This window comes from Streptomyces sp. NPDC006140, assembly GCF_040628815.1.
Lineage (GTDB): Bacteria > Actinomycetota > Actinomycetes > Streptomycetales > Streptomycetaceae > Streptomyces.
This window is the reverse complement of the sequence record NZ_JBEXTS010000008.1, coordinates 240,633-294,715: the sequence shown is the minus strand read 5'-3', so window position 1 is coordinate 294,715 and position 54,083 is coordinate 240,633. Positions and strand designations below refer to the sequence as shown.

The following is a 54,083-nucleotide window of genomic DNA, read 5'->3' as shown; positions in this document are numbered from 1 at the left end:
AGGCGGAGGTCGAGGTCGACCAAGGGGCGCAGACCCAGCTTGTTGAGGGCCGCCACGTGGCCCGGCTCGGCGCTGCGGTGGCCCGCGATGCACGCGGCCAGGACCTCCGGGGCGATCGCGCGGGCGACCAGGGCGGCGGCGCCGGCGCTGACGCCGTCGAGGATCACCGGCGTACGCAGGGACGCGCCGCCGAGCAGGAGCCCGACGATGGCAGCGTGTTCGAAGCCGCCGATCGCGGCGAGCACGCCGATCGGGTCGGCCGGGTCCGGCTGGTGGAGTTCCAGGGCGCGGCGGACGACCTCGGTCTTGCGGGCGAGGGTCTCGTCGTTGATGCCGGTGCCCCGGCCCGTCACCTCCGCCGGATCCGCTCCCGTGAAGACGGCGATCAGGGCGGCGGACGCGGTCGTGTTCCCGATGCCCATCTCGCCGGTGAGCAGGGCCTTGTTGCCGGCGGCGACCAGATCGCGGGCGGTGTCGATGCCGACCTCGATGGCCTGCTTGGCCTCCTCGCGGGTCATCGCGGGGCCGGTCGTCATGTCCGACGTGCCGCCCCGGATCTTGCGGGGCAGCAGACCCGGGGTGGCCGGGAGGTCGGCGGCGACGCCCACGTCGACGATGCAGACCTCGGCGCCGACCTGGGTGGCGAAGGCGTTGCAGACGGCGCCGCCGCCGAGGAAGTTGGCCACCATCTGGGCCGTGACCTCCTGCGGCCAGGGGGTGACCCCCTGCGCGTGCACACCGTGGTCGCCGGCGAAGATCGCGACGGCGGCGGGCTCCGGGATGGGCGGCGGGCACTGGCGGGACAGGCCCGACAGCTGGGCGGAGATGATCTCCAGCATGCCGAGCGCTCCGGCCGGCTTGGTCATGCGCTTCTGGCGTTCCCACGCCTCGCCGAGCGCCTTGGCGTCCAGCGGGCGGATCTGCGCCACGGTCTCGGCGAGCAGGTCGTGCGGTTCCTCTCCGGGAAGGGCGCGGCGGCCGTACGTCTCCTCGTGCACGACCCAGGACAGCGGGCGGCGCTTGGACCAGCCCGCCTGCAGCAGCTCGGGCTCGTCCGGGAACTCGTCGACGTAACCGACGCACAGGTAGGCGATGACTTCGAGGTGCTCGGGCAGGCCGAGCGCGCGGACCATCTCGCGCTCGTCGAAGAAGCTGACCCAGCCGACGCCGAGGCCTTCGGCGCGGGCGGCGAGCCAGAGGTTCTCCACGGCCAGGGCGGCCGAGTACGGGGCCATCTGGGGCTGGGTGTGGCGGCCGAGGGTGTGTCGGCCGCCGCGGGTCGGGTCGGCGGTGACGACGATGTTCACCGGCGTGTCGAGGATGGCCTCGATCTTCAGTTCCTTGAACTGCTTGGCCCGGCCCTTGGGGAGGGACTTCGCGTACGCGTCGCGCTGGCGCATGGCCAGTTCGTGCATCGCGCGCCGTGTGTCGGCGGAGCGGATGACGACGAAGTCCCAGGGCTGCGAGTGGCCCACGGAGGGCGCGTGGTGGGCGGCCTCCAGGACGCGGAGCAGCACCTCGTGCGGGATGGGGTCGCTGCGGAAACCGTTGCGGATGTCGCGGCGTTCACGCATGACCTTCAGTACGGCCTCGCGCTCGGCGGGGTCGTAGCCGGGGGCGGCGGGGCCGGAGGACTGTCGTGCTTCTGCCACTGCGGCCGCGCTCTCTCCTCGGTGGTGGTCCTGGTCCGCCAGGTCGTCCTGATCGGCGGCCCGGGTGTCCAGGTCGTCGGCGTTCTGCACGAGTCCGGCGTCGCCGTCCCGGGGTGCCGGGACGGTGGCGACGGGCGCCGGGGGTTCGGGTGCCCCGGGCTGTGCCGACGGCTCCGGTGCCCCGGGCTGTGCCGACCTGGACTGCTGCGGCCCCTGGACCGGCCCGGCGCCGTGCTCCTCCGCGGTCGGGGCGGGGAGTACGACGGTGACGTCCTCGGAGGATGCCGGGGCGGCGTCCGCCGGTGTTTCCTGCCCTGCCTCGGCGGGGGCATCGGCGGGTGCCTCGGCGACCGGGGTGGGCGCGGGCGGCGCGGGGGCCTGAGCAGGTGCGGGGGCTTCGGCCGGGGAGTCGGGGGTTGCCGGGGCGGTGGTCTCCGGTGTGTCGGTGGGGGCGACCACCTCCGTGGGCGCCGGTGCATCAGCGGGCGCCGGTGCCTCGGTCGACGTCGGTGCCTCGGCTGGTGTAGCGGCGGCTTCCTGGGTGACCGGCTCGGCTGCCGGGGGAACCGCTTCCGGGCCGACGGGCTCGGCTGCCGGGGCGGGGGCTTCGGGGGCGGACGCCTCAGAGGTGGGCATGGCGGGCTGCGGAGCCGTCACCTCGGGGCACTGCGGGGCTGCCTCGGCATCAGTTGGCGTAGGTGCTTCGGGGGTTTGGGGGGCTGCCTCGCCGCCGGCGGCATCCGGCTGCTGCGCGGCGGCCTCGGGGGCAGGCATGGGTCCGGCCGGTGCGGCAGTCTCCGGGGAGACAGCCGGTACGGCGGCCTCCGGCTCGACGGCTGGTACGGCAGTCTCCGGCTCGGCGGCCGGTGCGGCAGCGTCCGGGCTGGCGGCCGGCGTCGCAGCATCCGGGGCGACGGCCGGTGCCGGTGCCGGGGCGGCGGCTTCGGGGGCTGCTGCATCGGGTACCTGGGCGGCAGCCTCGGGGCCCGCCTCGGCAGGTGACTCGGTGACGGCGTCAGCAGCCGCCGCGTCAGCTGCCGGAGCGGCAACGTCAGGTGTCTGGGTGTCAGCGTCAGGGCTCACCGCGTCAGGAGCCTGGGCGACTGCGTCCTGAGCCGCAGCCTCCGGGGCCTGGGCGACGGTCTCAGCGGCCACAGCCTCAGGCGCCTGGGCAACAGCCTCAGCAGGCACCGCCTCCGGCATCTGGGCGACAGCCTGCTCGGGCTCGGTGGCAGCCTCGGGGAACGGGACCGCTTCCGGGGCCGGTGCGGGCTCGGGTGCTGGAGCGGGCGTCACGCCCTGCTCCGCGTCGGCGGCCGGGACCTGCTCGGCGCCTTCGGCGGAATCGCCGGTGGCACCGGGCCCGGGAACCTCGGGAGCAGCGGCGGGCTGTCCCGGCTCACCGTCCTGGCCGGCACCCTCCACGACCGGAACCGACGCGGCGGCCGACGGCGGCACCGCATCCGGCGCGGCAACGACCCCGGCCTCAGCCTCAGCGGCAGCGACCTGGCCCGCATCCGGGGCAACGCCCACACCGGCGGAGCCACCCGCGACCGCATCACCCTGCCCGGCCCCGGCGACAGCCACCTGGCCCGCATCCGCAGCAGCGCCCACACCGGCAGGGCCACCCGCGACCGCATCACCCTGCCCGGCCCCGGCCACAGCCACCTGGCCCGCATCCGCAGCAGCGCCCACACCGGCAGGGCCACCCGCGACCGCCTCGCTCTGTCCAGCCCCGGCCACAGCCACCTCGCCCGCATCCGCAGCAGCGCCCACACCGGCGGAGGCACCCGCGACCGCCTCGCTCTGTCCGGCCCCGGCCGCAGGCACCTGGCCCGCGTCCGGAGTGGCGGTCGCACCGGCGGCCTCGTCCTCGGTCGCCGCCCCCTGCGGGGGAACGGCCTGCCCCGGCCCGGCCGCAGCCGGCTGGTCGCCGGCGGGCTCGGCCGCCGTCGCCGCGGTCTGCGCGGGCTGCTCGGCGTGAGCCCCCTGCACGGCCTCCTGCGCCACCCGGGCCACCACGGCCTGGGCCGCGCCGACCGGCTGGGCTGCCGGAACAACCGTTTCCGCAGGCGCCACCCCGGCGCTCACCTGGGCCGGGGGCGCGACCTGTGCGCCCCAGGGCGTCGCCGGCGCCGAGGGCGGTTCCGGGGCGCGCGGGACGTCGAGGTACTCGGGGCCGGCCGACGGCGCCGCGGGCTGCCGTACGGGCGCGTCCGCGGGGCCTCGGTCGGCGAGGGAGCGGACCGGGCTGGCGGAGCTGTCGGGCAGCGGCGGGCCGAGGTGCAGCGGCCGGCGCGGGGTGATGGGCGGGATCGGCGGAGGGTCGGGCAGGCGGACCCCGCTGAGGTCGACCGAGCCGCTGTCGCGGCCGGAGATCTCGTGCGGGCCCGGCTCGTGGACGGCCTCGACGACCGGTTCCGGCGCGGGCGGGGGGACCTCGTTGCCCCAGGCGCCCTGGGCGCCCGGCAACAGCAGCAGGTCTTCGTCCTCGGCGGTGTTGTCGGAGAGGTAGGCGTACGCACCCTGCGCGGGGGCGCCCGGCTGATCCACCATGCCTGCGTTCTCCGGCAGTCCCTCGCCCGGGACCTGGCCGGTGTCGGTCATGCGTACCCCTCGCCCATCGGTTAGTGCTCCTACGACCAGCTCACCCGGAACGGCGCACCGACCGCCCCACAGTGAAGAACGAGCGTGCGTCCCCAGCGGCACGAGCGGCCCGCCCGGAAAAGGCGACAAAGCCATTCACTGGCATTGTTGCGGCCGTGACACCCTCACGGCAGCTTGATCCGCGAGGGTTCCGCTGTGGACTGCGCCACGTTGCGCGTCCTCCGGTTCTGCCGTACCACACCCACCCCAAAAGGGGCGGGTTTTCCGGACATTGACCGACGAAGTGCCGGGCGTCCGCGTGCGGTGCAGCGATCGGCCAGCCTACCGCGCGCAGTACGACAAACCGATCACGGGGACGGTCGCGGGGTCAGGCGCCGCGCTTCGGCAGGACGCCGCTGAGCAGGAACGCGACGCTCCGTTCCTTCTCCGTCCAGGCCCGGGTGTCGAGTTCGACGGACTGGAGCAGGGCGCACTCGACGCCGTAGCCGTGCTCCGTCAGGTCGCGGCCGATGAGTTCGGCGGCGTCGCGGGTGGCGGCGTGCGTGACGATGCGCTGCGGGCGCCGGTCGGCGACGGCCGAGACGACGGCCGCTCCCCCGCCGGCGACGCGGACGACGTCCGGTTCGGGGAGGTTCTCCAGGACGTGCGGGGCGGTGCCGTGCACGATCTGGAGCTGGACGCCGAGACGGCGGGCGGTGGCGTCGGTGCGGGCGCAGGCGGCCCGGTCGCTGTCGACGGCGAGGACGGCGGCGCCGGCGCGGGCGGCCTCGACGGCGAAGGCGCCGCTGCCGCAGCCGATGTCCCACACGAGGTCGCCGACGCGCGGGCCCAGGCGGGCGAGTTGGGAGGCGCGCAGCAACTGGGTCTCGCCCTCGCCGAGGTCGCCGCCGTAGACCTCGGCGGGCAGGGACCAGCCGCGCGGTCCGGCGGCCGGGTCGGGTCCGGCGATCCAGCCGGTCTCCCCCGCCGTGTCCGGCCGGGCCGGGCCGCCGAGGACGATGACGACGTTGGGGTCGCGCCAGGTGTGGTCGGCGGCCTTGTCGGAGGTGACGACGCTGACCCGCTCGCGTTCGGTGCCGAGTTCCTCGCAGATGACGAAGGAGCGGTGGACTCCCTCGAGGAGCAGGCCGAGTTCGGCGGGGCCGGCGCCGGGTGAGGTGAGCACGGCCACCTTGGTGTGGGCGCGGCATACGTTCACCGCGCGTCGCAGGGTGCGGCGGTGTGCGACGACCACCTGTGCGTCGTCCCAGGGCATTCCGGCGCGGGCGAAGGCCGCGGCGACGGAGGAGACGGCGGGGACGACCTCGACCTCGAGGCCGAACTCGGGGGCGCGCAGGGTCCGTACGACGCCGAAGAAGCCGGGGTCGCCGTCGGCGAGCACGACGGCCGTGCCGCGGTGGGCGGCGATGCGGCGGGCGGCGAGGGCGACGCTGCCGAGGCGGATGCGCTCGGCGCCGGCGGGCACCTCGGGGAGCGCCAGGTGGTGGGCTGCGCCGGCCACGAGCGTGGCGGCGCCGAGGGCGGCGCTCGCGGCGGCGGTCAGCGGCGAACCGTCCCAGCCGATCACCGTGACCCGGTCGGCCATCGTCGTCAGTCTCCAGGGGTTTTCGCAGGTCGTCTGCGTGTCGTTGGGGGCAGCCGCCCGAAGGCGGGCTCCGTGAGGGTACCCGGTGGAGGTGTCGGAGGGGGCGCCGGTGTCGTCGTCGCCGTCTTCCTCCGGGTGGCTTCCGGTCAGTTCCAGTCGCCGAAGGACGTGAAGCCGCCGGGCAGCTGGTCGCCGACGCCTTCCAGGTCCTCGGGGAGCAGGCTCCAGACGATCAGGTCGGTGCGGATCTCGGTCCACTCGTCGTTGTCCGTCCGGGTCCGCGCTATCCAGGCGCCGCGCAGGACGCCCTCGCTGATACAGCCGATCTTCTGGGCGACCTGCTGTGAGGCGGTGTTGTCGGCCGCGGTGCGCAGTTCGAGGCGCTCGAACTTCTGGTCGTCGAAGAGCCACCGCGCGGTGACGAGCGCCGCCTCGGAGGCGTAGCCCTCGCCGCGGGCCCAGGGGGCGATGACGTAGGACATCTCGCTGGAGCGGATCCGCCAGTCGGTGTTCTTGAGGTGGACGATGCCGACGAGGCGCTGGGTGAGGAACTCGGTGACGGCGAAGACGATGCCGCGGCCCTCGGTCCGTTCGGCGGGGGCCTGTTCGGTGATCCAGGCGCGGGCGTGGGCCTCGGTGTAGGGCTGCGGGACGGAGGTCCAGGCGGTGACGAGCTCGTCGTTCATCATGTCGGCGAACGCCTGGATGTCCGGCTCCTCGAAGGGGCGCAGGACCAACCGCTCCGTGCTGATGGAGATGTTGGGGAAGGTGCTCGTCATGCGCCGCTCCGTAACCTTCGGTGAACCTTCAGGGCCTGCTGAACTGCCCAGCATGCAGCATGAAAGCACTGATCCGCACCACGGGGCCCTCCCCACCGGGAGAGGGAGGACCCCGGCCGTGGCGGGTGCCGGAGGCGGCTCAGAAGGAGGGGAGCACGGAGCCGGCGTACTTGTCCTGGATGAACTTCTTCACCTCGGGCGAGGTGAGGAGCTTGGCGAGCTTCTTCACGCGCGGGTCGTCCTCGTTGCCCTTCTTCACGGCGAGGAAGTTGCCGTACGGGTTGTTCTTCGGGGACTCCAGGACGAGGGCGTCCTTCGACGGCTTGAGGTCGGACTCGATGGCGTAGTTGCCGTTGACGACGGCGGCGTCCACGTCGTCCAGGGAGCGCGGGGTCTGGGCCGCCTCCAGCTCCTTGAACTTGAGGTTCTTGGGGTTCTTGGTGATGTCGGAGGGGGTCGCCTCGTTGCCGACGCCCGCCTTGAGGGTGATGAGCCCGTTGGCGGCGAGGAGCTTGAGGGCGCGGGCCTCGTTCACCGTGTCGTTGGGGATGGCGACGGTCGCACCGCTCTTCAGGTCGTCGGCCTTCTTGACCTTGTGGGAGTAGAGGCCGAGCGGCTCCAGGTGGACCGTGACGACGGGCACGATGTCGGTGCCGTTCTTCTTGTTGTAGTCGTCGAGGTACGGCTTGTTCTGGAAGTAGTTGGCGTCGACGGAGCCGTCCTGCGTCGCGGGGTTCTGCGACGTGTAGTCGGTGAACTCCTTGACCTCCAGGTCGAGGCCCTCCTTCTTCGCCAGGTTGTCCTTGACGTAGTTGAGGATCTCGCCGTGCGGGACGGGGCTCGCGGCGACGATCAGCGGGCCGGAGGTGTCGGAGGCGTCCTTGCCGGCGCCGCAGGCGCCGAGCCCGAGGGTGAGGGCTCCGGCGGCGAGGGCGGCGGTGGTGATCTTGGCGGTGTTACGCACGAAAAGTGCCTTTCCTTATGGCCTTGCGAGTGGTGCGACCCCGTTGTGGGTGAACGGGGGGTTCAGGAGGCGGCTTTGAGCAGCCGCAGCTTGGGGGCGGGTCCGGAGTGGGCGCCGCGACGGTGCAGGGAGCGGGCCGCGTAGTCGCCGGCGAACTGGATGAGGGAGATGACGACGGCGAGGATCGCGACGGTGATCCACATCAGCCCGGTCTCGAAGCGCTGGTAGCCGTAGCGGATGGCGATGTCGCCGAGGCCGCCGGCGCCGACCGTGCCCGCCATGGCCGAGTAGCCGATGAGGGCGACGATCGTGGTGGTGGTGCTGGAGATCAGTGAAGGCAGCGACTCGGGGACGAGCACCTTGCGGACGACGGTCCAGGTGTTGCCGCCCATGGCCTGCACGGCCTCGACGAGCCCGTGGTCCACTTCGCGGACGGCCGTCTCGACCAGGCGCGCGAAGAACGGTATGGCGCCGACGGCGAGCGGCACGATGGCGGCCTCGCGGCCGATGGTCGTGCCCGTGATCCAGCGGGTGAAGGTCATCAGCGCGACCATCAGGATGATGAACGGCAGGGAGCGGGCGATGTTCACGACCTGCCCGATGACCTTGTTGGCGGCGAGGTTCTGCAGCAGGCCGCCGCGGTCGGTGAGGACCAGCAGGATGCCGAGCGGGAGCCCGCCGGCGACGGCGATGAGCGTGGACCAGCCGACCATGTAGAGCGTGTCCCAACACGCCTGTTCCAGCAGCGGCCGCATCTCGGACCAGGTCACTTGGCGCCCTCCTTCACCAGCGCGGACTCATGGCCCGGGACGTCGATCTGCAGGCCCTTCTCGCGCAGGAAGCCGATCGGCACGACGTTGTCCTCGTAGCGGCCGGGCAGTTCGATGCGCATCCGGCCGACCTGGAGGCCGCCGACGGTGTCGATGGCGGCGCCGAGGATCGAGATGTCGATGTTGTAGGTGCGGGCGAGCTGCGAGATGACGGGCTGGGTGGCGCTCTCGCCCTGGAAGGTGACGTCCACGACGGTGCGGTCCTCGCCCGAGGCCTCGCCGTCGAGCGGGAACAGCGCGGCGGCCAGTTCCGAGCCGGGGGTGGCCAGGAGTTCGCTGACGGTGCCGGACTCGACGATGCGGCCGTTCTCCATGAGCGCGGCGGAGTCGCAGACCGACTTCACGACGTCCATCTCGTGGGTGATGAGCAGGACGGTCAGACCGAGCTGCCGGTTGAGGTCGCGCAGGAGCGCCAGGATCGAGCGGGTGGTCTCCGGGTCGAGGGCGCTGGTGGCCTCGTCGGACAGCAGCACCTTGGGGTCGCCGGCGAGGGCGCGGGCGATGCCGACGCGCTGCTTCTGGCCGCCGGAGAGCTGCGCCGGGTAGGCCCCCGCCTTGTCGGCGAGGCCGACCAGGTCGAGCAGTTCCAGGGCCTTGCGGGAACGTTCCTGCCCGGACTTGCCGAGGATCTCCAGCGGGAGTTCGACGTTGTCCTGGACGGTGCGGGAGGACAGCAGGTTGAAGTGCTGGAAGACCATGCCGATGCGGCTGCGCGCCCGGCGCAGTTCCTTTCCGGCGCGCGGGCCGCGCCCGGCCAGGGCGGTGAGGTCCTGACCGGCGACGCTCACGGTGCCGGAGGTGGGGCGTTCGAGCAGGTTGACGCAGCGGATGAGGGAGGACTTGCCGGCGCCGGACTGGCCGATGACGCCGTACACCTCGCCTTCGCGGACGTGCAGGTCGACGCCGTCCAGGGCGGTGACCTCGCGGCCGCGTGAACGGTAGACCTTGGTCAGGCCCGTTGTGGTGATCACGTGGGTTTCCGTCACTGTCGAGTGCGCGGGCGTGGGTGTGCCCGGACACAGGGGCATTCGTTCAGGGACGCGACACGGTTCTCGCTGGGCGTGGAACCGGGGAGAACATGTGCGCGGGCGGCGTGCGTCACGCACGGCTCGGGGCGTGCGGACAGGCCGCGGTCTCGCTTCGGGGCGCGAGTCGGGGGGTGGTGCGGGGGCCCTCTAGAAGGCGCACATTCGACACATACAACGAGCACCGGGCGTCAGGGTCGCCTCGGTCGCGGGGATGCGGTCGCTCGTCGTGGTCATGCCGTCAGTAAAACATGCGTACGGTCCTGACAAGCCGCCGCTGTCCGGATGCTGGACAGCGGTGGACACGGGCCGGGATCCGCGGGCTCCCGTCAGTCGCGCAGGGAGATCTCCAGACCCTGCTCGGTGACCAGTGCGGACAGGGCCGAGAGGTCCTCGACGACCAGATCGGCGTGGAGTTCGTGGGCCTGGTGGGTTGTGGTCAACGCCACGGTGGTCATGCCGGCGGCGCGGCCGGCCGCGAGGCCCGCGGGGGCGTCCTCGAAGACCACGCAGCGGGCGGGGTCGACGCCGAGGGTGCGGGCGGCGAGCAGGTAGGGCTCGGGGTCGGGCTTGCCGCGGGTGATGTCGTCGGCGGCGACGAGCGTCTTGGGCAGGATGCCGACGGCGTCGAGGCGGGCCTCGGCGAGCCGCCGGGTGGCGGAGGTGACGACGGCCCAGCGCTCGGCGGGCAGGGCGTCGAGGAAGGAGCGGGTCCCCGGCAGCAGGTGCACCCCGCCGCCCGGCACGTCCTCGACCTCCAGGTCCTCGATCCGCGCGACGGCCTCCGGCACGACGTGGGCGGGCAGCAGGTCGGCGGCTATCTCGGCGGCCGGCCGGCCGTGCAGCTCGACCCGGGCGAACTCCTCGGCGGTGATCCCGTACTCCGCGGCCCACCGCGTCCAGCAGCGGTCCACCGAGGTGAGGGAGGAGACGAGGGTTCCGTCGTTGTCGAACAGCAGGGCCTGCGCGTGGATCTTCATGTCCTCGACCCTACGGTGCCGGCCAGGGGCGGAAGCATCGGGCCTTTTCGGCCGTAATAAGGTCGCAGCATGCTTGATGCCCTGACGCTGGTGACCGGCGTCGCCGCGCTGCTGCTCGCCGCCTGGTGCGGCTGGGCGGCCTACCGTGACCAGCCGACGAAGGACTGGCACTTCATCGGGATGGCCGTGGTCACGCTGCTGACGCTGATCCAGCTGGTGGTGGGGATCGTGCTGCTGGCGCGGGGCGAGAAGCCGGAGCAGGGCACGACGATCTTCGTGGCGTATCTGCTGGGGGCGTTCGCCTGTGTCCCGGCGGCCGGCTTCATGTCGCTGGCCGAGCGGACCCGGTGGGGCTCGGTGACGGTCGCCGCGGGCGGTGTGGTGCTGGCCGTGCTGGAGGTGCGTCTCTATGACATCTGGGGAGGCTGAGGTGGGCCGGCGGCGGCTGACCAGCGGGCCGGGCACGCTGCTGGTGTGGCTGTACGGCGTGATGGTCGTCGGGGCGGTGTCGCGTTCCGCCTATCAGATCGCCACGGAGTTCGAGCGGGCGCCGCTCGCGTACTCGCTGTCGGCCGTGGCCGGTGTCGTGTACGGGTTCATCACGTACTCGCTGGTGCGGGGCGGGGAGACGGCGCGGAAGGCTGCGCTGGCGTGCTGTGTCGCCGAGTTGGCGGGGGTGCTGACGGTGGGGACGTGGACGTTGATCGAGCCGTCTGCGTTTCCGGACGCGACCGTGTGGTCGGACTTCGGGATGGGCTACGTCTTCATTCCGGTGCTGCTGCCGCTGACTGCCATCTACTGGCTGCGGAAGGGTGCGCCTCGGGAGGGTGCCGCCTGAGGTTCGTCAGGCGGCCGCGGGCCCGATGTGGCTTGTCGCGCAGCTCCCCGCGCCCCTAAGTCGTCACGCTGTCGCCGCGTAGGTGCCGGCCGGCTTCTCCAGGACGATCATGGGGATGCCGTCCGCGCCCTGGGACGTGCCCACCGTTTCGTAGCCCACCTTGCGGTAGAGGCGGAGGTTGCCCTCGCTGCGGTGGCCCGTGTGGAGGCGGAAGCGGGTCGCGCCGTGCTGGTCGGCCAGGGCCGATTCGGCCGCTCGGAGGAGGCGGGCTCCGATGCCGTGGCCCTGCAGGCGGGGGTGGACGCAGAGCTTGCCGATCGCGGCCGCGCCGTCCTCGGTGACCGAGCCGCGGACGGAGCCGACGACCTCCTCGCCGAGCCGGGCCACGAAGACGCAGTCCCGGGCGACCTCCTCGCGGACCGAGTCGAGGGTTTGGACGAGCGGGTCGATGCGGTAGTTCCCGTACAGCGCAGCCTCCGTCTGGAAGCACAGGTACTGCAGCCTGAAAATCTGCTCGGCGTCCTGCTCGGTCGCCGCAGAGATGGTCACGCTCATGCCCATGTGCGCACGCCTCCCGCTCATCTGATCACCTGTCGTCCCTCACTCCTATCCCCGTCCTCAGCGGGCCGCAACCTCCGGGGTGAGCAATCTGCGCAGACATCCCAGGCATCTGGAACGTTCCGGACCAAGGCTCCCCTGTGAGATACCCAACTCCCCTGCGATTTCCCGGTATGTCAGGTCCTCGGGCGAGAGCAGGGCCTCCATGAGCCGGGGGCAGCGGCCGGGGAGGCGGCGTACGGCCTCGCGCAGGGCGCGGCCGCGGGCGGCGGCGAGGGCGAGCTGCTCGGGGTCGCGGCCGGGGTCGTCGGCCGGTTCGACGGCGTACGGCCGTTCGAGTCGGCGCGTGCGGCGGCTGCGGCGGGCCTCGGAGCGGACGGCCCGGCGGAGCCATTCCTGGGGGTCCCGCGGCGGCCCCTCGGCGTCGAGACGCTCCAGCAGGCGGAGCCAGACCGCCTGCTCCAGGTCCCCCGGCTCGGCTCCGGCGGCATATGCCTCCGCGGAGGCCTCGGCGGTGAGCAGCGGGCGCAGGGAGGTGACCAGGTCATGCGTCATATGCGGAGCGACGCGGCCGCCCGGGTGGCGGGTTGCCCGGGCGGCCGGAACTCACTCGACCGGAGGGTGTGCGCTCATGTGTTGACGCTCGGTCGGCACGGGGCTCAGGGCTCAGTCGGCGAGGAAGTCCTCCCGGGCCAGCAGGCCGGTGTCGGGCTGGTCGGTGAAGACGCCGTCGATGCCGGTCGCGAAGTACGCCCGGTACGCGCCGAAGACGTCGCCGTAGGCGTCCGGGTCCGTGCCCTTGCGGAAGTTCGCGGGCAGGAAGGGATTCTCGTTGCGCAGGGTCCAGGGATGCAGGATCAGCCCCACCCGGTGGGCGTCCTGGACGAGCGTGGTCGGCCGGGTGAGGTTGCCCTTGGCGTCGCGCGGGATGATCAGGTCGAGCGTGGGGCCGATGCCCTGCGCGTAGGAGGCGATCTCCCGCAGGCCGGCCGGCTTGACCAGGTCCGCGACCGTGCGCGGGTCGCCCGTCTCGACGAAGTCCCAGGGACGGGAGTCCGCCGAGGACAGCAGGACGACCAGGGGGTTGTCGACGAGCTTGTTGAGGCGCTCGACGCTCGTCGGCTCGAAGGACTGCAGGATGACCGGGGAGGTACGCCGGTCCTTGCGGTACTTGCGCAGCAGCTTGGCGACGCGCTCCTCCAGGGGGAGGCCCTGCTTGCGGAAGTAGGTGGGGTGCTTGAGTTCGGGGTAGATCCACACCTGCTTGCCGCGCTCACGGCTCTGCTCGTCCTGCCACTTCAGGACCTCTTCGAAGGTGGGGATCTCCCAGCGGCCGTCGTAGAGCGTGTTGTGGGGGCGGTTGGCCGGGATGCGCTCGATCGCCCGCAGCGTCTTCAGCTCGGCGAGCGTGAAGTCCTCGGTGAACCAGCCGGTGGTGGAGACGCCGTCGAGCAGCTTGGTCTTCTTGCGGTCGGCGAACTCGGGGTGGTCGGCCACGTCGGTGGTGCCGCCGATCTCCGGCTCGTGGCGGCAGACCAGGTGCCCGTCCTTGGTCGGGACGAGGTCGCCCGCCTCGACGATGTCGGCGCCCATGTCGAGGGCCAGCTGGTAGGAGCCGAGGGTGTGCTCCGGGCGGTAGCCGCTGGCCCCGCGGTGGCCCACGATCGTCGGCTTGGGCAGGCTCTTCACACCACCGCCGTGCCGGGGGTCTCCGCCGCCGTGGCGTGGCGCGTCGGCTCTGGCCGTGCCGGTCATGCCGAGGACCGCTCCGCCGGCGCCGAGCACCGCCGCGCCGAGCAGGGCCCGCCGTCCGGTCCGGCCCGTTTCCTCGTTCGACTCCTGCGTTCCCATGAGCGGCCTCCCTGCCGTCGGCTCGTCAGTGCGGGCCGATCGTAGGGGCGCGTACATGACGGGTGGGAGACTCCGGGCGGAACACGCGGGTGACGTGGGATGTCGTAGTGGCTGGAGGGGGTGGGAACTGACGGATCGTCCGATCCTGTTCGATTCGGTGGGGCTGTTCGGGGAACGCGTCCGGTGCGGGGAGGCGATGTCCGTCACATCGTGGCGGACGTGTTACACGCCGTCGGCGACGCGCCACCGCAGGTAAACACGCGTCAACAGTGCGTAAGGCCTCGGTGAAGTCGCCGTGCCCGATGTGCGCGACCCCAGGGGCCGCGAGTATCGTCCTCACCTGCACAGACTCATACAGCATCCCTTGACACCGGAGGGCCCGTTGTCCCGCTTCGCGCTCATCAAGGCAGTGCTCGGCCCGATCATGCGCCTGATGTTCCGCCCACAGGTGGAGGGTGCGGAGCACATTCCCGGGCATGGCCCGGTCATCCTGGCCGGCAACCACCTGACGTTCATCGACTCGATGATCCTGCCGCTGGTCTGCGACCGGCAGGTCTTCTTCATCGGCAAGGACGAGTACGTGACCGGGAAGGGGCTCAAGGGCCGGCTAATGGCCTGGTTCTTCACCGGTGTCGGCATGATCCCGGTGGACCGCGACGGCGGCCGGGGCGGTGTCGCCGCGCTGATGACCGGGCGGCGGGTGCTGGAGGAAGGCCGCGTGTTCGGGATCTACCCGGAGGGCACGCGGTCGCCCGACGGGCGGCTGTACCGAGGCCGGACGGGTATCGCCCGGCTGACGCTGATGACGGGTGCGCCGGTGGTGCCGTTCGCGATGATCGGAACGGACAAGCTCCAGCCGGGCGGGGCGGGTCTGCCCCGGCCGGGCAAGGTCACCGTGCGGTTCGGTGAGGCGATGGAGTTCTCCCGGTACGAGGGGATGGACCGCGACCGCTATGTGCTGCGGGCCGTGACGGACTCGGTGATGGCCGAGGTCATGCGGTTGTCCGGGCAGGAGTACGTGGACATGTACGCGAGCAAGGCGAAAGAGGCCGCGTAGCCCCTGGGGGATGTCCGTAAAGTCGCGTCGTTCGCCCGGAGGGCGGGCCCTGCGGCGTCATGGGGGTACCCCCTGCTCGAAGAGCTTGGGGCAGCGTGCCAGGCGTCGCGGGGCAGGCGGGACTTTGCGGACACCCCCTAGAACGGGGCCGTGTCCGGTGGGCCCCCGTTTGTCCGGTCGGCGCCCGGCCCCGGGAACCACAGGACGAACGTCGAGCCCTCCCCCACCCGTGAGAACAGGCGGACCTGGCCGCCGTGCGACTCGACGATCTGTCTGACGATCGCGAGGCCCAGGCCTGCGTGACGGTCGCGGCCGCCGCCGTTTCCCTTGGCCCGCCAGAAGCGGTCGAAGACCCGCGCCCGGTCGTCGTCGCCGATGCCCGGGCCCTCGTCCCGTACGGCCGTCCAGAGCCAAGAGCCGTCCCGCCCCGCCGCGACGGTGATGCGGGAGCCCGGCGGGGCCAGCCGTACCGCGTTCGAGAGCAGGTTGCCGACCGCCCTGCGCAGGGCGTCGTGGTCGCCGATGACCGTGAGCCCGCGGGCGAGGCCGCGGTGCAGTGCCAGGCCCCGTTCGGCGGCCAGCGGGGCGAACTCCTCGCAGGCCTCGGCGGCCGCCGCTGCCAGGTCGACGTCCGCGTCGGCCAGGGCGGGGGCGCTGCGGCGGGCCGTGGCCAGGAGGTCCTCGACCAGGCGGGTCATGCGGGTGGTGGCCCGGTCGACGCTGCGGGCGGCGATGCGGCGGTCCTCCTCGTCCGAGTCCTCTGCCGTGAGGACGGCGTCGACGTTGGCGCGGATGATCGCCAGCGGGCTGCGCAGCTCGTGGGAGGCGTCGTCCATGAGCTGGCGTTGGGCGCGGAAGGCCTCGTCCAGCCGGTCGAGCATGGAGTCGACCGTGTCGGCGAGGTCGCGCAGTTCGTCCTTGGGGCCGGTGAGGCGGATGCGCTGGGAGAGGTCGGTGGCCTGGATGTCGGCGGCCGTGCGGGAGATCGCGCGGACGGGGCGCAGGGCGCGGCCGGCGAGGATCCAGCCGATGACGGGGCTGGCGACGGCGAGGGCGCCTAGGACGAGGAAGGAGAAGTTGCGGAGGTTGCCGAGGGTCTCGTAGGTGACGGCCGCCTCGACCTCCTGGAGCTTCACGGCGTCGAACTCGCCCATGTAGACGCCGTTGACGTACTTCTCGGCCCGGAACTGCTTGCTGACCGGGTGGGCCTCGCCGCTGCGCTCGACGGCGAAGTAGGTGGCGCCGAGGACGAGGGCGGTGAGCAGGAAGAGCAGGCCGGAGTACAGGACGGTGAGGCGGAAGCGGATGGTGTGGGTGAAGGCGGGCAGCCGCAGCCGGGCCCCGGTCGGCCGGAACAGTTTCATCACGGCGTCTCCTTCAGGCGGTAGCCCTGCCGTATCACCGTCTCGATGAGCGGCTCGCCCTCGCCGGTGACCTTGCGGCGCAGGGAGCCGACGGTGACGCGGACGGTGTTGGTGAACGGGTCGGCGTGCTCGTCCCAGACGTGTTCGAGCAGTTCCTCGGCCGGGACGACGCGCCCGGGGCGGGTCATCAGGTAGTGCAGAACGCCGAACTCCTTGGGCGTGAGGGGAAGCCGCCGCTGTCCTCGGTACGCCTCGAAGCGGGCGGTGTCCAGGCGGAGCTCGCCGACCTCGACCACGGAGGTGCCGCCGTCCTCCCGGCGCAGCAGGGCGCGGATGCGGGCGAGGAGCTCGGGCAGCGCGAAGGGTTTGACGAGGTAGTCGTCGGCGCCTTCGTCGAGGCCGCGCACCCGGTCGGCGAGGCGGTCGCGGGCGGTGAGCATCAGGATGCGGGGGCCGCCGGGGGTGGCGCGGATGGCGCGGCAGACCGCGAAGCCGTCGCCGTCGGGCAGGTTGAGGTCCAGCAGGACCAGGTCGTAGTCGTTCACGGCGAGCTTCTCGGTGGCGGTGTCGACGTCCGGGGCGGCGTCGACCGCGTAGCCGGCCCTGATCAGGCCCACCTTCAGGGCGACGACGAGGTCCTCCTCGTCCTCGACGACCAGCAGTCGCATGGGCTCGGCCCCCTTCAGCCACCGTCGATGATGGTCCGGGCGGACTCCACCGCGTCGCCCACGGGGATCGCGAAGCCGATGCCGATGGAACCGCCTCTGTCCTGGTCCAACGTCGCGATGGCCGTGTTGATGCCGATGACCCGGCCTTCGTCGTCGACCAGGGGCCCGCCGGAGTTGCCCGGGTTGATCGACGCGTCGGTCTGCAGGGCCCGCTGCCGTCCTCCCCCGCTGTCCTCGCCGAGCCGGACGGAGCGGTCCAGGGCGCTGACGATGCCGGAGGTGACGGTGCCGCTCAGGCCGAGCGGGGAGCCGATGGCCAGGACGGGGTCGCCGACGGCCGGGCGGGTGCCGGTGGCGAGCCGGGCGGCGCGCAGGCCGCGGGACGTCTCCGGCTCCAGTACGGCGACGTCGTGGTCGGGGTCGTCGCCGATGATCTCGGCGGCGAGCCGGCGGCCGTCCTGCAGTTCGACGGACACGCGTGAACTGCCCTGGACGACATGGGCGTTGGTGAGGATGCGGCCCCGGTCGTCGAAGACGAACCCGGAGCCCTGGCCGCGGTCCGTGCGGACGGAGACCACGCTGGGCAGCACCCGGGCGGCGACGGCCTGGAGATCGCCCTGGCCCCGGGCGGCCGGTGCGGAGGCGGGCGCGGGGTCCTCGTCGCCGAGCGCCCCGGCGGCGTACCCGGCGAGACCGCCCGCGAGGACGGCGGCCAGGACGGCGGTGGCGAGAGGACGGCGGGTCGGGTGCGGGGGCGGAGGCGAGGCCGGGGGCGGTGATGGGGTCTCGGAGGGCGGTGGGGCCGATGGTGTGGGCTGGTCGTCCGCGTGGGGGCGCGGCCGGCCCGGGAAGAACGACGGGCCCCGGGGCTCGCCCAGTCCGGTGCGGGGATGCGGGTCTCGCACGGTCGTACCTCCTTCGTCACGGGAGCCGCGAGAACCACAGCAGGGACAGCGCGGCCGTCACCAGCGCCGTGACCAGCCCGGCGGCCACGAACCACTGCCAGATCTCGCGCTCCTCGGTGCGGTGGCCGACGGAGCTGCCGATGTCCTCGTAGACCGCCTGGAGTTCCTCTCCGCTGGCGGCCTCGTGGTAGTCGCCGCCGGTGCGCGCGGCGAGGTTCTCCAGGGCGGGGCCGTCGACGGGGACCTGGAGGACGCGGCCGCCGCCGAGGTCGACGACGCCGTCCTCGGTGCCGTAGGCGATCGTCGAGACGGGGATGCGGTCGCGGGCCGCCTCCTCGGCGGCCGACTCGACCGTGCGGCCGGCGGTGTTGGCGCCGTCGGACAGCAGCACGATGTGGGCGGGCGGCGGTTCGGTCGCGGCCTGCCGGTCGAGCGCGCGGATGGCGTCGCGGGCGGCGACGACGGCGTCGCCGATCGCCGTGGCCTGGCCGAGGGTGAGCTGTTCGATGGCCGAGCGCAGCAGCGCCCGGTCGGTGGTCGGGGGCACGGCGACCGTGGCGGAGCCGTTGAAGGAGACGAGTCCGGTGTTGAACCGTTCGGGCAGCCGGTCGACGAAGGCGAGGGCGGCGCGCTGGGCGGCCACGAAGCGGGTGGGTTCGACGTCCGTGGCCTCCATGGACCCGGACGTGTCGAAGGCGACCATGATGGTGGCCCGCTCGCGGGGCACCTGCACGTCGGCCGTCGGCCGGGCGAAGCCCAGCACGAGCAGGGCGAGCGTGGCGCAGAAGACGGCGGCGGGGACGTGCCGGCGCCAGCCCGGGCGGCTGGGGGCGACCTTGTCGAGCAGGTCGAGGTTGGTGAAGCGGACGGCGTAGCGGCTGCGCCGGCGCTGGACCAGGACGTACGCGGCGATCAGACCGGCGAGCGGCACGAGCAGCAGGAGCCAGCCGGGTGAGCGCAGACTCATCGTGCCTCCTCCTTCACGCGGCCCCGCCGCCGGCCCGGCGGCGCTGTGCCTCGACGTACCGGACGATGTCACGCACCCAGTCCTGGTCGGTGCGCAGCCGCAGCTGGGCGGCGCCCGCGCGGCGGATGGACTCCCGGATCAGCGCCCGCTGTTCCAGTGCGGCGCGCTGGTAGCGCTCCCTGAGTCCCCGGGTGTGCGTGGAGATCTCCCGCCGCCGGCCGGTCTCCGGGTCTACGACGGTGAGGAGCCCGACGGGCGGCAGGTCCAGCTCGCGCGGGTCGACGATCTCCACGGCGAGGACCTGGTGGCGGCGTGCCACGGTCTTCAGGGGCTGCTCCCAGCCGGTCTCCAGGAAGTCGGAGATCACGGCGACCAGACCGCGGGCGGGCAGGGCGCGCAGGGAGTGCAGGGCGTCGGCGAGGTGGTGCGCCGGGGGGCCGGGGGTGACGCGCGGGCGTTCGAGCGCGGTCCGCAGGAGCGCGAGCAGGTGGCGGCGGCCGGTGCGGGGCGGGATGCGCCGGCTGCCGTCCGGCCCGGCGAGGTGGGCGCCGAGGCGGTTGCCGGCCCGTTCGGTGAGGAAGGCGACCGCGGCCGCCGCGCCCACCGCGAGGTCCCGCTTCTCCATCCGGGCGGTGCCGAAGTCCATGCTGGCGGAGGCGTCGAGGACGATCCAGGTGGTGAGTTCGCGGTCGGCGAGGGTGAGGCGGACGTGCGGGACGGTGGTGCGGGCGGTGGCGTTCCAGTCCATGCGGCGGACGTCGTCGCCGATGACGTACGGCCGGGTCTCCGCCATCTCCTCGCCCGGGCCGGGCACGAGGGAGGGGTGGTCGCCCTGGAGCAGGCCGTCGGGGTGCCGGGTGAAGAGCAGTTCCAGGTGCCGCAGTGCCTGCTCGGGGGTGAGTTCACCGAGAGTCGGAGTCATGCCACGGCCTCCTCGGCGGCTTGCCGGGGGCTGATCCTCGGCGGTTCCACGGAGGCGAGGACCTCGTCGACGAGCTGCGGTCCGGTCACTCCGTCGGCGAGCGCGTCGAAGGAGAGGACCAGGCGGTGCCCGATGACCTCGTGGGCCAGGTCGCCCACGTCGTCGGGCAGGACGTAGCCGCGGCCCCGCAGCAGGGCCAGCGCGCGGGCGGCGGCGACCAGGCCGAGGGTGGCGCGCGGACCGGCGCCGTGCGCCAGGCGCCGCTCCGGACCGGCCAGGTCACGGGTCGCGCAGACGAGCCGTACGGCGTACTCGGCGACGGCGTGGTGCACGAACACCTCGTCGGCGCCGCGCTGGAGCGCGACCAGCCGCTCCGGGGTGAGGATCCGGCGCGGACGGGGCGGGTCGACGCTCATCCGGTAGAGGATGGCGAGTTCCTCGGACTCGCTGGGCGCGGCGACCTCCACCTTCAGCAGGAAGCGGTCGCGCTGGGCCTCGGGGAGGTGGTAGACGCCCTCGGACTCGATCGGGTTCTGGGTGGCGAGGACGAGGAAGGGTTCGGGGACGGGGAGCGTGGTGCCGCCGATGGAGACCTGGTGCTCGCCCATGACCTCCAGCAGGGCGGACTGCACCTTGGCGGGGGCGCGGTTGATCTCGTCGGCCAGGACGACGTTGGCGATGACCGGGCCGGGTTCGATGTCGAAGCTCTCCCGGGAGGGCCGGTAGACGCGGGTGCCGGTGATGTCGGAGGGGACGAGGTCGGGCGTGAACTGGAGCCGGGCGAACCGGCCGCCCACCACGTGCGCCAGCGTCTTCGCGGCGAGCGTCTTGGCGACGCCCGGCACGCCCTCCAGCAGGCAGTGGCCGCGGGCCAGGACCGCGGTGAACATCCGCTCCACCATGCGGTCCTGGCCGACGATCACGCGCTTGACCTCGAAGAGGGCCTCTTCCAGGAGCTTGCCGTCGGGGTTCACGGCGTCGGCCGGCACGGTCACAGCTCCGAGGCGGGGTCGCCACCGCCCGGGGTGGTGCCGCCGCCCTTCCGGGGGCAGTCCTCGCCGTCCGCCGCGCCGCCGGCGGGGGTGCCCTCCTCGACGACGAACCTGACCTGCTCGCGCGGCGTCCCGTCACCCTCCGCGGCGAGGGCGGCACCACCGCCTGCGAGGCCCGCGGCGGCCAGGACGGAGACGGTGGCGATCGCCTTCTTCGTACGACGTGTCATGGTCGGTGGCTCCTTCGGCCGTGGGGAACGACGTCGGGTACGGAGCCAAGACCATCAGGCGAGGGCGAAAACGGGCTTAAAGCCGGTGCGGGGCCGGGCACCGCCGCGGGGCTACGGGTGTCCCGCCGTGGGACTACGGGTGTGCTGCCGTGGGACTACGGGTGTTCCGCCCCGCCGCTCTCCAGCCGCTGCCCCCGCAGCAGGAACCACGCCGCCACCGCCGCGGCGAGCAGCACCGCCGCTCCGACGCCCGCGGCGAGGGCCAGGCCGTCGACGAAGGCCGTGCGGGCGGCGTCCAGCATGGTCGCGGCGGTGTGCGCGGGCATGCCAGCGGCGGCCTCGACGGCGCCGCCCAGCGACTCGTGGGCCGCGGCCGGGGTGCCCGCGGGGCCCGTGAAGTCGCGGTAGACGCCGGTCACGATCGAGCCGAGTACGGCGATGCCGAGGGCGGCGCCGAGTTCGTACGCCGTCTCGGACACGGCGGACGCGGAGCCCGCCTGCTCCTTGGGCACGCTGGACAGGATCACGTCGGCGGTCACGGTGAACGAGAAGCCGGCGCCGACGCCGACCACGAGCAGTGCCGCGCCGAGCAGCGGGTAGCCGGTGGACTGGCCGATCACCGTGAGCGCGGCCAGCGCGAGGCCGATCGCCGCGAGGCCTCCGGAGACGACGGCCCGCACGGAGAAGCGCCGGGCCGCGCGCCCCGCGACCAGCCCGGCCACCACCGCGCCGATCGCGGCGGGCAGTTCGGCCAGACCCGCCTCGAACGGGCGCCTGCCCTGGACGAGTTGCAGGTACTGCGAGAGGAAGAACACCAGCCCGGACAGGCCGAGGATGGTGAGCAGGTCGGCGAGCACCGCCCCGCTGAAGCCGCGGTTGCGGAACAGGCGCATGTCGAGCAGCGGGGCGGGGAGCGTCAGCTGACGGCGGACGAAGCCGTGGAGAGCCGCCGCGCCCAGCAGACCGGCGGCCAGGGTGCTCCAGGCGAAGCCGTGGGTCGCCGCCTCCTTGACGGCGTACACGATGCCGATCATGCCGACCAGCGACAGCACCACGCTGACCAGGTCCCAGGGGCCGGGGTTCGCGGTGCGCGACTCGGGCAGCAGCCTGATCCCGACCAGGACCAGCACGGCCATCACGGGCAGGTTGATCAGGAAGACCGAGCCCCACCAGAAGTGCTCCAGCAGGAACCCGCCGACGATCGGGCCGACGGCCGTCCCGGCGGAGGCGGTGGCGCCCCAGATGCCGACGGCGAGACTGCGCTCGCGCGGGTCGTGGAAGAGGTTGCGGATCAGGGCGAGCGTGGCCGGCATCAGGGTCGCGCCGGCGACACCGAGCAGCGCCCGGGCGACGATCATCGTCTCGGGGGTGGTGGCGTAGGCGTTGAGCACGGATATCGCGCCGAACGCCGTGGCGCCGACGAGCAGGATCCGCTTGCGGCCGATGCGGTCGCCGAGGCTGCCCATGGAGACGAGCAGACCGGCGATGACGAACGAGTAGACGTCGCCGATCCACAGCAGCTGCGTGCCGGTGGGCTTCAGGTCCTCGCTGATGTAGGGGGTGGCGAGGCCGAGGACGGTCGCGTCGACGGCCACCAGCAGCACGGCGAGCACGAGCACGCCGAGCGCGAGCCAGCGGCCCGGGCGCCGCACCGCCTCGGTCGTCGACGCCGGCCGCAGGGTGCTGGTCATGATTCCTCTCTCCTGAGTGCGCCGCCGAGCAGCAGCTCGACGATCATGTGCTGGAAGTCCTTGGGGGCGCCCTTGCCGCTCTGCACCATCCAGGCGCCGGAGGCCAGCAGGCCGTACAGCGCCTCGGTGAGCCAGGCGGGCGTGAGGTCGATGCGGAACTCGCCGCTGAGCTGGCCGCGCCGGAACAGGGCGGAGATCCGGTCGTCGAGCCGGGTCCAGCCGGCGTTCTGCTCCTCGCCCTCGAACAGCTGGTTCTCGGTGTAGAGGAACGCGAGCAGTCCGGCGACGGGCTCGACAGCCGCGACGAGCCGGCGTACGGCCTCGCTCGCCGTGCCCTCGTCGAGCCGGGCGGCGTCCAGCGCGGCCTGGCACTCCTCGATGCCCAGCGACTCCAGGGCGCGGACGAGGGCGTCCCGCCCGGCGAAGTGCCGGTGCAGTGTGGCGCGGCTGATCCCGGCGGCCTTGGCGACCTCGTCCATGGTCGCGGTGGATTTGCGGGTCAGCAGGGCCGCGGCGGTGCGCAGCACGTGGTCAGGATCGACAGCCATGAGACAACCATAACCCACATGAGACGTCAATGTCTCACGCTGGGCATGCGTGACTCATGGCGGTTCAAGTTCGGCACATGACTAGTGCCAGGGCAGCTGTCCGCGGCGCTCCCAGTACGCGTGTGGCTCCTCGACGAGCGTGGCGAGGCGGGCCAGCTGGTCGTCGGCGAGGTCGACGACGGCGGCGTGCAGGTTCGAGGCGAGCTGGTTGGTGGTGGCGGCGCCGGAGAGGACGACACCGGCCCAGGGCTGGCGCAGGATGACGGCCAGGGCGACGGCGTCGCAGCCCAGTCCGGTCTGCTCGGCGATCTCCTTGAGGACGTCCGGGGCGTGCGGCCCGGCGAGGCGGCCGTTGGCCATGCCCTCCTTGACGATCACGGTGAGCCCGGCGTCGTGCGCCTCGGCGAGGGCGGGGGCGGCGGAGGTCTCCAGCGCGTTGTACGTGGACTGCACGGTACGGAAGAGGGGTTCGCCGTCGACCGTCACCGCGAGGGCGGCCCGGATCGCGTCCGCCTGGGCGGGGCCGCTGGTGGAGAAGCCGATGGTGAGGCCCTGGGCGGCGACTTCGGCGAGCTTCGCGTGCAGTTCCTTGTCGGTGAGGGCCGGGCTGTCCGGGGTCACCGAGTGGATCTGGTAGAGGTCGAGGCGGTCGCCGAGCAGGGCGTCGGTCTCGGCGCGCTGCCGTTCGTAGGTGGCGAGGGTGTGGTCCTTGACCTCGTGCGTCTCGGCGTCGGTGGACCAGTCGGCGGTGTAGGTGTAGCCCCACTTGCTGCCGATGACGATGTCGTCGAGGCCGGGCCTGTCCTTGAGCCAGTCGGCGAGGAACTCCTCGGAGCGGCCGTAGGAGCGGGCGGCGTCGAAGTAGCGGACGCCCTGGGCGTAGGCGGCGTCGAGGAGTTCGTGGGTGCGGGTGCGGAGCGTTTCGACGCTGCGGTCTTCTCCGAGGTCTTCGTTCCGGCCGAGGTTGATGTAGCCGGGGCGTCCGACGGCGGCGAGGCCGAGGCCGATGTGGCAGGTGGGGGTTGTCGCTGTGGCCAGGCGGGCGAAGGGCATCGTCGGCTCCGTTCGGTCGGCTCCGGTGGCTTCCGGACAACGTAACCTGCGATGACCTTCGCCCCGGAGCTCGGCCGTCACGGTGCGTCGGCGAGTGCGGGTCGCCCTCGCCCGTTCGCGCAGTTCCCCGCGCCTCTAGGAGCCTTGCCTTGCTGTGGCCCAGGAGTGCTGGGCCTGCACATCCGCCTTCACCTCTGCCAGCTGGACCGCGACCGCGCTCGGAGCCGTGCCGCCCCTGCCGTTGCGGGACGCGAGCGCTCCGGGGACGTTGAGGACCGAGCGGACCTCCGGGGTGAGGTGGGTGGAGATCTTGGCGAACTGCTCGTCCGTCAGCTCGTCCAGTTCCTTGCCCTCCGCCTCGGCGGCCTTCACGCACTCGCCGGCCACCTCGTGGGCCACGCGGAACGGGACGCCCTGCTTGACCAGCCACTCGGCGATGTCCGTGGCGAGGGAGAAGCCGGCGGGGGCCAGTTCCTCCATGCGCTCGCGGTGGACGGTGAGCGTGGCCATCATGCCGGTGAAGGCGGGGAGCAGGACCTCCAACTGGTCGATGGAGTCGAAGACCGGCTCCTTGTCCTCCTGGAGGTCGCGGTTGTAGGCGAGCGGGAGGGCCTTGAGCGTGGCCATCAGGCCCGTCAGGTTGCCGATCAGCCGGCCCGACTTGCCGCGCGCCAGCTCCGCGATGTCCGGGTTCTTCTTCTGCGGCATGATCGACGAGCCCGTGGAGAACGCGTCGTGCAGGGTCACGAAGGAGAACTCCTTCGTGTTCCAGATGATGACCTCCTCGGCGATCCGGGAGAGGTTGACCCCGATCATCGCCGTGATGAACGCGAACTCGGCGACGAAGTCGCGGGAGGCCGTGCCGTCGATCGAGTTGCCCGCGGAGCCGTGCTCGAATCCGAGGTCCTTCGCCACCGCCTCCGGGTCAAGACCCAGGGAGGAGCCCGCCAGGGCGCCCGAGCCGTACGGCGACACCGCCGTGCGCGCGTCCCACTGGCGCAGGCGCTCGGCATCCCGGGAGAGGGACTGGACGTGCGCCAGGACGTGGTGGGCGAAGAGGACCGGCTGGGCGTGCTGCAGGTGCGTGCGGCCGGGCATCGCCACGTCCGGGTGGGCCTCGGCGAGGCCGATCAGCGCGTCCTGGAGCTCGGCGATGAGGCCGCCGATGACCCGGGCGTGGTCGCGCAGGTACATCCGGAAGAGGGTGGCGACCTGGTCGTTGCGGGAGCGGCCGGCGCGCAGCTTGCCGCCGAGGTCGGGGCCGAGGCGCTCCAGCAGGCCGCGCTCCAGGGCCGTGTGCACGTCCTCGTCGGCGATCGTGCCCACGAAGGTGCCGTCGGCGACGTCCGCCTCCAGTTGGTCGAGCCCGGCGATCATGCGGGTCAGCTCGTCCTCCGTGAGGAGGCCCGCCTTGTGCAGCACGCGCGCGTGGGCACGCGAACCGGCGATGTCGTACGGCGCGAGCCGCCAGTCGAAGTGGACGGACGCGGACAGCTTCGCCAGGGCCTCGGCGGGACCGTCGGCGAATCGGCCGCCCCAGAGCCGGACGTCACCGCTGTTGCTGCTCACCTGCGTGCTCCTCAAGGGGTGTGGATGTGCCTCACCATCATGCATGAGTATGCAGACCTCTGCATGATTCGTCAATTCAGCGGGGCCGAGGAGCGGATTCCGGCCAGCTGAGAGGAATTTGAAGATCCCTTGAACGCGCGAAACCGCTTACCCGTACCTCTCGCCGAACGCAGGCGCCGCGTTTGTACACCGACGACCACCGACCCCCTAGTGAGGCACCCCCATGTCCAGGGCTCTTCCGAAGTACAACAAGCGTCGCGTCACGTTCATCGGCGGCGCGGCCGCGGTGGCGCTGTCCGGCACCGCGATCGCCGGCTTCGCCCTCGCCGGGGAGTCGTCCGACGGCGGCGGCACGAACGCCCGGACGCTGGCGGGCCCTGGCACCATCTCGTGCCCGGACGTCCGCTCCAAGCTCCCGGCGGTCCCCGCCTCCGCCAAGGCCGAGGTCGACCGCAACCTCGCCCTGCTCAACACGCAGATCCAGGAAGCCAACAAGCGCCTGGTCGACACCGTGGGCCAGGGTGGCCCCAACTTCGTCCAGAACGCCATCCTCGGCCCCCTCAAGGACAAGCGCGTCGCGACCGTCAACCGCATCGCCACCGCCATCGGACGGACCGCCGCCAAGCCCCAGGGCCTGGACTCCCTGGCCACCTGCAAGCTGAACGCCGCAGGCACCAACGCGGGCGGCGGCGCGGCCGGCAAGCCGCAGGCGGGCGGCAACGCCGGGAATGCCGGTAACGCGGGCAACGCAGGGAATGCCGGTAACTCCGGTAACGCGGGCAACGCGGGGAATGCCGGCAACGCCGCCGCCGGCACGATCACCTGCCCGGACGTCCGCTCCAAGCTCCCTGCCGTCCCCGCCTCCGCCAAGGCCGAGGTCGACCGCAACCTCGCCCTCCTCGACACCCAGCTCAGGGAAGCCAACACCCGCCTGGTGAACACGGTCGGCCAGGGCGGCCCCAACTTCGTCCAGAACGCCATCCTCGGCCCCCTCAAGGACAAGCGCGTCGCGACCGTCAACCGCATCGCCACCGCCATCGGACGGACCGCCGCCAAGCCGCAGGGCCTGGACTCCCTGGCCGCCTGCACGCTCACCAAGTGAGGTGACAGGCGCTGTGGCCGCCCCGTGTGAGCGCCGGCCGGGGCGGCCACGGGCAGGGGCCCGCGGGATCCGGCAGAGGTGACCGGATCCCGCAATTCCTTAGACGGGCGAAGGACTTGCACCCATAATCGTTAGACATGGGAAAGACTTATGAGTGCATAGAAGGCCGGCTCCGCTCGTTCATCGAGGCGCAGCCGGTCTTCTTCACCGCCACCGCTCCCCTGTCCGCCGACGGCACGGTCAACCTGTCCCCCAAGGGCCTCCGGGGCTCCTTCGTGGTCCTCGACGAGCACCGCGTGGCCTACCTCGACTTCGCCGGCTCCAACGCCGAGACCATCGCCCATCTGCGGGAGAACGGGCGGATCACCCTGATGTGGTGCGCCTTCCAGGGCCCGCCGAACATCGTCCGGGTGCACGGCAGGGGTGAACCGGTCTTCCGCGACGACCCCCGTTTCGGGGAACTGCTCGCGCACTTCCCGGACATCGACCCGGCGCAGCACGGCCTGCGCGCCGTCATCGTCGTCACGGCCGAACTCGTCCGCGACAGCTGCGGCTACGCGGTGCCCTTCATGGCGTACGAGCAGGACCGCGATCTGCACGGCAAGCGGTTCGCCCGCGAGGACGACGCCTCGCTCAGCGCCTACTTCAGCAAGAAGGAGCACATCGCCACCAGCCTGGACGGACTTCCCGGGCTGCCGTTGCCCCTGCCGCCCTCTACCGTCTGAGGCATGCGCCCCGGTGCCCTCGCCCTCGCCGTCTCCTCCCTTGTCGTGCTCGGCGCCGGGCCGCCCGCCCCCGCACCGCCGTTGCCGGCCCGGATGGCGGACACCGGCGGCGGCACCCAGCTGATCACCGCGGTGGCTCCGAAGAGGAACTCGACGACGGGCACCGTCACCTGGTGGGACCGCACCGGCGGGCGCTGGGTGCGCACCGGTTCCGCGCCCGCCCGTTTCGGAGCGAAGGGACTCGTCGCGGGCGGCTCCCGCAAGCAGGGCACCGACACCACGCCCACGGGCCTGTACGGCCTGCCGTACGCCTTCGGCATCGAGGCGGCGCCGCGCGGGACGGCGTACCCGTACCGCCGGGTGCACCGGGACTCCTGGTGGTGCCAGGACAACGACTCGCGCTCCTACAACCGCTGGAGCGAGCCCCGTGCGGCCGACTGCCGGGCCGCCGAGTCCGAGCAGCTGATCACCTACCGGACGCAGTACGCGCACGCGCTGGTCATCGGCTTCAACTACGAGCGTCCCGTGCGGGGACGCGGCGCGGGCATCTTCCTGCACGTCCACGGGCGCGGGGCGACGGCCGGGTGCGTCTCCGTGCCGAAGGACGCCATGCGGCGGATCCTCACCTGGGCCGACCCGGCGCGGCGGCCGCACATCGCCGTGGGCACGGAGAGCGGGAGCACGGCCGTCACCCGCCTGTGACGGCCGATGGCCGTGCGGGTGTTACCAACGGTCACTGCTGAGCGCACACGACTCCGGGAGCCACTGAACACTCACGTGTCCCGGCACGTATCTGTGGGCCAAGGGTCAAGTCCCCACGGAGGAACCGTGACCACCACGCTCGCAGGCGGCCGTGCCGCCCGCCGCCAGACGATGCGCCGCATCCGCCCGCGCCGCTCCCCGGCCGTCCCGCTGCTGATCGCCCTGTGGGCGGGGGCGGCGGCCGTGCTGTGGCTGTGGTGGGACAACACACCGTCCCTCGCGGACACCACGAGCAAGATCCTGGCCGCGGGCCGGATCACCGGTCTGCTCGCCGGCTACCTGATGGCGCTGGTGGTGCTCCAGATGGCGCGGGTCCCCGCGCTGGAGCGCCGGGTGGGCACCGACCGGGTCGCACGCTGGCACGCCATGACCGGCCGCTACACGCTCTGCCTGGTCCTCGCCCACGTCTTCCTCACCATGTGGGGCTACGCACTGCAGGCGGGCAAGTCGCTCGGCGACGTGGTCCAGCAGACCGTCGACTCCGTCAACCAGCTGCCCGACATGGGCAAGGCGGCCATCGGCACCGGCCTGCTGTTCCTCATCGGGATCCTGTCGATCGGCGGTGTCCGGCGCCTCATCGGGTACGACACCTGGTACCACGTGCACCTGCTCACGTACGCCTCGGTGTACATGACGTTCTGGCACCAGATCACGACCGGCAACGAGTTCGCCGTCGAGCCCACCGCGAAGACCTTCTGGTACGGGCTGTACGGCGTGGTGACCGCGCTGGTGGTCTGGTACCGGATCCTCACCCCGATCCGGCTGAACCTGCGGCACCGCATGCGGGTCGAGGCGGTCATCGAGGAGACCCCGGGCATCGTGTCCGTGCTGATCGGCGGGCGCAAGCTGCACCGGATGGGCGCCGAGGCCGGGCACTTCTTCCGCTGGCGGTTCCTGGCGCCCGGCATGCGGTTCAGCTCGCACCCGTACTCCCTGTCGGCGGCGCCCCGCCCGGACATGCTGCGGATCACCGTCAAGGCGATCGGCGACCACACCGAGCGGCTGCGCGACCTGACACCCGGCACCCGGGTGTGGGCGGAGGGCCCGTACGGCGCGATGACCGCGCAGCGCCGCAGCCGCGGCAAGGTGCTGCTGGTCGCGGGCGGTGTCGGCATCACCCCGATGCGGGCGCTGTTCGAGACGCTGCCGGGCGCGTCGGGGGACATCACGCTGCTCTACCGGGCCAACAGCACCCAGGACCTGGCCCTGTGGGGCGAACTCGCCAAGATCGCCGACGAGCGCGGGGCGCGGCTGATGTACGCGGTCAACAGCCCGGACGGCGAACGCCCCGACATCTCCGCCGAGTCCCTCCAGCGGAAGATCCCGGACATCGGCGACCACGACGTCTTCATGTGCGGGCCGCCCGGCTTCGCGCAGTCGGTCTACGAGGCACTGCGCGGTGCGGGAGTCCCCGCCCGCCGTATCCATCACGAGTCGTTCGAGATGTGAGCGACGGGACACCAACGGCCCTTCAGGAGCTTGAGAAACGATGAGGAAGTCTCACCCCGTCCGGCGTGCCGTGCTCGCCGGCGCAGCCACCGTCTCCGGGATCGTGCTGCTGCTGTCGCTGAAGCCGGCGTCCGACCCGGGTTCCGCCCAGGCGGCGGGGCAGGCACCGCCCGCGGCGGCCGGGCAGGCCCCGCAGGGCGGCGTGAACGGCGCGGTCACCGGTGACGCGGCGCAGACGCAGTACGGCGCGGTGCAGGTCCGCCTGACCATGGCCAACGGCAAGATCACCCAGGCCGAGGCGGTCCAGGCGCCCAAGGGCGGCCGCAGCGACCAGATCACGGCCAGCTCGGTGCCCCGGCTCAACCAGGCGGCGGTCGCCGCGCAGAGCGCGGACATCGACGCGGTGTCCGGCGCGACCTACACCAGCGCCGGCTACAAGAAGTCCCTCCAGTCCGCCCTGGACAAGGCCAAGGCCGCGGGCGGCGCCGCGCAGGGCTCGGGCAACGCCCAGACCGTGACCGGCGATGTCGCGCAGACCGAGTACGGCCCGGTCCAGGTCCGTGTCACCGTCGCCGGCGGGAAGATCACCAAGGCCGAGGCGGTCCAGACCCCCAAGGGCGGCCGCAGCGACCAGATCACGGCCAGCTCCGTGCCCCGCCTCAACCAGGCGGCCGTCGCCGCCGGGAACGCGGACATCGACGCCGTGTCCGGCGCGACCTACACCAGCGCCGGCTACAAGAAGTCCCTGCAGTCCGCCCTGGACAAGGTCCCGGCCGGGGGCGGCTCCTCCCAGGCCGCCGGCTCGGGCGGAGGCCAGGCACAGCCCCAGACGCAGACTCTCACCGGCAGCGTGTCGCAGACGCAGTACGGCCCGGTCCAGGTGCGGGTCACCGTCACGGGCGGGAAGATCACCAAGGCCGAGGCGGTCCAGGCCCCCAAGGGCGGCCGCAGCGACCAGATCACCTCCGCCTCCGTCCCCCGCCTCAACCAGGCGGCCGTCGCGGCCGGGAACGCGCAGATCGACTCCGTCTCCGGGGCCACCTACACCAGCGCGGGCTACAAGCAGTCCCTCCAGTCGGCGCTGGACCAGGCCGGTGGCTGACACCGTGGCCGACTCCGCTCAGGCTCCCGCCGCGGTACGTCATGCGGAGGAGACGATGGGGACCGTCTTCTCCCTCGACGTCCGCGGCGGGGAACCGGCCGCCGTCCGCGCGGCCCTGGACGAGGTCGTGGCCGGGCTGCACCGGGCCGACGAGGTGTTCAGCACCTACCGCGAGGACAGCCAGATCGCCCGGCTCCAGCGCGGTGAGCTGACCGTCGGGGAGTGCGATCCCGAGGTCGCCGAGGTCCTGGAGCTGGCGGCCGAGGCGGAACGGCGGAGCGACGGCTGGTTCAGCACGACGTACCAGGGCCGCCTCGACCCGACCGGCATCGTCAAGGGCTGGGCCGTCGAACGGGCGGCACGGCGGCTGGCGGAGGTGCCCGGGGTGTGCGGGGTGAACGTCAACGGCGGCGGCGACGTGCAGTTGCTCGGGACGCCGGGTGGGCAGCGGCCGTGGCGGGTGGGGGTCGCCGACCCGCTGCGTCCCGGGGGTCTCGCGGCGGTCGTCTCCGCGGCGGGGGTGTCGGAATTGTCCGTCGCCACGTCCGGTACGGCCGAACGGGGAGACCACATCGTCGATCCCCGGACGGGTCGTTCAGCCGTGACGGACCTGGTCTCCGTGACGGTGGTGGGGCCCCGGCTGACGTTCGTCGACTGCTGGGCCACGGCGGCGTTCGCGATGGGCTCGCGTGAGGGCCTGGCATGGCTGGAGTCGCTGCCGGACGTGGAAGCGCTGCTGATCACGGCCGGCGACGAGGTGCGCTGCACCGGAGGCCTGGCCGCACGACTGGGGTGAGTGAAGTCAACCCAGGGGCGCGGGGAACTGCGCGACCAGCCACAGCCCTCCCGCACCCGGCGACGAGCACTCAGTGCCCGTTCTGCGCCAGCCTCAGCAGATGATCCGCCAGCGCCTGCCCACCCGTCGGCTCCCTGCTGATCAGCAGCAACGTGTCGTCACCGGCGATCGTCCCCAGGATGTCGTGCAGCTCGGCCTGGTCGATGGCCGAGGCCAGGAACTGCGCGGCCCCCGGAGGGGTACGCAGGACCACGAGGTTCGCCGAGGCCTCCGCGGAGATCAGCAGCTCCTGCGAGAGCCGCCGCATCCGCTCCTCCTTCGCCGACCCGCCGAGCGGAGCCCGGGGCGTGCGGAAACCGCCCTCGCTCGGCACCGCGTAGATCAGGTCGCCGTCGGTGTTGCGGATCTTCACCGCGTTCAGCTCGTCCAGGTCCCGGCTGAGCGTCGCCTGCGTGACGCTCAGCCCGTCGTCGGCGAGCAGCTTCGCCAGCTGGCTCTGCGACCGCACCGGCTGCCGGTTGAGGATGTCCACGATCCGGCGGTGGCGTGCGGTGCGGGTCTGCGGCACGGCGGGCCCGTTCGCCCCCGGCTGCTCGTGGTCCTGCGCCTGGCTCATCGTCGTCTCATTCCCCGGATCGTCCGTCCCCGTTCACTGCCTGGAGGATGCCGGGCAGCGCGCCCAGGAACGCGTCCACCTCGTCGTCGCGGAGGTTCAGCGGCGGCATCAGCCGGACGACATCGGGGGCGGGCACGTTCACCAGGAGACCGGCCTCCTGAGCCGCCTGGCGCACCTGCGCCGCGACCGGCTCGGTGAGCACGATACCCAGGAGGAGACCCGCGCCCCGGACGAAATCGATCAACTGGTGACCGAGGCCCTCGATTCCGTCCCGCAACCTCTCGCTCTGGCGCTTGACGTTCTCCAGCAACCCCTCGTTCTCGATGGTGTCGAGGACGGCGAGCCCGGCGGCGCAGGCGACGGGGTTGCCGCCGAACGTCGTGCCGTGCTGGCCGGGCTGGAGCAGGTCGGCCGCGCGCCCGAAGGCGACGGTCGCGCCCAGCGGCAGCCCGCCGCCGAGTTGCTTGGCCAGGGTGACGACGTCGGGCAGCACGCCCTCGTGGGCCTGGTACTCGAACCAGTGCCCGGTCCGGCCGATGCCGGTCTGCACCTCGTCGAGGACCAGGAGGGCCCCGTTGGCGGCGGTGATCGCCCGGGCGGCCTTGAGGTAGCCGGCCGGCGGGACGACCACGCCCAGCTCGCCCTGGATCGGCTCCAGGATGACGAGCGCGGTCTCCTCGGTGACCGCGGCGGCCAGGGCCTGCGCGTCGCCGAACGGCACGTAGGTGACATCACCGGGCAGCGGCAGGAACGGCTCCCGCTTGCCGGGCTGGCCGGTCAGCGCCAGTGCGCCCATGGTCCGGCCGTGGAAGGCGCCCTCGGTGGCCACGATGTGGGTCCGGCCGGTCAGCCGGCCGATCTTGAAAGCGGCCTCGTTGGCCTCGGCGCCGGAGTTGCAGAAGAAGACCTTGCCGTCCCGGCCGAAGAGGCGCAGCAGCCGCTCGGCGAGGGCGACGGTCGGCTCGGCCATGAAGAAGTTGGAGATGTGGCCGAGGGAGCCGATCTGCCGGGTCACGGCCTCCACCACCGCCGGGTGGGCGTGGCCGAGGGCGTTGGTGGCGATACCGCCGACGAAGTCGAGGTAGGGGTTGCCGTCGGCGTCCCAGACCCGGGTGCCCTCGCCGCGTGCCAGGGGCAGCAGCGGGGTGCCGTAGTTGTTCATGAGCGCGCCCTGCCACCGCTCGGCGTACTCCTGCTGGGCGGTCATACGGCATCCCCCTGTTGCTCGTCGGGCACGACCATCGTGCCGATTCCCTCGTCGGTGAAGATCTCCAGCAGGATCGAGTGCTGGACCCGGCCGTCGATGACGCGGGCGGTGGTGACGCCGTTGCGCACGGCGTGCAGGCAGCCCTCCATCTTCGGCACCATGCCGGAGGACAGGTCCGGCAGCAGCCGCTCCAGCTCGGAGGCGGTGAGGCGGCTGATCACCTCGTCGCTGTTCGGCCAGTCCTCGTAGAGGCCCTCGACGTCCGTGAGGACCATGAGGGTTTCGGCGCCCAGTGCAGCAGCGAGTGCCGCAGCCGCCGTATCAGCATTGACGTTGTAGACATGTCCGTCGTCCTGGGAGCGGGCGATGGAGGACACGACCGGGATGCGGCCGTCGGCGAGCAGGGCCTCGATCGCGCCCGTGTCGATCGCGGTGATCTCGCCGACCCGCCCGATGTCGACGAGTTCGCCGTCGATCTCGGGCTGGTGCCTGGTGGCGGTGATGGTGTGCGCGTCCTCGCCCGTCAGGCCGACGGCGAGCGGCCCGTGCTGGTTGAGCAACCCGACCAGCTCGCGCTGCACCTGCCCGGCCAGCACCATCCGTACGACGTCCATGGCGTCCTCGGTGGTCACCCTGAGGCCCGCCTTGAACTCGCTGACGATGCCGTGCTTGTCGAGGGCGGCGCTGATCTGCGGTCCGCCGCCGTGCACGACGACCGGCTTGAGGCCGGCGTGGTGCAGGAAGACGACGTCCTGGGCGAAGGCGGCCTTGAGGTCCTCGTCGATCATGGCGTTGCCGCCGAACTTGATGACGACCGTCTTGCCGTTGTGCCGGACGAGCCAGGGCAGCGCCTCGATGAGGATCTGGGCCTTGGGCAGGGCGGTGTGTTTACGCGTGGTGCTCATGACGAGTAGGCGCTGTTCTCGTGGACGTAGTCGGCGGTGAGGTCGTTGGTCCAGATGGTGGCGGTCTCGGACCCGGCGGCGAGGTCGGCGACGATGTGCACCTCGCGGTAGCGCATGTCGACCTTCTCGCGGTCCTCGCCGACGCCGCCGTTCTTGCAGACCCAGACGCCGTTGATGGCGACGTTGAGCCGGTCCGGCTCGAAGGCGGCACTCGTCGTGCCGATGGCGGAGAGCACCCGGCCCCAGTTGGGGTCCTCGCCGTGGATGGCGCACTTGAGGAGGTTGTTGCGGGCGATGGAGCGGCCCACCTCGACGGCGTCGTCCTCGGTCGCGGCGTTGATCACCTCGACCTTGATGTCCTTGCTGGCGCCCTCGGCGTCCCGGATGAGCTGCTGGCCGAGGTCGTCGCAGACCTGCCGTACGGCCTCGGCGAACTCCTCGTAGGCGGGGGTGATGCCCGATGAGCCCGAGGCGAGCAGGAGCACGGTGTCGTTGGTGGACATGCAGCCGTCGGAGTCGACGCGGTCGAAGGTCGTGCGGGTGGCCGCGCGCAGGGCCTTGTCGAGTACGTCGTCGTCCAGGTCCGCGTCGGTGGTGAGGACGACGAGCATGGTGGCGAGGCCGGGGGCGAGCATGCCCGCGCCCTTGGCCATGCCGCCGACGGTCCAGCCGTCCTTCGTCACGACGGACGTCTTGTGGACGGTGTCGGTGGTCTTGATGGCGATGGCGGCCTTCTCGCCGCCGTGCTCGCTCAGCGCCTCGGCGGCCCGCTCGACGCCCGGGAGCAGCTTGTCCATCGGCAGCAGGACGCCGATGAGGCCGGTCGAGCAGACGGCGACCTCGATGGCGCCCCGGCCGAGGACCTCGGCGACCTTCTCGGCCGTCGCGTGCGTGTCCTGGAAGCCCTTCGGCCCGGTGCAGGCGTTGGCTCCGCCGGAGTTGAGGACGACGGCGGACACCTGGCCGCTCTTGAGGACCTGCTCGGACCACAGCACCGGGGCGGCCTTCACGCGGTTGGAGGTGAAGACGCCGGCGGCGGCGCGGCGGGGGCCGTTGTTGACCACGAGGGCCAGGTCCGGGTTGCCGTTCTCCTTGATCCCGGCGGCGATGCCCGCCGCCGTGAATCCCTTCGCTGCCGTCACGCTCACGGCGCAACTCCGATCGTCGTCAGTCCGGTGGTCTCGTCGAGACCCAGGGCGATGTTCATGCTCTGGACGGCACCGCCCGCGGTGCCCTTGGTGAGGTTGTCGATGGCGCTGATCACGATGATCCGTCCGGCGGTCTCGTCGTACGCGACCTGCACCTGAACGGCGTTCGAACCGTAGACGGACGCCGTGGCGGGCCACTGCCCCTCGGGGAGCACGTGCACGAAGGGCTCGTCGGCGTAGGCCTTCTCGTAGGCGGCGCGCAGGGACTCGCCGGTGACGCCGTCGGCCGCCTTCGCGCTGCACGTGGCGAGGATGCCGCGGGGCATCGGCGCGAGGGTCGGCGTGAAGGACACGGTGACCGGCTCGCCGGCGGCCGCGCTGAGGTTCTGGGTGATCTCGGGCGTGTGCCGGTGCCCGCCGCCGACGCCGTACGGGGACATCGAGCCCATGACCTCGCTGCCCAGCAGGTGGGGCTTGGGCGCCTTGCCCGCGCCGGACGTGCCGGAGGCGGCGACGATCACGGCCTCGGGCCCGGCCAGCCCGGCGGCGTAGGCCGGGAAGAGGGCCAGGGTGACGGCGGTCGGGTAGCAACCGGGTACCGCGATGCGCTTGGACCCCTCCAGCGCAGCGCGGGCACCCGGCAGTTCGGGGAGGCCGTAGGGCCAGGTTCCGGCGTGGGGCGAGCCGTAGAACTTCTCCCAGGCGGCGGCGTCGGTGAGCCGGAAGTCGGCGCCCATGTCGATCACCAGCACGTCGGGCCCGAGCCGCTCGGCGACGGCGGCGGACTGCCCGTGCGGCAGCGCGAGGAAGACGACGTCGTGACCGGCGAGGACCTCGGGGGTGGTCTCCTGGAGCACGCGGCCGGCCAGGGGCAGCAGGTGCGGCTGGAGCGCACCGAGCTTCTGCCCGGCGTTGGAGTTGCCGGTCAGGGCGCCGATCTCGACCTCGGGGTGGGCCAGGAGCAGACGCAGCAGTTCCCCGCCCGCGTATCCACTCGCTCCGGCCACTGCCGCACGTACCGCCATGGAATCCTCCTCCTCAGAGGGCATGACTATACGTTTCGCTGCACGTTTATGCAATCTGTTCGGTGACTCGCGGCTGGGTCGTCAGCACTTCATCGCGTCAGCTGTTGTGAGATCGCCTTATAGGGCCGCCTTATAAGGCACATCGGGATTGGGTCTTGGACGCGCTGCCCGGCCCGCTGCTGCAATCGGCCGTATGACGAACCAGAACCACCGCCTCGCCCTCGCCCCAGGTGAGGGCATCGGGTCCGCACCGCCCTGGCGGGTCGTGCTCGCTCGCCCTCTTGCCGCACCCCACGCGCCCGGGACCCGGTCAAGCCCTGGTGTGACGTGATCAAGAGCGAAGCGACCTGACGTTCACCCTGACTACCCGTAACGGAGCAGGAATTCGCCATGTCCCTACCCCTCCATGCCCAGACGCGGCCCGTCCCCGAGGCAGCGGTGCTGGAAGGGCTGCCTCCAGTCCGCGAGGTGAGTGCCGCGGAAGTGGCCGCCCGCATATCCGGCGGCCCTCGTCTCGTCGTCCTCGACGACGATCCCACCGGCACCCAGACGGTCGCCGACGTGCCCGTCCTGACGTCCTGGACGGTGGACGACCTGCGCTGGGCGCTGCGCCAGGACAGCGCCGTCTTCTTCGTCCTCACCAACACCCGCAGCCTGTCCCCCGAGGACGCCGCCGCCCGCAACCGCGAGGTGGTCCGCGCCCTGCACGCGGCGTCGGCGGCCGAGGACACCGGCTACGTCCTGGCCAGCCGCGGCGACTCCACGCTGCGCGGCCACTTCCCGCTGGAGACCGACATCCTCGCCGAAGAGCTGACCGAGCTGGACGGCACAGCTCCGGACGGCGTCGTGCTGGTCCCCGCCTACATCGAGGCGGGCCGGCTGACCGTCGGCTCCCGCCACTGGATGCGGACGGCAGAGGGGCTGCTCCCGGTCGGGATGAGCGAGTTCGCCCGTGACGCCACCTTCGGCTACCGCAGCTCCTCGCTGCCCGAGTGGGTCGAGGAGAAGACGGGCGGACGCGTGCCCGCGGACGACGTCCTGCGCGTCACCCTCGACGACCTGCGCGGCGGCGGCCCGGCGCACACGGCGCGGCTGCTGTCCTCGCTGCGCGGCGGACGTACGGCCGTGGTCGACGCGGTGTGCGACGACGATCTGCGGGTGCTGGCCCTGGCCCTCGCCGAGGCGGAGGAGAACGGCACGCGGCTGCTGTACCGGGTCGGGCCGTCCTTCGTCAGGGCCCGCGCCGGACAGGCCGGGCGGGCACCGCTCACCCCGGCCGAACTGCGTCCGCCGCGCGGCGACGCACCGCACGGTCTCATCGTCGTGGGCTCTCATGTCGCGCTGACCACACGGCAGTTGGAGCGGCTGCGGGAGCGCGGCGGGATCGCCGAGTACGAGCTGGACGTGGCCCTGCTGCTCGACGAGGAGCGGCGTGACGCCCACATCGCCGAGGTCGCGGCCGCGGCCGACGGCGCGCTGGACTCGGCCGACGCCGTGATCCGTACCTCTCGCGTGCTGGTGACGGGTACCGACGCGGACGACAGTCTGGCGATCTCCCGGCGGGTCTCCGCCGCGCTCGTTCAGGCCGTGCGCCAGGTCAACGCCGCCCGGCGGCCCGCTTTCGTCGTCGCCAAGGGCGGTATCACCTCCAGCGACACCGCCACCCACGGCCTCCGGATCCGCCGCGCCTGGGCCCGGGGCACGCTGCTGCCGGGCATCGTCTCGCTCTGGGAGCCCGTGGACGGCCCCGCCGCCGGCATCCCCTACATCGTCTTCGCCGGGAACGTCGGGGGCCCCGACGCCCTCGCCGACGCCCTCGACCTGCTCCGGAGTGCCTGATGCTGGTGCGTGGAACCGATGCCCTGAAGGAGGCCGCGGCCGCCGGTCACGCCCTGCCCGGGTTCGTCGCCTACAACCTGGAGACGGTCCAGGGCCTCACGGCCGCCGCCGAGGCCGCCGGACGGCCGGTCATCATCCAGGCGGGCTCCGGTCCCTTCAAGCACGCCGGCCGTGAGGCCCTGATACGACTGGCGCTGGACGCCGCCGCACGCTCCACGGCCCCGCTCGGTGTGCACCTCGACCACGGCCGGGACCTGGACGAGATCACGGTCTGCCTGGAGGCGGGCTACACCTCCGTCATGGTCGACGGCTCCCACCTGCCGTTCGTCGAGAACATCGCCGTGACGAAGGAGGCGGTCCGCCGGGCCCGCGACCACGGCGCCTGGGTGGAGGCCGAACTCGGCGCCCTGCCCGGTGACGAAGACGTCTCCACCGACGCCGTCGCGCAGAGCACGGCGATGACCGACCCGCAGCAGGCGGCCGAATTCGTGGCCGCGACGGGCGTGGACGCGCTCGCCGTCGCCGTCGGCAACGTCCACGGCTTCACCAAGCACCCGGTCCGCCTGGACCTGGAGCGGCTGGCCGCGATCCACGAGGCCGTACCGGTCCCGCTCGTCCTGCACGGCGCCAGCGGCCTGCCCGTCGAGGAGCTGCACGGCGCCCTCGCGCGAGGCGTCGCCAAGGTCAACGTCAACGCCGAACTGCGCCGCGCCTGTCTGGAGGCCACCCGCGTGACCCTCCCGTCCGCGTTGCCCGGCTCCGACGTCGTCTCCCTGTGGGCGGCCGGCCGCGACGCGGTCCGGGACGCCGCCCTGGAGGTCATCGGCCGCCTGAGCCCCTGCCCCGCGGGGGCAGACGCATGACCTGAACTCGTCCCCGCCGCCTGAAGCCGCACCGCACCGGCGGACACAAAGGCGTCCACCCTCCCCTGCCGTGCGCGCTGCGCGCGGCTCGCACCGCTCCGTCCCCTGCTCTCGTGCCCACCTGGGCACGCCGGCCGACACCGCACCCTGTTGGAGGCACCATGCCCACCGCTTCCTCGATCGCTGTGCTGCACACCAGCCTGCTGTTCGTCGACCCCGATTCGGTCATCAACCAGTACCTCGCGGAACTCGCGCCTGACGCCAAGGTCCTGCACTTCGTCGACAGCGACGTGCTCGCAGCCGTGGTGCGCGACGGTGAGGTCTCACCTGCCAGCACGCAGCGCATGCTGCACCTGGCCCAGGCCGCGGAGTCCGCGGGCGCCGACGTCATCCTCTCCGCCTGCTCCTCGGTCGGTCCGGCCATCGACGTGGCCCGACGCCTGGTCTCCGTCCCGATCGTCAAGATCGACGACGCGATGACCGCGTCAGCGGTCGAGACGGCCAACGCCATCGGCGTTCTGGCCACGGTCCCCACGACGCTGCCGCCCACCCGTGCCCTCGTCGAGGAGAAAGCCCGGGCGGCCGGCCGCGACATCACCGTCCAGGAGTGGCTGTGCGAGGGTGCCTTCTCGGTGCTGATGTCCGGTGACCGCGATCGCCACGACGCGATGGTGCTGGACGGGGCACGGGCGCTGGCCACCGAGGTCGACGCGATCGTGCTGGCCCAGGCCTCCATGGCACGGCTGGCTCCCGCGATCGCCGAAACCGTCGGCAAGCCCGTGCTCTCCAGCCCGCGCAGCGGCACGGAGGACGCGGTGCGTGTACTGAACGAGCAGCACGTCGTCCACCACTGACCCTGGCCGTCCCCGGCCGAACCACAGGAGCCAGCATGCCGAGGTTCGCAGCGAACCTGTCCATGATGTACAACGAGCACGACTTCCTCGACCGCTTCGCCGCGGCCTCCGCCGACGGCTTCCAGGCCGTCGAGTACCTCTTCCCCTACGCCTACGACGCCGCCGAGCTGCGCCGCCGGCTCGACGACCACGGCCTCGAGCAGGCGCTCTTCAACGCACCTCCCGGAGCGTGGGAGTCCGGAGAGCGCGGGACGGCGGCGCTGCCCGGACGCGAGGCGGAGGTGCGTTCCGGGGTCGACCGGGCGCTGGAGTACGCGGCGGCGCTGGGCTGCCCGAGGGTGCACCTGATGGCCGGGTTGGTCCGGCAGGACGCGACACCGGCCGAACGGGCCAAGCACCGCGACACCTACCTGACCAACCTGGCCCGGGCCGCGGAACGGGCCGCCGCGGCGGGCGTCGACATCCTGATCGAGTCGATCAACGGCCGCGACATGCCCGGATACTTCCTGAGCACCCAGGCCGAGGCCCACGCCGTGGTGCAGGAGGTGGGTGCCCCGAATCTCAAGGTGCAGCTCGACCTCTACCACTGCCAGATCGTCGAGGGCGACCTCACCACGACCCTGCGCCGCGACCTGCCGACCGGCCGGGTCGGTCATCTGCAGATCGCGGGCGTGCCCGACCGGGGTGAGCCCAACCGGGGTGAGCTCAACGTCCGCCACCTGCTCGACGTGGTCGACGAGCTGGGCTTCGACGGGTGGATCGGCTGCGAGTACAACCCCCGCGCCGGCACGAGCGAAGGTCTTGGCTGGCTCAACGACTACCGCAGCCGCCGAGGGAAAAGCGCATGAGGATGTCATCGCGGCCGGCTTCGGCTTCCTGGGACGACATGTCGCCCCACTGCTGAAGGCGCCAACGCTCCGTCGTGCACCGGTCGACCGGCTGGTGCTCCCGGACCGGTTCGTGCCGTTGGACGCGCCTGTGGCGACCGATCCGCTCGACCTCGGCTGAGCGTCAACGTCGTGGGCTACGCGCCGGGCCGGGCGAGCGCCACGGCGGCGAACGGTCGAGGCAGCTGCGTGTCGCAGGGGCCGAGCCCGGCGGTACTGGACGACGGCGTCCAGTACCCCGCGTCGTCGACTTCGGCCCCGAACGCCACCACCGGGTTGTTGCCGGTGGCCTTCGGCTTGTGGTGCGTACCGCTGCCCTTACGGTGCTTCGCACGGTCGGCCCGGACCATGCCGTCGAGCCGGCCGCATTCTGAGGTCCCGATGACGAGAGCAACCTGCGCCATCGGGGTTACGACACGGTCACGTAGATCTTGCGCACGGTTTCGATGGTCTTCCAGACACCGACGTAGCCCGGCTTCATGACAAAGCTGTCGCCTGCCTTGTAGATCACCGGCTCGCCGCCTTCCGGCGTGAGTTCGACGACGCCGGAAAGGATGTGGCAGAACTCGAAGAGCTCGCCCTTGATCGAGCGCGTCTCGCCGGGCGTCGCTTCCCAGACGCCCGTTTTGATCGTTCCCTCGCGGGCGGCGTCCTGGGCCCAGGTCTTGTACGTCGGGTCACCGGAAATCAGGCGCTCCGGCAGCGGGCCGGACTCCTGGGGTGCGAAGGAGGGGTTGGGATCGATGGTCTTCAGAAGCGACACGCTTCTTCCTTTACTCTTTCGGGAACGACATGAATCGGGAACGGACATACCAAGCGGTGCCGGTGGCCTGACGGGCCCGACAATCCTGTTGCTGTGCGTCGAGTCTCTCCGACACCCCGCACGGAGCCCACGCGTGATCTGTCCGTTGCGGACACGGTGATCGGACGTTGTGTCAAGCTCGGGGCCGGCAGGCGGCATTCCCAGCCCTCCCGACCCGGGGAGATACTGAGACCTCCGCCGTGTGCTCCCGCAGTCCATTCCGTCGACGGTCTGAAGCCCTTTCCGGAGAACCCGGTGGCGCAGTAGACCCTGCTGTTCTCGTCCAGCGAACCGCGGAGGGAATGACCGTCCTCGGTGAAAAGCTCAGGGAATCCGTTTGGTTTTCGGTGATGCCGTCCACGGGTGTGTTCCGCAGGACCGTGGCGTTCACCTGGGCCGCCGCAACGGCGGCACAGCATGATGGTGGGTTCCATCGCGAGCGCGCGGGCGATCGCCACGCGGGCCTTCCGCTTCACCAGCACCGGTCCGGACATGACATTGTCCTCGGCGGTCATGTTCGGGAACAGGTTGAACTGCTGGAACACCATGCCGATGCGGGTGCGCTGCTCGGCCAGCCGCCTGGGGCGGACGGCGTGGTTGCACAGTTTGCGTGCGACGATCGTTCCGTCGGCGTTCACAGCCGCGCCCGGGTCGAGCGGGAGAAACGGCGCTCGATCATGGACTGCGGCACGCTCAGCACCAGCGTCATGATCAGGTACCAGAGGCTGGCCACGATCAGCAGCGGAATCGTCTGGTAGTTGCGGGCGTAGATCGACTGTGCGCTGTTCAGCAGGTCGGCGAGGCCGAGCACGCTCACCAGCGAGGTCTCCTTGAGCATGCCGATCACCTGGTTGCCGGTGGCCGGAATGACCGCCGGCATGGTCTGCGGGATGATCACATGCCGGAGCTTGGTGAACCGCGGCGGTCATCGGGGTCATGATCGCGTTCACGTTGACCGGCGTGGAGATGTCGGTGAACGGGATGCCGATGGAGATGTCCGGGTACAGCGCCGCGATGTTGAACCAGAAGATCAGCTGCACGAGCACCGGGGTGCCCCGGAAGAAGGCGATGTAGAGCTGGGCCAGCCCGGAGACCGGTCGCTGGTGCGACATCCGCATCACCGCCAGCACCAGCCCCAAAAGCGTGCCCAGGGCCGTGCTCGCCGCGGACCCGGGGGGTGGGACGTCGTCAGCCGGCGCCCGGGAACGCGCAGGGCTCATGGGCGGCCATGCGAGACCGGGCGCCTGTCGGGAAGAAGGTGCTGAGTGAGCGGGTGCGCGTCGCGCGTCAGATGCCGAGCATCTGGTTGAGCTCGTCCAGGGACTTGACGGTCACGTAGTCGTAGCCGTGGGTCACCGGGTCGCAGCCGCGGTCCAGCAGGACGAGGTTGCGGAAGCCCATGTCGTGCATCGGCATCAGGTCGTAGCGGGTGTGCGAGGAGACGTGCACGAAGTCCTCGGGGGACGCGTCGAGCTGGTCGAGCATGTACTCGAACGCGGCGTAGCGGGGCTTGTAGTAGCCGGCCTGCTCGGCGGTGAAGACCGCGTGGAAGTCCGCCCCGAGCCGGGGCACGCTCTCCTGGAGGAACGAGTCGTCGGCGTTGGAGAGGATGACCAGCTTGTAGTTCTCGCCCATCTTCTTCAGCGGCTCAGGAACGTCCGCGTGCGGGCCCCAGCTGCGCACGCCGTCGGCGAGCCGCTTGCCCGCGTCCGGGGTCGCTTTGATGCCCCACTTGCGGCAGACCCGCTCGAAGGAGTCCTGCAACACCTGCTCGTAGGGGTAGTAGTCGCCGCAGACCTGGTCGTAGCGGTAGCCGCGGAACTCCTTGACGAACTGGTCCCACTGCTCGGCCGGGATCTGGTCGCCGACCAGCTCACGCGTGATCGGGGTCATCGGCCACTCGATCAGCGTGCCGTAGCAGTCGAACGAGACGTACTTCGGACGGAACTGGAACGAGGGAATGGGCATGGAAGTGCTCCACTCTGTGCTTGGGGGGGACGGAACGGGGATCAAACGGCGCTGGTGCCGGCCGGGGAGAGGAAGCCGATGGGGTGGTCCGTGGTGCCGTCGAGCGCCAGGTCGGCGGCGATCTCACCCATCGCGGGCGAGAGCTTGAAGCCGCTGCCGGAGAACCCGGCCAGGACGATGATGTCGTCCTCGCCGGGGAGATGACCGACGAGCGGGTTTCCGGACTCCGTGTAGCCCTCCATGTAGGCCGACACCCTGATGGGGTCGGGGTTCAGGTCGGGCATCAGTTCACCGATGAGCTCACGGAAGATGCCGAGTTCCTCGGGGCGGACCGTACGGTCGAGCCGTTCGGGCTCGGGCACCGGCGCGTGGTATTTGAAGGAGAGACCGAGCTTGACGGAGATGCCGTCGGGCGACGGGATTCCGAAGCAGTCGTGGGGCGTGGCGCGCACGAAGGAAGGGGCACCGCCCGCGAACCAGTCGTGGCGGGTGGGCAGGTGCCAGGAGCAGATCACCCGGCGGACGTCGATGGTCCGCGGGAGGTCCGGGAGCAGGGTGTTGATCCAGGGGCCCGCGGTCACCACGGCGGCGTCCACGTGGTCCGTGCCCTGGTCGGTGACGACCCGCACCCCGCCGCCCGCCGCGGGGAGGACCCCGCGCACCGTGGTGTAGCGGTGCAGCCGGGCACCCAGCTGCTCGGCACGGGCCGCGGCCGCCTGGATCGACGCCTCCGGTCTGATGACGGCGCCCAACCGGTCGAGGACGGCGGTGTGTCCCTCCGGGAGCCGGTGCTGCGGGTAGCGGCGGGCGAGTTCCTCCCGGTCCAGGACCTCGTGATCCAGCCCTTGGGCGGCGCTGGTGGACAGGAGGAGGCGCATGGACGGTGAGGAGGCCTCTCCCATCACGAGGCTGCCGCTGCGGCGTCGCAGCGACCGGCCCGTCTCCGTCTGGAGCTGCTCCCACATCCGGTCCGCCAGCCGCAGCAGCGGAATGTACCCCGGCTCGCCGAGGTGGGCGGCTCGGTAGATACGGCTCTCGCCCCCGGCCGCGCCGCGGTCGTGGCCCGGCGCGTACCGGTCGTAGCCGATGACCTCGGCTCCCCGGGCGGCCAGTCGCCACATGGCCTGGCTGCCCATGCTGCCGGCGCCGATCACGGCGATGCGCTTCGGGATGCTCATGAGGTCGCTCCTTTCTTCCGGCGGGGGGGGGAGATGACTCAGAGGAGTTCGATCAGCTGGTCGGTGAACTCGGCGGTGGTCGCCGTTCCGCCCAGGTCCCGGGTGCGGATGTCGGTCTTGGCCAGGATCGAGGCGATCGCGTCCGTGATGTCCTTGGCCGCGGCGGGATGGCCGAGGTGGTCGAGCATCATGGCCGCGGACCAGATCGCGCCCAGCGGGTTGGCGATGCCCTTGCCGGCGATGTCGGGTGCGGATCCGTGCACCGGCTCGAACATCGAGGGGAAGTCCCGTTCGGGGTTGAGGTTGGCCGCCGGAGCGATGCCGATGGATCCGGCGACGGCCGCCGCGAGGTCGCTGAGGATGTCGCCGAAGAGGTTGGAGGCGACGACGACGTCGAAACGGGCCGGGTCGAGGACGAACTTGGCCGCGAGGGCGTCGATGTGCTCCTGGTCCCAGGCGACCTGCGGGAACGAGGCGGCCCGCTCGGTGACGAGCTGGTCCCAGAACGGCATGGTGTGCACGATGCCGTTCGACTTGGTCGCGGAGGTCAGGCGGCCGCCGCGCCGGGAGGCGAGCGTGAAGGCGTAGTCCAGCACGCGGGTGACGCCGGCCCGGGTGAACACGGCCTCCTGCACGGCGATCTCGTCCGGGAAACCGCGGTTGAGCCGGCCGCCGACCTCGCTGTACTCGCCTTCCGTGTTCTCGCGCACGACGACGACATCGACCTCGCCCGGCCGTGCGCCGCGCACCGGACTGTCGATGCCTTCGAAGACACGGATGGGCCGGAGGTTGACGTACTGGCGGAATTCGCGCCGGATCGGGATCAGCAGCCCCCACAGCGAGACATGGTCGGGCACCCCCGGGTATCCCACCGCGCCCAGCAGGATCGCGTCCTTGTCGCGCAGCTGGTCGATCCCGTCGGCGGGCATCATGGCGCCCTCCCGCAGGTACCGCTCGCACGACCAGTCGTACGACGTGTAGGACAGGCCGAAACCGTGGCGGCGGCCGACGACGTCGAGCACCTGCTGTGCCGGAGGCAGTACCTCGGCGCCGATGCCGTCGCCCGGGATCAGGGCAATGCGGTGGTTCTTCGTCATGCCGACGATTGCAGCAGGGCGGTCCGCAGGGCGTCCAAGACGCAAAGCGGATCTCCCTTATAAGCCGTACCTATCAGCTGTCGGCGGCCGAGGTCGCGGCCGCGACGAACGCCGAGGCCGCGGGCGACAGGATGCCGCGGCGGGCGACGAGGGCGATGTCCAAGGTGCTCTCCGGCTCGATGTCCAGGACGCGGGCGCCCAGCCGCGCGGCGAGGTCCCGCCAGGAGTCCGTGACCACCGCGAGCCCGACCCCGGCCAGTACCAGGGGCATCAGCGACACCCGGTGCTCGGTCTCGACCGCGACGGTGAACTCGATGCCCTGCTCCCCCAGCGCGTCGACGTAGGCCCGCATCCCGGTACCCGACTGCCCGACGATCAGCCGCTGTCCCGCGAGCTCCCGGCACTCCACCGCCGTCCGTCCGGCGAACGGGCCGTCGGCCGGCACCACCAGCACGAAACGCTGCCGCCCCAGCGAATAGGAGACGACCTCCTTGTCGGAAAGAGGACCGGCGGACGCCAGGAGCCCCAGCTCCACCGCGCCCGTGCGCACCATGTCGATCACATCACGCGACGTGAACGCCGCATTGATCGTCACGGAGACACCGGGGTAACGGCGGCTGAAGGCACTCACCAAGCTCGTCAGCGGCTCCACCGCCTGCGAGGGCATCGACGCCACGTCCAGGCGCCCCTCACGCAGCTCATGCACCGCCGCGACACTCGCCCGCGCCGTCTCCAGACTCCGCACGGCCTCCCGGGCAGGCTCGATCAGGGCCCTTCCGGCCTCCGTCAGCACGGCCCTGCGCCCGATGCGATGGAACAGCTCGGAGCCGAGATCACGCTCCAGCGCCCGCACGGCCTGCGACAGCGACGGCTGGGACACGTACAGAGCCGACGCCGCGCGGTTGAACCCCCCACGATCAACAATCGCAAGGAAGTACTCCAGTTGCCGAATGTCCACACTCAATACTGCACCGTTCCGGAACATTGCGGTCCGTACCGCCGCTCCCCGGCAGTCTCGGTCACGTGGGCCGCTGCCCGGAGGACAGCGGCCCACGAGGAGAGACGGGTGCTACCTCTGCTTGATCCTCAGGAACGTGACGGAGTTCGCCGGGAACGTGTAGGTGAACTTCCCGGCCACACCCCGGAAGGTTGACGTCACCGGAGTCACCGGCGTGTCCGTCTCCGTGTTCACCGCGTCCTGGTCGGCGGCCAGCGTGGTCACGCGGGCGGTGGAGGCGACCTTCGCGCCGCCCAGGTCGACGGACGTGCGGGCCTCGGCGGACTGGGCGTTGACGACCTTGACGATCAGGTCACCGGTCTTCGCGTCCTTGGTCACGACCTGGCGGAACGGCTCGGCCGGCTTGTCGTCCTTGAAGCTGCCCCACTCCTTGCCGTCGAGGAAGAGGGTGACCTGCCGGCCGCGGACCTTGATGTCGATGTCGTAGGCCCGGCCCGTCTCGATCGACCCGGCCTTCGTCATCAGCGTGCCCTTGCCGCCGTCCACGGCCTGCTCGATCGCGGACTGGGTGTTGTTCCAGCCGCCCAGGTTCCACCAGTAGTAGTTGCCGGTGTCCTTGACGCCGAAGGCGACGAGGAAGCCCTCCTTGCCGGACTTCTTGGTGGCCTTCACATGCAGGTCGTAGTCCTTCCAGGCCGGGTCGCCCGCCGTGACCATGGTGTTCTCGGCGGCCGTGTCGGTCTGGACGTACTGCCCGTCCTGGATGCTCCAGCTGCCCCGGCCGCTGGTGGTCCACTTCGAGGCGTCACCGGAGAAGTCGTCGCTGAGCAGGGTCGAGCCGTCCGCGGAGGTGACCTTGACGTCGTCGTACGCGGCGCTGGTCGCCCACGTCGACAGGCCGACGGCGCCGGTGATGGGGCCGCTGACGTTCGGCGTGGTGGTGGCCTTCGAGGGCACCACGCGGTCGCCGACGTTGGTCATGAACAGCTTCTGGACCTCGTAGTTGGCCGAGTTCCAGGAGGCCCGGTTGTTGAACCAGATCATGTCCGGCCGCCACTGCACGTAGTCCTCGTTGGCGAGCAGCGGGGCGTACGAGGCGAGCTTGACGATGTCCGCGTTGCGCTCCAGGCCGGTCATGTACGCGGCTTCGGCGAGGCCGTTCTTCCAGGCGTTGCCCTGGGAGGCGTACTCACCGAGGAAGACCTTGGGGCCCTTGCGGTCGTAGGAGTCGTAGCGGTCGTTGTTCTGCAGGAACCAGTTCGGGCTGTTGTAGTAGTGCTCGTCGACCATGTCGACCTTGCCCTCGCGGTTGAGCTGCCAGGCGGTGTCGAAGGTCGTGCCGGCGTCGTCCGGGCCCGAGTTGGAGATGACGGTGATGTCCGGGTACTTCGCCTTGATGGCGGCCCGGAACTGCTCGAAGCGGGCGAAGAACTCGCGCGGGAGGTTCTCCTCGTTGCCGACCCCGATGTGGGTCAGGTGGAACGGCTTGGGGTGGCCCATCCGCGCGCGTACCTTGCCCCACGTGGAGGTCGCCGGGCCGTTGGCGAACTCGATGAGGTCGAGGGTGTCCTGGATGTGCCGCTTGAGCAGGGCGTCGTCGTCGGTGGCCTTGTTCTGGCCGCAGCCGGTCACCAGGGCGGGGACGACGGGCAGCGGCATGGCGCCGATGTCCTCGGAGAAGCGGAAGTACTCGTAGTAACCGAGGCCGTAACTCTGGTTGTAGCCCCAGAAGTTGGCGTTCGTGGCGCGCTGCTCTACGGGACCGATGGTGTCCTTCCACTGGTAGCTGCGCTTGCGCTGCCAGTTCGAGGCCTCGCTGTAGTCCTCCATGGAGCCGGTGTTGACCAGGCAGCCGCCGGGGAAGCGCACGAAGCCCGGCTTCAGGGCGGCGATCTTCTCGGCGAGGTCCTTGCGCAGGCCGTTCGGCTGGTTCTTGTAGGTGTCGCGCGGGAACAGCGAGATCTCGTCGAGCGCGGCGGCGTTCGTCGAGGCGACGGCCAGCCGGCCGCGGTTGCTGGTGCGGGTGGCGGTGAAGGTGGCCTTGTACTTGGCCCAGCCGCCCCGCACGGCGACCTGGCGGGCGGTGGCCAGGCCGCCCGCGGCGTCCTTCAGCGAGACGGTGAGCGTGCTGCCGCTCTCGGCGCGGGCCCACACGGAGAAGTCGTACTTCTTGCCCTGCTCGACCCGGATTCCGGTGTTGTAGCCGGCGTTGGTGACGGACGAACCGGCGCCCAGGGAGAGGTAGTTGCGGTTGCGCTCGTTGAGCCGGCCCGAGTCGTTGACGACCTGGGCCGTGCCGCCGACCGTCCAGGACGTGAGGGGCGTGTAGGAGCCGTTGTCGGCGGTGGAGTACTCGAAGGAGCGGTTCTGCACGAGTTCGGCGTAGAGGCCGCCGTCGGCGGCCCGGTTGATGTCCTCGAAGAAGACGCCGTACATCGTGTCGTCGATCTTCGCGCCCTGGGCGGACGGGTCGACGGTGATCGCGTAGTCGGTGACGTCCTCGGCGTGCGCGGGGGCCGGTACGAGGGCTGCCGCCGTCAGGAGTGCGGTGGTCGTCAGACCCAGTCTCCATCGGGTGCGGGCGGTGCGTGGCATGGATACTCCGCGGCTCTCTAGAGGAGTGTTCGAAATATCAGACATTGATCAGTACTTCGAACGGCAAGATAGGGAGGGGGCCGAGGCGCGTCAATGGGTCGCGCAGCAACGGTTGGGACGGAGAGCGGTACGGGATGGGCGAGTTCTGGCCAGTGCCGGACGTGCTGGCGTATCTGGCCGGGCACTGGCGCGTGACGCGTTCGGTGCGGGATCTCGCGACCGGCGCGGAGGGCGAGTTCACCGGCGGCACCCGCTTCGACGCGCAGGAGGACGGCGGGCTGCTGCACCACGAGTCCGGCACCTTCGTCTGGCAGGGCGTCACCCGGCCCGCCGAGCGGACGCTGCGGTTCCTGCCGGGCCCGGGCGGCACGGCGGACGTGCGGTTCGCGGACGGGCGGCCCTTCCACGACCTGGACCTGTCATCCGGCCGGCACGTCGCCGACCACCCCTGTGCGGCGGACCTCTACCGCGGCGAGTTCACGGTGATCGACGCGGACCGCTGGCGGACGGTGTGGCGCGTGCGCGGACCTGCCAAGGACCTGGTGCTGGCCACCGACTACGTACGCGAGGGCTGAGCGGAGGAACCGTCGAACCGCAGGTTCCAGCGCCCCGCGCGGCCCGTCACCGAGGTCGTCGACAGCGGGCGGACGTCGATGTTCCAGTACGTCGCGGGGGGTGCCTTCAGGGCGTACACCAGCGCGGCCCGGATCACGGACGGCTCGGCCACCGCCACCACCCGGCAGCCGTCCTCCACGGGCCGGGTGTCGAGCCAGCCGCCGACCCGGGCGATGAAGTCCACCAGCGACTCACCGCCGTGCGGTGTGGCCAGTGGGTCGGCGAGCCAGGCGTCCACGGCCGCCGGCTCCCGCGCCATCGCCTCGCCCAGGGTCAGCCCGCGCCACCGGCCCATGTCGCAGTCGCGCAGGCCGAGCTGCACCAGCGGCGCGTACCCGAGCCCCTCCCCCGTCGCCCGGCTGCGCGGGGCCGGCGAGCAGTAGCGCAGCTCCGCGGCGGCGAGCGGCAGCAGCTCGTGGGCGACGCGCTCCACCTCGCCCCAGCCGGCCTGGTCCAGCGGCCGGTCGTCCTCGAAACGCTCGGCGAGCAGCGGTGCGCTGCGCGCGGCGGCGACGAACGTGACCCTCAGTGGCATGCGGTGATGGTCTGCGCAGCAAGTGCGCAGGTCAAGAGGTGTTACCTGGGAGTTACCCAGGGTGGGTCGTGGCTCACCGCTCGAATATGAGCGCCATCCAGTCCTCGGGGCGCTCCAGCGCGGCGAATCCGTGTTTCGCGTAGACCCCGTGGGCGTCGAGCGTGGCGAGCAGGACCCGCCGCACCCCGTACCCCCGCAGCTCCTCCCGTACGGCCGCCACCAGCGCGGTGCCGACGCCCTTGCCGCGCACCGACGGGTCGACGTACACGTCGCACAGCCATGCGAAGGTCGCCCGGTCCGTGATGACGCGGGCGTACGCCACCTGCTCCCCCGACGCCCTGTCGTACACGCCGAAGTTGAGCGAGCCCTCGATCGCCCGGTCCTGCGTCTCGCGGGGGCGGCCCAGCGCCCAGTACGCGTCGGTGGACAGCCAGCGGTGGACGCGCTCGGCGTCGACGCGGGCGGGGTCGGTGGAGATCTCGTAGCCCTCGGGCAGGCTCGGCGTGGCGCTCATGGAGGGATGCTCGCAGGCCGTCCTCGGACGCGTCGAGCGGTTATCGCCGCACCTCGTCGCAGGCCGTCCGCAGCCGTCGTACCCCCTCCGTGATCTCCCCGGTGCCCGCGACCGCGGCGAAGCTCAGCCGGACGTGGGCGGCCGGCGGCTCGGCGCTGAAGTAGGGGCGGCCGGGGGTGATCGCGACGCCGGCGCGCAGGGCGGCGGCCACCAGGGCCGCCTCGTCGGTGCCGTCGGGCAGGCGCGGCCACAGGTGGTAGCCGCCGGACGGGGTGTGCGGCAGCGTCAGGTCCGGCAGGTGCAGCGCCAGCGCGGCGGTCATCGTGTCCCGGCGTGCCTTCAACTCCGCGGCGACGGCCCGCAGATGGCGCGGCCAGGCGGGCGAGCCGACGAGTTCGAGCGCGGCCTCCTGCAGCGGCCGGGGCACGAAGAAGGTGTCGACGACCTGGATGGCGCGCAGCCGCTCCAGCACCGGGCCGCGCGCGGCGAGGGCGCTGACCCGGAAGCTCGGCGAGGTCGCCTTGGTCAGCGAGGAGACGTGGACGACGACGCCGTCGGGGTCGTCGGCGGCCAGCGGACGCGGCAGCGGCCCCGCGTCCTCGTGCACGAGCCGTCGTACGAAGTCGTCCTCGACGACGAACGCCCCGGCCTGGCGGGCGATGCGCAGCACCTCGGCGCGCCGCCCGGGCGCGAGCACGGCGCCGGTGGGGTTCTGGAAGAGCGGCTGGCAGACGAAGGCCGGGGCGCCGGTGGCCCGGAACGCGTCGGCGAGCAGCTCCGGTCGCACACCGTCGGCGTCCACCGGGACGGGCACCGGGCGCAGGCCCGCGGCCCGGGCGATGGCGAGCATGCCGGGGTAGGTCGGGGACTCGACCAGGACGGGGGCGCCGGGCGGGGCGAGGGCGCGCAGGGCGGTGGTGAGCGCGGACTGTCCGCCCGCGGTCACCAGCACCTCGGCGGCGGTGACGGAGCCGCCGATGCTCCGCGCGAACCATTCGCGCAGCTCGGGCAGCCCCTCCATGGGCGGACGCCCCCAGGCGCCCGGGCGGCGCCCGGCCCGCGACAGGGCGGCGGCCATCGCCCGCTCGGGCTGGAGCGACGGGTGCAGATAGCCGCCGTTGAGCTCGATCACGCCGGGCGGCGGGGCGGCCAGGGACACCAGCACCCCGGAGGCGTCCACCGAGCGCGGTACGAGGTCCGCGGCGCCGTCCGCGCTGAGCGCGACCTCCTGCCAGGAGGTGTCCCCGGCGGGGGCCGGTGCCGTCCGGGGCTGTGCGCGGAAGGCGCCCGCGCCGGGGCGGGTGACGACCAGTCCCTCGGCGGCGAGCTGCGCGAGGGCCCGCGAGACGGTCACGGGACTCACCCGGAACCGCTCGACGAGGGCCCGGCTCGACGGCAGCTTTCCACCCGGAGAGTAGCGGTCGAGCTCCCGCCGCAACTGTTCCGCCAGTTCACCCACACTGCTACGCTCTTGCATGAGAGTACAGAGTAGCGCTACTACCGCACCTCCGATAGCAGTCGCCACCCCCGGCCGGGACCGCCCCGGCTTCGGCACCCTCCAGGCCGCGCTCGGCGTCGTCGCCTTCTCCCTCACGTTCCCGGCCACCGCCTGGGGGCTGGAGGGCTTCGGGCCCTGGTCGCTGGTCGCCGTGCGCAGCGTCCTGGCCGCGGTGATCGCGGGCGGTGCCCTGCTCGTGCTGCGCGTACCGGTGCCCGCCCGCCGTCACTGGCCGGGCCTCGCCGTCGTCGCGGCCGGTGTCGTCCTCGGCTTCCCGCTGCTGACCACGCTCGCGCTGGAGACCTCGACCACCGCGCACGCCGCCGTCGTGGTCGGCCTGCTCCCCTTGACCACCGCGCTCTGCTCCGCCCTGCGCGTCGGCACCCGGCCCTCGCGGACCTTCTGGACCGCGGCCCTCGCGGGCGCGGCGGCGGTGCTGGCCTTCACCGTGCAGCAGAGCGGCGGTGCCCTGACCACGGCCGACCTGTACCTCTTCGCGGCGCTGCTGGTGTGCGCGGCCGGCTACACCGAGGGCGGCCGGCTGGCCCGGGTCATGCCGGGCTGGCACGTCATCGGCTGGGCGCTGGTGCTGTGCCTGCCGCTGACCGTGCCCGTCGCCGCGTTCGCCCTGGCGCGGGAACCCGTGCAGCTCACCGCGCACAGCGTCACCGGACTGCTCTGGGTCGCCGCGGGCTCGCAGTTCCTCGGGCTGGTCGTCTGGTACCGGGGCATGGCGGCCATCGGCATCCCGAAGGCCAGCCAGTTGCAGCTGGCCCAGCCCCTGCTCACACTGGTGTGGTCGGTGCTGCTGCTGGGCGAGCACCTGGCGGTGGCCGCCCCGCTGACGGCCGCCGCGGTGCTGGTCTGCATCGCCGTCACACAACGGGCGCGCGGCTGAGCAGGCGGCGTACGGCCCCTGCCGATCCGCGTCCCCCGCCGTAGACTCAAGGCCACGGACCGCTGCTCCGCACCTCGTGAGGAGGCCCCAGATGCGCGCAACCGTGGGCGACCAGCTTGTCCAGCACGGCAGGGTGGTCGGTCAGCACGACAAGGTCGGCGAGATCGTCGAAGTGCTGGGCGCGGAGGGCAACCCCCCGTACCGCGTCCGGTTCGAGGACGGGCACGAGGGTGTGTGCTCGCCGGGACCCGACACCGAGATCCGCCACCGCGAGACGACCACCGGGCCGTGATTCAGCGCGGGGGGTTCGCCGGTTGCCCGTAGTGGTCGGCGACCACCCTCGCCATCGCCCCGATCCGATCGGCCGCCACCTCCCTGGCGGCGAAGAAGACGTGCCCGCGCACCTGCGCGTGCTCCCCGGCGAGCGTCAGGTGCCGGGACAGCTCGGCCGGGTCCTGCCAGGCCGCGGGCTGCGCGGGGTCACCGGCCTTGTACAGCGCCTCCCCCACG

Annotated in this window: 56 protein-coding genes (2 of these 56 cut by a window edge); 17 read left to right on the top strand and 39 right to left on the bottom strand. The window is 72.0% G+C overall.

The features are described from left to right. From cobT to ABZ386_RS22435, 7 genes are all read right to left on the bottom strand, one after another. On the bottom strand, window positions 1-4,259 hold the 5' portion of the coding sequence (gene cobT / locus ABZ386_RS22465; RefSeq protein ID WP_358965652.1) for a nicotinate-nucleotide--dimethylbenzimidazole phosphoribosyltransferase. It extends 106 nt beyond the left edge of the window; the window shows 4,259 of its 4,365 coding nt (coding positions 1-4,259); it begins with the start codon at window positions 4,257-4,259; its stop codon lies off the left edge, out of view. Window positions 4,260-4,626: 367 nt separating this feature from the next. After that, window positions 4,627-5,844, bottom strand: coding sequence for a precorrin-6y C5,15-methyltransferase (decarboxylating) subunit CbiE (cbiE, locus tag ABZ386_RS22460; protein ID WP_114250987.1), 1,218 nt, complete (start codon window positions 5,842-5,844; stop codon window positions 4,627-4,629). Between the two features lie 146 nt (window positions 5,845-5,990). After that, complete coding sequence (locus ABZ386_RS22455) at window positions 5,991-6,623, bottom strand: GNAT family N-acetyltransferase (RefSeq protein WP_355724586.1); 633 nt, start codon at window positions 6,621-6,623, stop codon at window positions 5,991-5,993. 139 nt (window positions 6,624-6,762) lie between these two features. Continuing rightward, window positions 6,763-7,587, bottom strand: coding sequence for a MetQ/NlpA family ABC transporter substrate-binding protein (locus ABZ386_RS22450; protein ID WP_356672440.1), 825 nt, complete (start codon window positions 7,585-7,587; stop codon window positions 6,763-6,765). Between the two features lie 62 nt (window positions 7,588-7,649). After that, window positions 7,650-8,357, bottom strand: a complete 708-nt coding sequence (locus ABZ386_RS22445; protein ID WP_351348688.1) for a methionine ABC transporter permease — start codon at window positions 8,355-8,357, stop codon at window positions 7,650-7,652. Then, window positions 8,354-9,388: an ATP-binding cassette domain-containing protein gene (locus ABZ386_RS22440; RefSeq protein ID WP_351348691.1), complete on the bottom strand. Its 1,035-nt coding sequence runs from the start codon at window positions 9,386-9,388 to the stop codon at window positions 8,354-8,356. Before ABZ386_RS22440 ends, ABZ386_RS22445 begins: the two co-directional genes overlap by 4 nt. Before the next feature lie 383 nt (window positions 9,389-9,771). After that, the gene (locus ABZ386_RS22435) at window positions 9,772-10,422 is read right to left on the bottom strand and encodes an HAD-IA family hydrolase (RefSeq protein WP_358965649.1); all 651 of its coding nucleotides are present in this window, start codon (window positions 10,420-10,422) and stop codon (window positions 9,772-9,774) included. 69 nt (window positions 10,423-10,491) lie between these two features. Here ABZ386_RS22435 and ABZ386_RS22430 point away from each other — a divergent pair, with 69 nt between their 5' ends. Both ABZ386_RS22430 and ABZ386_RS22425 read left to right on the top strand, forming a co-directional pair. Continuing rightward, a complete protein-coding gene (locus ABZ386_RS22430) occupies window positions 10,492-10,851 on the top strand; it encodes a hypothetical protein (RefSeq protein ID WP_086603942.1) in 360 nt (119 codons plus the stop codon). Next, the gene (locus ABZ386_RS22425) at window positions 10,832-11,260 is read left to right on the top strand and encodes a hypothetical protein (RefSeq protein WP_351348698.1); all 429 of its coding nucleotides are present in this window, start codon (window positions 10,832-10,834) and stop codon (window positions 11,258-11,260) included. The genes ABZ386_RS22430 and ABZ386_RS22425 overlap by 20 nt, the downstream gene beginning before the upstream one ends. A 63-nt stretch (window positions 11,261-11,323) precedes the next feature. Here the strand turns inward: ABZ386_RS22425 and ABZ386_RS22420 are convergent, their stop codons facing one another. The 3 genes from ABZ386_RS22420 to ABZ386_RS22410 all read right to left on the bottom strand — a co-directional run bounded on the left by ABZ386_RS22420 (window position 11,324) and on the right by ABZ386_RS22410 (window position 13,669). After that, on the bottom strand, window positions 11,324-11,821 hold the full coding sequence (locus tag ABZ386_RS22420; protein WP_031114741.1) for a GNAT family N-acetyltransferase: 498 nt from the start codon (window positions 11,819-11,821) through the stop codon (window positions 11,324-11,326). Between the two features lie 57 nt (window positions 11,822-11,878). Further along, window positions 11,879-12,373: a sigma-70 family RNA polymerase sigma factor gene (locus ABZ386_RS22415; RefSeq protein ID WP_351348701.1), complete on the bottom strand. Its 495-nt coding sequence runs from the start codon at window positions 12,371-12,373 to the stop codon at window positions 11,879-11,881. A gap of 111 nt (window positions 12,374-12,484) precedes the next feature. Beyond that, window positions 12,485-13,669 carry a glycerophosphodiester phosphodiesterase gene (locus ABZ386_RS22410; protein ID WP_358965647.1) on the bottom strand — a complete coding sequence of 395 codons (1,185 nt, stop codon included), beginning with the start codon at window positions 13,667-13,669 and terminating at the stop codon, window positions 12,485-12,487. A 382-nt stretch (window positions 13,670-14,051) separates the two neighbouring features. On the opposite strand from ABZ386_RS22410, the gene ABZ386_RS22405 reads away from it, so the two are divergent. Beyond that, window positions 14,052-14,726: a lysophospholipid acyltransferase family protein gene (locus ABZ386_RS22405; protein ID WP_114250997.1), complete on the top strand. Its 675-nt coding sequence runs from the start codon at window positions 14,052-14,054 to the stop codon at window positions 14,724-14,726. A gap of 137 nt (window positions 14,727-14,863) precedes the next feature. Here the strand turns inward: ABZ386_RS22405 and ABZ386_RS22400 are convergent, their stop codons facing one another. From ABZ386_RS22400 to argH, 11 genes are all read right to left on the bottom strand, one after another. Next, window positions 14,864-16,090 carry a HAMP domain-containing sensor histidine kinase gene (locus tag ABZ386_RS22400; RefSeq protein ID WP_358965645.1) on the bottom strand — a complete coding sequence of 409 codons (1,227 nt, stop codon included), beginning with the start codon at window positions 16,088-16,090 and terminating at the stop codon, window positions 14,864-14,866. Continuing rightward, window positions 16,090-16,758: a response regulator transcription factor gene (locus ABZ386_RS22395; protein ID WP_351348710.1), complete on the bottom strand. Its 669-nt coding sequence runs from the start codon at window positions 16,756-16,758 to the stop codon at window positions 16,090-16,092. The genes ABZ386_RS22400 and ABZ386_RS22395 overlap by 1 nt, the downstream gene beginning before the upstream one ends. A 14-nt stretch (window positions 16,759-16,772) precedes the next feature. Then, entirely contained in the window at window positions 16,773-17,663 is an 891-nt protein-coding gene (locus ABZ386_RS22390; RefSeq protein WP_358965643.1) for a trypsin-like peptidase domain-containing protein, read from the bottom strand. Between the two features lie 16 nt (window positions 17,664-17,679). After that, on the bottom strand, window positions 17,680-18,630 hold the full coding sequence (locus ABZ386_RS22385; RefSeq protein ID WP_355725264.1) for a VWA domain-containing protein: 951 nt from the start codon (window positions 18,628-18,630) through the stop codon (window positions 17,680-17,682). A 13-nt stretch (window positions 18,631-18,643) separates the two neighbouring features. Next, on the bottom strand, window positions 18,644-19,552 hold the full coding sequence (locus ABZ386_RS22380) for a DUF58 domain-containing protein (protein WP_356502193.1): 909 nt from the start codon (window positions 19,550-19,552) through the stop codon (window positions 18,644-18,646). Next, entirely contained in the window at window positions 19,549-20,541 is a 993-nt protein-coding gene (locus tag ABZ386_RS22375) for an AAA family ATPase (RefSeq protein ID WP_358965641.1), read from the bottom strand. Before ABZ386_RS22375 ends, ABZ386_RS22380 begins: the two co-directional genes overlap by 4 nt. 2 nt (window positions 20,542-20,543) lie before the next feature. After that, the gene (locus ABZ386_RS22370; protein WP_351348725.1) at window positions 20,544-20,774 is read right to left on the bottom strand and encodes a hypothetical protein; all 231 of its coding nucleotides are present in this window, start codon (window positions 20,772-20,774) and stop codon (window positions 20,544-20,546) included. A 155-nt stretch (window positions 20,775-20,929) separates the two neighbouring features. Continuing rightward, window positions 20,930-22,465 (bottom strand): MFS transporter, encoded by a 1,536-nt coding sequence (locus ABZ386_RS22365; protein WP_351348728.1) that lies wholly within the window; start codon window positions 22,463-22,465, stop codon window positions 20,930-20,932. After that, entirely contained in the window at window positions 22,462-23,013 is a 552-nt protein-coding gene (locus tag ABZ386_RS22360; RefSeq protein ID WP_351348731.1) for a helix-turn-helix domain-containing protein, read from the bottom strand. The genes ABZ386_RS22365 and ABZ386_RS22360 overlap by 4 nt, the downstream gene beginning before the upstream one ends. Before the next feature lie 81 nt (window positions 23,014-23,094). Continuing rightward, window positions 23,095-24,066: an aldo/keto reductase gene (locus tag ABZ386_RS22355; protein ID WP_358965640.1), complete on the bottom strand. Its 972-nt coding sequence runs from the start codon at window positions 24,064-24,066 to the stop codon at window positions 23,095-23,097. A 135-nt stretch (window positions 24,067-24,201) separates the two neighbouring features. Further along, on the bottom strand, window positions 24,202-25,635 hold the full coding sequence (argH, locus tag ABZ386_RS22350) for an argininosuccinate lyase (protein WP_351348737.1): 1,434 nt from the start codon (window positions 25,633-25,635) through the stop codon (window positions 24,202-24,204). Between the two features lie 223 nt (window positions 25,636-25,858). Between argH and ABZ386_RS22345 the strand changes: the two genes are divergently transcribed. From ABZ386_RS22345 to ABZ386_RS22320, 6 genes are all read left to right on the top strand, one after another. Beyond that, a complete protein-coding gene (locus ABZ386_RS22345) occupies window positions 25,859-26,737 on the top strand; it encodes a hypothetical protein (protein WP_358965638.1) in 879 nt (292 codons plus the stop codon). Between the two features lie 137 nt (window positions 26,738-26,874). Beyond that, window positions 26,875-27,462 (top strand): pyridoxamine 5'-phosphate oxidase family protein, encoded by a 588-nt coding sequence (locus ABZ386_RS22340; RefSeq protein WP_351348743.1) that lies wholly within the window; start codon window positions 26,875-26,877, stop codon window positions 27,460-27,462. 3 nt (window positions 27,463-27,465) lie between these two features. After that, window positions 27,466-28,164: a L,D-transpeptidase family protein gene (locus ABZ386_RS22335; protein ID WP_356669021.1), complete on the top strand. Its 699-nt coding sequence runs from the start codon at window positions 27,466-27,468 to the stop codon at window positions 28,162-28,164. 126 nt (window positions 28,165-28,290) lie between these two features. Further along, complete coding sequence (locus ABZ386_RS22330) at window positions 28,291-29,673, top strand: ferredoxin reductase family protein (RefSeq protein WP_198678104.1); 1,383 nt, start codon at window positions 28,291-28,293, stop codon at window positions 29,671-29,673. A 40-nt stretch (window positions 29,674-29,713) separates the two neighbouring features. Next, a complete protein-coding gene (locus ABZ386_RS22325) occupies window positions 29,714-30,775 on the top strand; it encodes an FMN-binding protein (RefSeq protein WP_358965636.1) in 1,062 nt (353 codons plus the stop codon). A 55-nt stretch (window positions 30,776-30,830) separates the two neighbouring features. Further along, window positions 30,831-31,571 carry an FAD:protein FMN transferase gene (locus ABZ386_RS22320; protein WP_351348795.1) on the top strand — a complete coding sequence of 247 codons (741 nt, stop codon included), beginning with the start codon at window positions 30,831-30,833 and terminating at the stop codon, window positions 31,569-31,571. 70 nt (window positions 31,572-31,641) lie between these two features. Here ABZ386_RS22320 and ABZ386_RS22315 read toward each other — a convergent pair whose 3' ends face one another. The 5 genes from ABZ386_RS22315 to argC are packed head-to-tail and all read right to left on the bottom strand — an operon-like array spanning window position 31,642 to window position 36,472. Beyond that, the gene (locus ABZ386_RS22315) at window positions 31,642-32,187 is read right to left on the bottom strand and encodes an arginine repressor (RefSeq protein ID WP_031114708.1); all 546 of its coding nucleotides are present in this window, start codon (window positions 32,185-32,187) and stop codon (window positions 31,642-31,644) included. 7 nt (window positions 32,188-32,194) lie between these two features. Continuing rightward, complete coding sequence (locus ABZ386_RS22310; RefSeq protein ID WP_358965634.1) at window positions 32,195-33,394, bottom strand: acetylornithine transaminase; 1,200 nt, start codon at window positions 33,392-33,394, stop codon at window positions 32,195-32,197. Then, window positions 33,391-34,299: an acetylglutamate kinase gene (argB, locus tag ABZ386_RS22305; protein ID WP_355717503.1), complete on the bottom strand. Its 909-nt coding sequence runs from the start codon at window positions 34,297-34,299 to the stop codon at window positions 33,391-33,393. Before argB ends, ABZ386_RS22310 begins: the two co-directional genes overlap by 4 nt. Further along, the gene (argJ, locus tag ABZ386_RS22300) at window positions 34,296-35,447 is read right to left on the bottom strand and encodes a bifunctional glutamate N-acetyltransferase/amino-acid acetyltransferase ArgJ (RefSeq protein WP_351348760.1); all 1,152 of its coding nucleotides are present in this window, start codon (window positions 35,445-35,447) and stop codon (window positions 34,296-34,298) included. Before argJ ends, argB begins: the two co-directional genes overlap by 4 nt. Continuing rightward, on the bottom strand, window positions 35,444-36,472 hold the full coding sequence (gene argC, locus ABZ386_RS22295; RefSeq protein WP_351348763.1) for an N-acetyl-gamma-glutamyl-phosphate reductase: 1,029 nt from the start codon (window positions 36,470-36,472) through the stop codon (window positions 35,444-35,446). The genes argJ and argC overlap by 4 nt, the downstream gene beginning before the upstream one ends. 390 nt (window positions 36,473-36,862) lie before the next feature. Here argC and ABZ386_RS22290 point away from each other — a divergent pair, with 390 nt between their 5' ends. The 4 genes from ABZ386_RS22290 (at window position 36,863) to otnI (ending at window position 40,876) form a co-directional block, all read left to right on the top strand. After that, a complete protein-coding gene (locus ABZ386_RS22290; protein WP_358965632.1) occupies window positions 36,863-38,311 on the top strand; it encodes a four-carbon acid sugar kinase family protein in 1,449 nt (482 codons plus the stop codon). Beyond that, window positions 38,311-39,174, top strand: coding sequence for a class II fructose-bisphosphate aldolase (locus ABZ386_RS22285; protein ID WP_358965630.1), 864 nt, complete (start codon window positions 38,311-38,313; stop codon window positions 39,172-39,174). Before ABZ386_RS22290 ends, ABZ386_RS22285 begins: the two co-directional genes overlap by 1 nt. A 161-nt stretch (window positions 39,175-39,335) precedes the next feature. Next, window positions 39,336-40,028, top strand: a complete 693-nt coding sequence (locus ABZ386_RS22280) for an aspartate/glutamate racemase family protein (protein ID WP_351348772.1) — start codon at window positions 39,336-39,338, stop codon at window positions 40,026-40,028. A gap of 35 nt (window positions 40,029-40,063) precedes the next feature. Then, window positions 40,064-40,876: a 2-oxo-tetronate isomerase gene (gene otnI / locus ABZ386_RS22275; RefSeq protein WP_358965628.1), complete on the top strand. Its 813-nt coding sequence runs from the start codon at window positions 40,064-40,066 to the stop codon at window positions 40,874-40,876. A 176-nt stretch (window positions 40,877-41,052) separates the two neighbouring features. Here otnI and ABZ386_RS22270 read toward each other — a convergent pair whose 3' ends face one another. The 4 genes from ABZ386_RS22270 to ABZ386_RS22255 are packed head-to-tail and all read right to left on the bottom strand — an operon-like array spanning window position 41,053 to window position 42,615. Continuing rightward, a complete protein-coding gene (locus ABZ386_RS22270; protein WP_351348778.1) occupies window positions 41,053-41,319 on the bottom strand; it encodes a hypothetical protein in 267 nt (88 codons plus the stop codon). 5 nt (window positions 41,320-41,324) lie between these two features. Continuing rightward, on the bottom strand, window positions 41,325-41,678 hold the full coding sequence (locus tag ABZ386_RS22265; protein WP_351348781.1) for a cupin domain-containing protein: 354 nt from the start codon (window positions 41,676-41,678) through the stop codon (window positions 41,325-41,327). Next, window positions 41,666-42,355 (bottom strand): hypothetical protein, encoded by a 690-nt coding sequence (locus ABZ386_RS22260; protein ID WP_358965683.1) that lies wholly within the window; start codon window positions 42,353-42,355, stop codon window positions 41,666-41,668. The genes ABZ386_RS22265 and ABZ386_RS22260 overlap by 13 nt, the downstream gene beginning before the upstream one ends. Beyond that, window positions 42,352-42,615, bottom strand: a complete 264-nt coding sequence (locus ABZ386_RS22255; RefSeq protein ID WP_351348784.1) for an ABC transporter permease subunit — start codon at window positions 42,613-42,615, stop codon at window positions 42,352-42,354. Before ABZ386_RS22255 ends, ABZ386_RS22260 begins: the two co-directional genes overlap by 4 nt. A 38-nt stretch (window positions 42,616-42,653) precedes the next feature. Between ABZ386_RS22255 and ABZ386_RS22250 the strand changes: the two genes are divergently transcribed. Next, window positions 42,654-42,791 (top strand): hypothetical protein, encoded by a 138-nt coding sequence (locus tag ABZ386_RS22250; protein ID WP_351348787.1) that lies wholly within the window; start codon window positions 42,654-42,656, stop codon window positions 42,789-42,791. Window positions 42,792-43,004: 213 nt separating this feature from the next. Here the strand turns inward: ABZ386_RS22250 and ABZ386_RS22245 are convergent, their stop codons facing one another. The 5 genes from ABZ386_RS22245 to ABZ386_RS22225 form a co-directional block, all read right to left on the bottom strand. Beyond that, entirely contained in the window at window positions 43,005-43,685 is a 681-nt protein-coding gene (locus ABZ386_RS22245; protein WP_358965626.1) for a haloacid dehalogenase type II, read from the bottom strand. A 41-nt stretch (window positions 43,686-43,726) separates the two neighbouring features. Continuing rightward, a complete protein-coding gene (solA, locus tag ABZ386_RS22240) occupies window positions 43,727-44,863 on the bottom strand; it encodes an N-methyl-L-tryptophan oxidase (RefSeq protein ID WP_355724353.1) in 1,137 nt (378 codons plus the stop codon). 38 nt (window positions 44,864-44,901) lie between these two features. Continuing rightward, on the bottom strand, window positions 44,902-45,960 hold the full coding sequence (locus ABZ386_RS22235; RefSeq protein WP_351342629.1) for a tartrate dehydrogenase: 1,059 nt from the start codon (window positions 45,958-45,960) through the stop codon (window positions 44,902-44,904). A gap of 73 nt (window positions 45,961-46,033) precedes the next feature. Next, complete coding sequence (locus ABZ386_RS22230; RefSeq protein ID WP_351342631.1) at window positions 46,034-46,918, bottom strand: LysR family transcriptional regulator; 885 nt, start codon at window positions 46,916-46,918, stop codon at window positions 46,034-46,036. A 111-nt stretch (window positions 46,919-47,029) separates the two neighbouring features. Further along, window positions 47,030-49,513: an alpha-L-arabinofuranosidase C-terminal domain-containing protein gene (locus ABZ386_RS22225; RefSeq protein WP_358965624.1), complete on the bottom strand. Its 2,484-nt coding sequence runs from the start codon at window positions 49,511-49,513 to the stop codon at window positions 47,030-47,032. A gap of 134 nt (window positions 49,514-49,647) precedes the next feature. On the opposite strand from ABZ386_RS22225, the gene ABZ386_RS22220 reads away from it, so the two are divergent. Continuing rightward, window positions 49,648-50,088, top strand: coding sequence for a DUF6314 family protein (locus ABZ386_RS22220; RefSeq protein ID WP_351342635.1), 441 nt, complete (start codon window positions 49,648-49,650; stop codon window positions 50,086-50,088). Here ABZ386_RS22220 and ABZ386_RS22215 read toward each other — a convergent pair. The 3 genes from ABZ386_RS22215 to ABZ386_RS22205 form a co-directional block, all read right to left on the bottom strand. After that, window positions 50,070-50,663 (bottom strand): histidine phosphatase family protein, encoded by a 594-nt coding sequence (locus ABZ386_RS22215; RefSeq protein WP_351342637.1) that lies wholly within the window; start codon window positions 50,661-50,663, stop codon window positions 50,070-50,072. The two genes, ABZ386_RS22220 and ABZ386_RS22215, sit on opposite strands and share 19 nt — an antisense overlap. Window positions 50,664-50,736: 73 nt before the next feature. Then, window positions 50,737-51,177: a GNAT family N-acetyltransferase gene (locus ABZ386_RS22210; protein WP_356502219.1), complete on the bottom strand. Its 441-nt coding sequence runs from the start codon at window positions 51,175-51,177 to the stop codon at window positions 50,737-50,739. 40 nt (window positions 51,178-51,217) lie between these two features. Continuing rightward, window positions 51,218-52,654, bottom strand: a complete 1,437-nt coding sequence (locus tag ABZ386_RS22205; protein ID WP_351342641.1) for a PLP-dependent aminotransferase family protein — start codon at window positions 52,652-52,654, stop codon at window positions 51,218-51,220. On the opposite strand from ABZ386_RS22205, the gene ABZ386_RS22200 reads away from it, so the two are divergent. Both ABZ386_RS22200 and ABZ386_RS22195 read left to right on the top strand, forming a co-directional pair. Further along, complete coding sequence (locus tag ABZ386_RS22200; protein ID WP_358965622.1) at window positions 52,653-53,573, top strand: DMT family transporter; 921 nt, start codon at window positions 52,653-52,655, stop codon at window positions 53,571-53,573. The two genes, ABZ386_RS22205 and ABZ386_RS22200, sit on opposite strands and share 2 nt — an antisense overlap. Window positions 53,574-53,664: 91 nt before the next feature. After that, a complete protein-coding gene (locus ABZ386_RS22195) occupies window positions 53,665-53,865 on the top strand; it encodes a DUF1918 domain-containing protein (protein WP_114251017.1) in 201 nt (66 codons plus the stop codon). Between the two features lies 1 nt (window position 53,866). On the opposite strand, the gene ABZ386_RS22190 is transcribed toward ABZ386_RS22195, so the two are convergent. Continuing rightward, window positions 53,867-54,083 carry the 3' portion of a family 10 glycosylhydrolase gene (locus ABZ386_RS22190; protein ID WP_358965621.1) on the bottom strand. The gene runs 1,019 nt beyond the window's last position, so 217 of the gene's 1,236 nt are visible here — the last part of the coding sequence; the start codon falls outside the window, past its right edge; the stop codon is at window positions 53,867-53,869.

What these genes read in the sequence shown, in the direction of transcription:
- ABZ386_RS22380 (WP_356502193.1), bottom strand. Translation starts at nt 19,552, where the DNA reads ATGACTCCGACTCTCGGTGAACTCACCCCCGAGCAGGCACTGCGGCAC.
- ABZ386_RS22325 (WP_358965636.1), top strand. Translation starts at nt 29,714, where the DNA reads ATGAGGAAGTCTCACCCCGTCCGGCGTGCCGTGCTCGCCGGCGCAGCC.
- ABZ386_RS22290 (WP_358965632.1), top strand. Translation starts at nt 36,863, where the DNA reads ATGTCCCTACCCCTCCATGCCCAGACGCGGCCCGTCCCCGAGGCAGCG.
- ABZ386_RS22335 (WP_356669021.1), top strand. Translation starts at nt 27,466, where the DNA reads ATGCGCCCCGGTGCCCTCGCCCTCGCCGTCTCCTCCCTTGTCGTGCTC.
- ABZ386_RS22385 (WP_355725264.1), bottom strand. Translation starts at nt 18,630, where the DNA reads ATGAGTCTGCGCTCACCCGGCTGGCTCCTGCTGCTCGTGCCGCTCGCC.
- ABZ386_RS22285 (WP_358965630.1), top strand. Translation starts at nt 38,311, where the DNA reads ATGCTGGTGCGTGGAACCGATGCCCTGAAGGAGGCCGCGGCCGCCGGT.
- argC (WP_351348763.1), bottom strand. Translation starts at nt 36,472, where the DNA reads ATGGCGGTACGTGCGGCAGTGGCCGGAGCGAGTGGATACGCGGGCGGG.
- ABZ386_RS22355 (WP_358965640.1), bottom strand. Translation starts at nt 24,066, where the DNA reads ATGCCCTTCGCCCGCCTGGCCACAGCGACAACCCCCACCTGCCACATC.
- cbiE (WP_114250987.1), bottom strand. Translation starts at nt 5,844, where the DNA reads ATGGCCGACCGGGTCACGGTGATCGGCTGGGACGGTTCGCCGCTGACC.
- ABZ386_RS22365 (WP_351348728.1), bottom strand. Translation starts at nt 22,465, where the DNA reads ATGACCAGCACCCTGCGGCCGGCGTCGACGACCGAGGCGGTGCGGCGC.
- ABZ386_RS22235 (WP_351342629.1), bottom strand. Translation starts at nt 45,960, where the DNA reads ATGACGAAGAACCACCGCATTGCCCTGATCCCGGGCGACGGCATCGGC.
- ABZ386_RS22195 (WP_114251017.1), top strand. Translation starts at nt 53,665, where the DNA reads ATGCGCGCAACCGTGGGCGACCAGCTTGTCCAGCACGGCAGGGTGGTC.
- ABZ386_RS22225 (WP_358965624.1), bottom strand. Translation starts at nt 49,513, where the DNA reads ATGCCACGCACCGCCCGCACCCGATGGAGACTGGGTCTGACGACCACC.
- ABZ386_RS22215 (WP_351342637.1), bottom strand. Translation starts at nt 50,663, where the DNA reads ATGCCACTGAGGGTCACGTTCGTCGCCGCCGCGCGCAGCGCACCGCTG.
- ABZ386_RS22280 (WP_351348772.1), top strand. Translation starts at nt 39,336, where the DNA reads ATGCCCACCGCTTCCTCGATCGCTGTGCTGCACACCAGCCTGCTGTTC.
- ABZ386_RS22210 (WP_356502219.1), bottom strand. Translation starts at nt 51,177, where the DNA reads ATGAGCGCCACGCCGAGCCTGCCCGAGGGCTACGAGATCTCCACCGAC.
- ABZ386_RS22435 (WP_358965649.1), bottom strand. Translation starts at nt 10,422, where the DNA reads ATGAAGATCCACGCGCAGGCCCTGCTGTTCGACAACGACGGAACCCTC.
- ABZ386_RS22415 (WP_351348701.1), bottom strand. Translation starts at nt 12,373, where the DNA reads ATGACGCATGACCTGGTCACCTCCCTGCGCCCGCTGCTCACCGCCGAG.
- ABZ386_RS22200 (WP_358965622.1), top strand. Translation starts at nt 52,653, where the DNA reads ATGAGAGTACAGAGTAGCGCTACTACCGCACCTCCGATAGCAGTCGCC.
- ABZ386_RS22245 (WP_358965626.1), bottom strand. Translation starts at nt 43,685, where the DNA reads ATGCCCATTCCCTCGTTCCAGTTCCGTCCGAAGTACGTCTCGTTCGAC.
- ABZ386_RS22360 (WP_351348731.1), bottom strand. Translation starts at nt 23,013, where the DNA reads ATGGCTGTCGATCCTGACCACGTGCTGCGCACCGCCGCGGCCCTGCTG.
- ABZ386_RS22310 (WP_358965634.1), bottom strand. Translation starts at nt 33,394, where the DNA reads ATGACCGCCCAGCAGGAGTACGCCGAGCGGTGGCAGGGCGCGCTCATG.
- ABZ386_RS22400 (WP_358965645.1), bottom strand. Translation starts at nt 16,090, where the DNA reads ATGAAACTGTTCCGGCCGACCGGGGCCCGGCTGCGGCTGCCCGCCTTC.
- ABZ386_RS22340 (WP_351348743.1), top strand. Translation starts at nt 26,875, where the DNA reads ATGGGAAAGACTTATGAGTGCATAGAAGGCCGGCTCCGCTCGTTCATC.
- ABZ386_RS22410 (WP_358965647.1), bottom strand. Translation starts at nt 13,669, where the DNA reads ATGGGAACGCAGGAGTCGAACGAGGAAACGGGCCGGACCGGACGGCGG.
- ABZ386_RS22425 (WP_351348698.1), top strand. Translation starts at nt 10,832, where the DNA reads ATGACATCTGGGGAGGCTGAGGTGGGCCGGCGGCGGCTGACCAGCGGG.
- ABZ386_RS22220 (WP_351342635.1), top strand. Translation starts at nt 49,648, where the DNA reads ATGGGCGAGTTCTGGCCAGTGCCGGACGTGCTGGCGTATCTGGCCGGG.
- ABZ386_RS22315 (WP_031114708.1), bottom strand. Translation starts at nt 32,187, where the DNA reads ATGAGCCAGGCGCAGGACCACGAGCAGCCGGGGGCGAACGGGCCCGCC.
- ABZ386_RS22250 (WP_351348787.1), top strand. Translation starts at nt 42,654, where the DNA reads ATGATCGCGTTCACGTTGACCGGCGTGGAGATGTCGGTGAACGGGATG.
- ABZ386_RS22320 (WP_351348795.1), top strand. Translation starts at nt 30,831, where the DNA reads ATGGGGACCGTCTTCTCCCTCGACGTCCGCGGCGGGGAACCGGCCGCC.
- ABZ386_RS22205 (WP_351342641.1), bottom strand. Translation starts at nt 52,654, where the DNA reads ATGCAAGAGCGTAGCAGTGTGGGTGAACTGGCGGAACAGTTGCGGCGG.
- ABZ386_RS22370 (WP_351348725.1), bottom strand. Translation starts at nt 20,774, where the DNA reads ATGACACGTCGTACGAAGAAGGCGATCGCCACCGTCTCCGTCCTGGCC.
- solA (WP_355724353.1), bottom strand. Translation starts at nt 44,863, where the DNA reads ATGAGCATCCCGAAGCGCATCGCCGTGATCGGCGCCGGCAGCATGGGC.
- ABZ386_RS22430 (WP_086603942.1), top strand. Translation starts at nt 10,492, where the DNA reads ATGCTTGATGCCCTGACGCTGGTGACCGGCGTCGCCGCGCTGCTGCTC.
- ABZ386_RS22455 (WP_355724586.1), bottom strand. Translation starts at nt 6,623, where the DNA reads ATGACGAGCACCTTCCCCAACATCTCCATCAGCACGGAGCGGTTGGTC.
- ABZ386_RS22270 (WP_351348778.1), bottom strand. Translation starts at nt 41,319, where the DNA reads ATGGCGCAGGTTGCTCTCGTCATCGGGACCTCAGAATGCGGCCGGCTC.
- argB (WP_355717503.1), bottom strand. Translation starts at nt 34,299, where the DNA reads ATGAGCACCACGCGTAAACACACCGCCCTGCCCAAGGCCCAGATCCTC.
- ABZ386_RS22345 (WP_358965638.1), top strand. Translation starts at nt 25,859, where the DNA reads ATGTCCAGGGCTCTTCCGAAGTACAACAAGCGTCGCGTCACGTTCATC.
- ABZ386_RS22395 (WP_351348710.1), bottom strand. Translation starts at nt 16,758, where the DNA reads ATGCGACTGCTGGTCGTCGAGGACGAGGAGGACCTCGTCGTCGCCCTG.
- otnI (WP_358965628.1), top strand. Translation starts at nt 40,064, where the DNA reads ATGCCGAGGTTCGCAGCGAACCTGTCCATGATGTACAACGAGCACGAC.
- ABZ386_RS22420 (WP_031114741.1), bottom strand. Translation starts at nt 11,821, where the DNA reads ATGGGCATGAGCGTGACCATCTCTGCGGCGACCGAGCAGGACGCCGAG.